Consider the following 56274-nt stretch of genomic DNA (forward strand, 5'->3'; position numbering starts at 1 on the left):
CTCGACCTCACCTACCTGGAGTTCGAGCTGCTGGCGCACCTGACCGAGCACCCGCAGCGGGTGCACACCCGTGACCACCTGGTCTCCGCCGTCTGGGGCTACGGCCACGTGGGCGACGGCCGCACGGTGGACGTGCACGTGGCGCGCCTGCGCCGCAAGCTCGGCGCGGCCTACCGCGACAGCATCGTCACGGTCCGCCGGGTCGGCTACAAGTACACCCCGGTGGCGTGACCCGCTGCTGAATCCCGTCGTCACGGGCCGGGCGTTCCTTCGAACGCCCGGCCCGTGACGCATGAATGACGGTCGGTCAGGCCCGTTGGTCGGGCGGCAGCAGCAGGACGGCCAGTGCGGCGGCGCAGGTCCGCGCGTGCCCCAGGAACCAGTCCAGCCGGTCGTCGGTCAGGTGCGCCGGAGTCGAGCGGACGGCCAGCGCGAACCGGGCCTGCCCGGCGCCGTCCAGTACCGGGACGGCCACGGTGCGGACCCCGGCCGCCGACTCGCCGTCGTTGAGCGCGTAGCCGGCGGCCCGCACCTTCGCCAACTCCTCGTCGAGCCGGGCGGGTTCGGTGATGGTCCGGTCGGTGAACGGCAGCAGCGGGCCGATCGTCGAAGGCTGCGGCTCGCCGGGGCGCGGCCAGCCCAGCAGGACCTTGCCCAGCGCCGTCGAGTGCAGCGGGCGCCGCAGTCCGAGCCCGGTGTCCGGGCGCACGGAGGCGCCGACCAGGATGACCGCGTGCGGGCCGCTGCGGATCGCGAGGTCCGCGGTGGCCCCGGTGCGCTTGGCGAGCAGGTCCAGTTCGGGTGCGGCCAGGTGCAGCCCCCGCTGGTGGAAGCTGAGTTGGCCGAGTTCGGCGACGGCCGGGCCGAGCCGGTACCGGGCGGTCTGCTCGTCCTGCTCCAGGAAGCCGGCGCTGACCAGGGTGCGGGCCAGTCGGTGCGCGGTGGAGACCGAGAGGTCCATCCGGCGGGCCAGGTCCGAGGCGCTCAGGTCGGGGCCGTTGTCGTGGAAGCAGTGCAGGAGCCCGAGGGCCCGCTGGACGGCCTGTGCACCGGTCGGCGGGCTCTGGACGGCGGTGGCGGCCTCGGCCATGGCACCTCGCGTTCGGTCCGGCGCCCCGGCGGGTCCACCGGGGTCGGTTCCAGACTATGGCAGCCGCTGCTGCGGAATTGTGTCGGTGGCATTGCAATGGGATGGCGTTGATGAACAACTGATCCCACGATGTGGCAAAAGCTTGCTTCGCGCTCCCTCGCCGTGGAACGCTCGGCACATCGCCCCGGACGGCCCCGTCCGGAGCCCGAGTTGTCGCCCGGACCACCCAACCGGCAGGAAGGAGCAGCGCCGTGACGACCCACCGGTGCTCCGCCCCCTGCACCTGTTGTCGCTGACCCGCCGTAGCCCCCGAGCCGGTCGAAACGCCGCACCGCGCCCCGGGCCCTCCCAGGTCGGTGCCCTCCCGCACCGCCATGGGCCCGTCGCCCGGCCGCGTCACGGCCGGACCGCCCGCCCGCTCCCCACTCGGTTCCCCGGTCGGCCCCCGTGCAGCCCGCTGCTCAGCCCTCCGCTCAACCCTCTCCCTCCGACCGACCACGCCCGGTGCCGCGCCCCGCCGCTGCCCGTATCCGCCCAGCCAGAGGACCCGCCACCGTGCCCAGCCACGCCCGCTCCACCGCCGATGCCGCCCCCTCCGACGCCGCACCCGCCGCGGCGGCCGGTGTCGCAGCCGACGCCCCGGACACGCTCTGGTTCACCCGCTGCCCCGTCCCCACCGCCACCGGCATCGCCGCCGACCAGGGCCGCTTGGCCCGGGAGTTCGCCGCCGACGGCATCACCGTCCGCTCGCTCCAGGACGCCCCGCCGGAGGTGGCCGCCGACCACCACTACACCCACGCCCTCACCGGCCTGTTCCGCGAAGGCGGCAACGTGCCCGCGCTCTGGGCCCGTTCGCGCGGCGAGCGGACCCGGCTGATCGGTCTCACCTGGATCGAGGAGCGTCAGGTCGTCCTGGTCCGGGCCGGCAGCGGGATCGGCTCGCCCGGGCAGCTGCGCGGGCTGCGACTGGCCGTCCCACGCCATGGGATCGGCATCGACTTCTGGCGGGCGATGGCCCTGGCCGGCCTGCACGGCGCCCTCGCCACGGCCGGACTCACCCTGGACGAAGCCGAGTTGGTCGACGTCCCGGCCGCCCCGGGCGGTGGGCAGTGGGCCGCCGAACTGGCCGCGCTGCGCGACGGCGTGGTGGACGCGGTGTACGTCAAGGGTGCGCTGGCCGTCGAGGCGGCCCGTCGGATCGGCGCCGAGGTCGCGATCGAGCTGGACGCCGTGCCGGACCGCCGCAGCCGGGTCAACAACGGCACACCGCGCCCGGTCACCGTCCACCAGCGGCTGCTGGACGAGCGTCCCGACCTGGTCGCCCGCTTCCTGGCCGTCCTCCTGGAGGCCGCCGACTGGGCCGCCGGGAACCCCGCCGAGGTGGCCCGGATCCTGCGGGCCGAGACCGGCGCCGGCGCCGAGGGCGTCGCCGGGGCCTACGCGGCGGGCGGTCACCGCACCCTGCACCTCGACCTCTCGCAGGAGCGCCTCGGCCTGTTGGAGCAGCAGGAGCGCTTCCTGCGCCGCCAGGGCTTCCTCGCCGCCCCCGTCGACGTCGCCGCCTGGGCGGACCCCGAGCCGCTGCGCGCCGCCCGCGCCCTGCTCGCCGCCCGCCGCGCCGCGGCCGGGCCGGCCTGAGGCCGCTCACCCCACGCCGCCGCCCCACCCGCCGCGCCGCCCTGTCCGCGTCGCTGTCCTGCCCCCGCCGCCCCCGCCGCTGTCCTGCCCTCTGCCGCGCCCGCCGGCCTGCCGATCCCCCTGGAGCTGACCGTGAAGACCCGCCGCCTCGCCCTCGCCGCCACCGCGTTGCTCACCACCACCGCCCTGGCCGCCTGCGGTTCGTCCGCCGGTGGCGCCAAGGCCTCCGCCGACGGGGGAGGCAGGGCCGAGGTGGTGCTGCGTCTGCCGGACCCGGGCAACAGCGGCTTCCTCGCCCTGGGCAAGAAGGACGGCTCGCTCGACCGGGCCCTCGCCGCCGTCCACGCCAAGGTCGCCTGGACGGGGAGCGCCGGCCCGTTCGCCCCCGCCGCCCAGGCGCTCTCCGCCGACCAGCTCGACGTCGCGCTGGGGTCGATCACCTCGGCCGTCGCCGCCCTGGCGCAGAAGCCAGGCTTCAAGCTGTTCGCCCAGACGGCGCCGGACGGCGTGGGCGAGGGCATCCTGGTGAAGAACGACTCGCCCATCAAGTCCGTCCAGGACCTGGCCGGCCGGAAGGTCGCGGTGAGCCAGGGCGGCACCAGCGAGTACCTGTTGCTCAAGGCCCTGGAGAAGAGCGGCGTGCCGGCCGATCGGGTCGAACGCGTCTACCTGCGCGCCGACCAGACCTCGGGCGTCTTCAACTCCGGCCAGGTGGACGCCTGGGCGACCTGGAACACCTTCTCCACCCCGTCGATCGCCAACTCCGGCGCGCACTTCCTGGTCAACGGCAAGGAGGTCGGCTCCGACAACTACGCGGTCTGGGCGGTGCGCAACGGCTTCGCCGACAAGCACCCGGAGGTGGTCAAGGCCTTCTACGCCTACCTGCACGACGGCGGCCTGAAGGAGAAGGCGGACCCGGCGGGCTACCTCAACGTGTTCACCGACTCCGGGCCGACCGCCGTCACCCCCGCCGAGAAGGAGATCGCGGTCGCCGTCACCCGGCAGAGCGCCACCGCCGACGTCATCACCGAGGCCGACACCGCCCGTTTCGCCACGGTGGCGGCGTTCTTCGCCGACCAGAAGGTCACCAAGCAGCTGGTCGACGTCAAGCCGTACCTGATCGACATCGCCACCCTCGCGGACGGTGCCAAGTGAGCACCGTGACCGATGCGCCCGCCGTCACCCGGGAGGCCACCGGGGACGCCACCGTAGGCGCCACCGGGGCCGCCGCCACCGACGACGGCACCGTCGCGGCCCTCGAAGCCGGTCTGGTCGCCCCGCGCACCCGGCTGCCCGCGCCCCGGCCCCGCGCCGTCGCGCTGATCCTGCGCACCATCGGCCCGCTCGCCCTGCTCGGCGGCTGGGCGCTGGCCTCCGCCACCGGGGCGCTCACCCAGGACGTGCTCGCCTCGCCCGCCCAGGTCGCCGACGCGGTCGGCGAGCTCTGGGGCAACGGCCAGCTCACCGACGCGCTCACCGTCTCGCTCACCCGGGCCGGCCTCGGCCTGGTCTTCGGGGCCGGCGCCGGGCTGGTGCTCGGCGTCGTCACCGGGTTCTTCCGGCTGGGCGAGGAGCTGCTGGACTCCGCGGTGCAGGTCCTGCGCACGGTGCCGTTCCTCGCCCTGGTCCCGCTCTTCATGGTCTGGTTCGGCATCACCGAGACGGCGAAGATCGCCCTGATCGGGGTCGCGACCAGCTTCCCGATGTACGTCTCCACCTCCGGGGGCGTGCGCAACACCGACCGCAAGCTGATCGAGGCGATGCGCAGCTTCGGTCTCGGACGCTGGGCGATCGTCCGCACCGTGGTGTTGCCCGGTGCGCTGCCCTCGCTGCTCTCCGGGTTGCGGCTCTCGATGACGCTCAGTGTGATCGCGCTGATCGCCGCCGAGGAGATCAACTCCACCGAGGGCATCGGCTATCTGATGGCCCAGGCGCAGAACTTCTCGCGCACGGACGTCCTCGCCGTCTGCATCCTGATCTACGGGCTGCTCGGCCTCACCGCGGATGGTGTGGTCCGCCTCCTGGAGCGCTTCCTGATGCCCTGGCGCAAGGCCACCCAAGGAGCGGGCCGATGAGCACCCCGACCACCACCGCCACCACCGCGACCCCGACCACCGGCGCCGTCGTGGCCGGGGACGGCGCCCCCGCCGTCCACCTGCGCGGCCTGCGCCGGGTCTTCGGCACCCGGGCCGTCCTCGACGGGGTGGACCTGTCCATCGCCCGGGGCGAGTTCGTCGCCCTGCTCGGCGCCAGCGGAACCGGCAAGACCACCCTGCTGCGGATCCTCGGCGCCCTGGACAGGGCCGACGCCGGTACGGTGCTCGTTCCGCCGGTCCGCACGGTGGTCTTCCAGGAGCCCCGCCTGGTGCCGTCCAAGCGGGTGCTCGCCAACGTCACCGTCGGGCTGCCGCGCGGCGCCGCGACCCGGGAGACCGCCCTGCGGGCACTCGCCGAGGTCGGGCTGGAGAAGCACGCCGACGCCTGGCCGGCCACCCTCTCCGGCGGTGAGGCGCAGCGGGCGGCGCTCGCCCGGGCACTCGTCCGGGAGCCGCAACTCCTCCTCCTGGACGAGCCGTTCGCCGCCCTGGACGCCCTCACCCGGCTACGGATGCAGGACCTGGTCGGTGACCTCGTCCGCCGCCACCGCCCGGCCGTCCTGCTGGTCACCCATGACGTGGAGGAGGCCGTCCGGCTCGCCGACCGGGTCGCCGTCCTGCGGGACGGCAGGCTGGTCCGCGACGAGCGGGTCGCCGTCGAGCGCCCCCGGGACCCGGCCGACCCGGCCTTCGCCGAGCTGCGCCGCCGCCTGCTCGCCGACCTCGGCGTCCACTGACCCCGCGCTCCGCATTCCCCACCCCCCAAGTCCCCGCCAGTACACCGGAGATCACCATGGCCATCACCCTCGGCGTCCACGCCAGCAACCCCTCGCTCTACTACCTCTCCCGGCTGGACCACCTGGCCGAGGAGCTGGCCCCGCTCGGTGAGACCGGCGTCTTCCACCACTACGCCGACGGCACCCGTACGGGCGCCCTGCTGGCCGACGGCACCATCGACTTCGGCGGCACCGGCTCCACCCCGCCGGTCACCGCCCAGGCCGCCGGCCACGACCTGGTGTACGCGGCGGTCTCCGCTCCCCGCCCCGACCACGGTGCGCTGCTGGTGCTCGCCGACGGCCCGGTGGCCTCCGTCGCCGACCTGAGGGGCGGCACCGTCGTGCTGGCCGTCGGCTCCTGGCAGACCCACCTGCTGGCCAAGGCGCTGCACGCCGAGGGCCTCTCCTACGCGACCGACATCACCCCGGTCCGCCCGGCCGCCGACGAGGACCAGGCGCAGCGGCTGCGCGACGGCGAGATCCTCGGCTGGATCGCCCAGGGCGCCGAACTAGCCGCCGCCCGCCGGAGCGGGCGGTTCCGCGAGCTGATCCGCACCGGTGACGTCATCACCGACCGCTCGGTGTTCTTCACCCGCCGGGACTTCGCCACCGAGCGCCCCGAGGTGGTGGCGGCGATCGCGGCCGCGCTGCGCCGGGCCGATGCCTGGGTGGCCGCCCACCCGGCCGAGGCGGCCGCGATCGCCGCCGCCGACCTGGGCGGGGCGGTGGAGGACTGGGAGCAGGCGCTGACCGCCCTGCCGTGGCGGCTGGAGCCCGCCACCGCTGAGTTCGTCGCCGAGCAGCAGGAGGCCGCGGACATCTTCCACGGCGTCGGCTTCATCGACCGCGCGCTGACCGTCGCCGACGCCCATCTGCCCGCGCTGGAGGCCCCGGTGGCCGCCGCACTCGCCAAGGCGGTCTGACCCGATGGCCTCCGAAGTCCTCTGGTACATCATCCCGCGCGAGGGCCACTACCCCTGGGAACCGGCCGGCCGACGCCCGGTCGACCTGCGCTACCTCCAGCAACTCGCGGGCAGCGTCGAGCGCCTGGGCTACACCGGTGCGCTGCTGGCGACCGACCTCTACGACGTCTGGGACCTCGGCAACGCGCTGGCCGCCGCCACCACCCCCGCGTTCAAGCCGCTGCTGGCCGTCCACCCCGGGCTCATCTCGCCCACCCTGCTGGCGAAGATGGCGCTCAGCTTCGACCACCTGCACGGCGGCCGGCTCCGGTTCAACGTCGTGAACGGCTCCACCGCGCAGCTGCGCGAGTACGGCCTGGACGTCGAGCACGACGACCGGTACCGGCTGAGTGCCGAATACTGGTCGATCGTCCGGCGCCTCACCTCCGGTGAGGTCTTCGACCACAAAGGCGAGTTCTACGACCTGAAGAACGCCGGCGCGAGCCTGCGCGAACTCGCTCCCGTCCAGCCGGGCGGCATCCCGCTCTGGTTCGGCGGCAGTTCGGCGGCCGGTATCGAGATGGCCGCCGAGCACGTGGACGTCTACCTGACCTGGGGCGAACCGCCCCAGCAGCTCCGGGAGAAGCTGGACCTGGTCCGCGAGCGCGCCGCCGCGTACGGGCGCACCCTGCGGATCGGCCTGCGGCTGCACCTGATCGTCCGCGACACCGAGGACGAGGCCTGGGCCGCCGCCGACCGGCTGCTCGACGTCACCAGCGAGGCCACCTACGCCCGGCAGCTCGGCGGGGCGACCGGTGAGGACGGTGTCGGCTGGCAGCGCCAGTTCCGCCAGCACGGGGGCCGAGTGCCCGCGCGGGCGAGGGAGTTGGAGAGCCACCCGAACCTGTGGCCCGGGATGAGCCTGTTCCGCCCCGGCCCCGGTACGGCGGTGGTCGGTTCGACCGCCCAGGTGGTCGAGCGTCTCCAGGAGTTCGAATCGCTCGGTGTGGACACCTTCATCCTCTCCGGCAACCCGCTGCTCGAAGAGGCGCACCGGGTCGCCGAGACGGTGCTACCCGCGCTCGGCGTGGGCCGCCGTTAGCGGAGGGGCGAAGGTGCCCGGCAGCACGGGGAACGGCACCGGCGAGGTCAGTGCCAGCTGTCGGGCGAAGCGCGCGAGAGTGCGCAGGAGGAGCGTCCGCACGGGGACTCCAGGGTCTCGAAGGACGTGTGCGGACGGTACAACGCCCGAAGTCCCGGCAGGTCACGCGGTGTCGCCCGAGGAAGCTCGGGGCGGCACTGTACGGACTGCCGGGACTTCGGACCGGCCGGATCAGGCGGCCAGGACGGCTCAGCGGCTGAGCGCGTCGATCTCCGCGAGGTCCTCGGCGGTCAGCGGGCCGCCGTTCAGCGCGTCGATGTTCTGGTCGAGCTGGGCGACGCTGCTCGCGCCGATGATCACCGATGCCACCCGGTCGTCGCGGAGCACCCAGGACAGCGCCAGCTGGGCGAGGGTCTGCCCGCGCCGCTCGGCGACCTTGTTCAGCGAGCGCAGCTGCTCCAGCTTCGGGCCGGTCAGCGCCTCCTTGTTCAGGAACCGCCCGACCGACATCCGCGACCCGGCGGGCACCTCACCAGAGAGGTAGCGGTCCGTCAGCAGCCCCTGGGCGAGCGGGGAGTAGGCGATCAGGCTGGTCCGGGTGTCGCCGACCGCGTCCAGCACCCCCTCCTCCACGGAGCGGTCGAGGATCGAGTAGGCGGACTGGTTCAGCAGGACCGGGGTGCCCAGCTCGCGCAGGATCGCGACGGCCTCCCGGTGCTGCTCGGCCGGGTAGTTGGAGATCCCCGCGTACAGGGCCTTCCCCGAGCGGACGGCCGAGTCCAGCGCGCCCATCGTCTCTTCGAGCGGGGTGTCCGGGTCGTGGCGGTGCGAGTAGAAGACGTCCACGTAGTCCAGGCCCATCCGGCCCAGCGACTGGTCCAGGCTGGCCAGCAGGTACTTGCGGCTGCCGCCGTCGCCGTACGGGCCGGGCCACATGTCCCAGCCCGCCTTGCTGGCGATGAACATCTCGTCCCGGTACGGGCGGAAGTCCTGCGCGAAGAGGTAGCCGAAGTTGCGCTCGGCGCTGCCGTACGGCGGGCCGTAGTTGTTCGCCAGGTCGAAGTGGGTGACGCCCCGGTCGAAGGCGCGGCGCAGCACCGCCCGCTGCACCTCCAGCGGCTGGGCGTCACCGAAGTTGTGCCACAGGCCGAGCGAGACGGCGGGCAGCTGGACGCCACTGCGGCCGGCCCGGCGGTAGGTCATCGAGGCATAGCGGTCATCCGCGGCGAGGTACGTCATGCCGGACATCCTGCCAGGACCGTCGCCCCGATCAAGCTCTTGCCCCGCCCCTGACCGGTGCATATGCTCGCGGTGGATCGTGTGTGTGCGAGGCGAAGGGGAGCCGGTATGACCATCTGCGCAGCTCTCCCGCGCTGTTGTCGCCCCGTCCGCGGCTCGCGCTGACGCCGCCGCCGCCCAAGCTCCTCTCCCGCCCCGCCGCCGCTCCCCTGTGAGCGCGATCGGCCCCTGGGCGCGGGGCCGCCGGGGCCCGGGTGCGCCGCGCCGCCGTTCCCCCCGGGATCCCCGTTCCCCCGGGATCCCCGTTCCCCCGGGATCCCCGTTCCTCCCGGATCCCCGTTTCCCTCCGGATCCCCGGACCTCCCCGGTGGATCCCCGTCGAGCGCCGGCGCACCCCGCCGAGCGACCATCGAACGCCCCACAAGGAGACCGCCATGCGGTTCACCGTCTCGTCCCTCGTCTCCAACGGACCCGACCCCGTCACCGGAGTGCGGCGCACGACCTACGAGAAGCTGCACAACGTCATCGACCAGGCCGTCACCGCCGAACGGCTCGGCTACGACGGCTACGGCGTGGGGGAGCGGCACGGCGAACCGTTCCTCTCCCCGGCGCCCCCCGTGCTGCTCAGCGCCATCGCCGCCCGCACCTCCACGATCCGGCTCTTCACCACCGTCACGGTGCTCAGCATCCTGGACCCGGTCAGGGTCGCGGAGGACTACGCGGTGCTCGACCAACTCTCCGGCGGCCGACTCGAACTGATCATCGGCAAGGGCAACGACCCGCGCCACTTCGACCTGTTCGGGCTGCCGGAGGACCGCCAGTGGGACGCACTGGCCGAGAACTACGGACTGCTGCACCGGCTCTGGCGGGAGGAGAAGGTCAGCTGGGAGGGGAGCACCCGCCCGCCGCTCAGGGAGGTCACCACCTCGCCGCGTCCGTACCAGGACCCGATCCCGGTCTGGCACGGCAGCGCGACCAGCGAACAGTCCACCGACCTCGCCGCCCGCTTCGGCGACCCGCTGTTCTCCGCCAACTCCTTCCATCCGCTGGCCAAGTACAAGGCGCTGGTCGACCACTACCGCGAGCGCTGGGAGCACTACGGCCGCGACCCCAAGGACGCCCGGGTCGGGACGAGCTTCGGCGGCCTGTTCGTCGCCAGGCGCTCGCAGGACGCGATCGAGGGCTTCCGCCCGTACTGGGACGCCCTGCTCGGCTCGGCGGCCGGCAGGCACAACAACTCGCCGTTCGAGTCGCTGGAGGACGCGCTGGAGCGCGGCTCGGCGCTGGTCGGCAGCCCGCAGCAGGTGATCGAGAAGATCCACCGCTATCACGAGGCGTTCGGCAACGAGGTGGTGGGCATCGGCGTGGACGCCCTCACCGAGGAGGTCCAGCACGAGCAGCTGGAGCTGTTCGCCGCCGAGGTCGCCCCGGTGATCCGCCGCGAGCTGCCCTGACCGGCGGCCCCGCGCTCACCGCCGTCACCCGGTGAGGCTCCCGCTTCCCGAGGCTCCGGCAGCCGCCATCGCGGCTCTGTACCTACTGGTATGTACATCAGACGTACCAGTAGGTACAGTCGCCGCATGGCAACGGCAACCCAGGACCGTCTCGTCCAGAGCGTCCAGGAAATCCTCTGGGAGAGCGGCTGCGTCGGCGCCGGCCCCGAGGCGATCCAGCGGCGCGTCGGCGTCGGCCAGGGCGGCTACCCGCTCGCCCGCGCCGCCGGTACGGCCGAGCCGTTCGACCGGGCCGTCCCGGGCGCCCGCGGGCTGCTCGCCGCGTACCGCACCGGCCGAGACCGCCTACCGGCCGAGGTGAGCCGCCCCGCCCTGTCCGAAGCCCCACCAGGAGCCCGACGTGCACGCCATGCAGTACGAGATCACCCTCCCCGCCGACTACGACATGGGGATCATCCACCGGCGGGTCGCCGAGAAGGGCCACCTGCTCGACGCCTACCCCGGCCTCGGCCTCAAGGCGTACCTGGTGCGCGAGCGCGGCCGCGACGACTCGCCCGTCAACCAGTACGCCCCGCTCTACCTCTGGCGGACCGCCGAGGGCATGAACAGCTTCCTCTGGGGCCCGGGCTTCCGGGGCCTGAGCGCCGACTTCGGCCGTCCGGCCGTCCGACACTGGCTCGGCGCCGGTCTGCGCCACGGAGGTCCGCGCCGGGACGGACCGCCGCGCGGCGGTCTGCTGCGCGGCGACGCGGACGGGTCCGCCGGCTTCGCCAGCCGCCACCTCGAACCCCTCCCGGACGGCGCCGACCCGGCCGAGGCCGTCGAGGCCGCCCTCGCGTCCCTGCCCGACCACCCGGCGCTGCACACGGCGGCCGTCGCCGTCGACCCCGACCGCTGGGAACTGCTGCGCATCGCGCTCTGGAGCGGCCCGGTCCCGGAGGACGCCCCGGGCACCCGCTACCGGGTGCTGCACCTGTCGACCCCCGAACTCGACCGGCTGCCCGCCGGCCGCCACTGGTGAAAGGACCACATCCCGTGAACACCGCCGACCTCGTCCCCGCCCCGCTCGACCGCGCCGCCGGCTACGCGCTCCTGGACGAACTCGCCGGGCCGCAGACCCAGGCCGCCACCCTGACCGGCCTGGACGCGCTGGCGCCCGGCTTCGCCGACTGGATCGTCACCAGCCTCTTCGGCGGCACCTACCAGCGGCCCGGGCTGGCGCTGCGCGACCGCCAGGTGGCCAACCTGGCCGCGCTCACCGCCCTCGGCGGGGTGGAGCCGCAGCTCGCCGACCACGTCCGCAACAGCCTGCGGGTCGGGCTGAGCAGAGAGGAGATCACCGAGGTGCTGGTCCACCTCGCGCCCTACGTCGGCGTGCCCAAGGCCCTGGCCGCCCTGCGGGTGGCGAAGACCGCCTTCGCCGAGGCGGAGACCGGGGGCCGGGCCGCGTGAGCGCTTCTGTCGACAGTGCCGCCGAGGTTGCCGCCGGCGCCGGGGGCGGTGCCGTCCGCACCGTTCTGGGTGACCTCGACCCGGCCGAGTTCGGCGTCTGTGACGCCCACGACCACCTGTTCCTGCGCAGCCCCCGGCTGCCCGGCGAGGAACTGGACGACCCGGCGGCCGCCGAGCGGGTGCTGCGCGACTTCGCGGCGGCCGGCGGCCGGGCGATGGTCCAGTGGACCCCGCACGGCATGGGCCGCGGCGCCTTCGCGCTCCCCGGTCTCGCCCGCGCGACCGGCGTCCACCTGGTCGCGGCCACCGGCCTGCACCAGGACGTCCACTACGACCCGCGGTGGCTGGCCGAGCGCTACGAAGGGCTCGCCGAGCTGTTCACCGCCGAGCTGACCACCGGTCTGCGCGCCGCGCCCGCGGGCGTCCGGGCCGGACTGATCAAGGTGGCGGGCGACTACCACGGCCTCGGCCCGCACACCCGCCGGGTGATGGCGGCGGCGGCCGAGGCGCACCACGCCACCGGCGCGCCGATCGCCGTCCACCACGAACTCGGGACCGCCGCCCCGGACGTCCTCGACCTGCTCTGCGGGCAGCACGGCGTGCCGGCCCACCGGGTGATCCTCGGCCACCTCAACCGGTTGCCCGACCTGCGGCTGCACCGGCACCTCGCCGGCTCCGGCGCCTACCTGGCCCTGGACGGTCCCTCCCGGGCCCATCACGCCACCGACCACCACCTGTTCGACACCGTCGCCGCGCTGGTCGAGGCCGGCCACGCCGACCGGCTGCTCCTCGGCGGTGACACCACCACCCGCACCGCCCGGCACAGCCCGGGGCCCACCCACCTGCTCACGGCCGTAGCTCCGCGCCTGGACCGCGAGTTCGGCCCGGACCTGGCCCGACGCCTCCTCGTCACCAACCCCGCCCAGGCTCTGGCCGTCCGCTGGGCGCTCCACTGAGCGCTCTGCGCCGCCGGGCCGCAGTGGCTGCCACCCACCGGGGTGGGGGCGGTCCGAGCCGATGACAGGTGCACCGGCTGTTCCGCGGGCTGCTCACCGACCCGCTGCGTCGCCTGCCCGGCGGGGCCGCTCGACCGGGCCTCGGGTGGGCTGCCCGGCGGGCCGGGCAAACCGATACCGGTCGCGGCGAGCGCGGCGGCCGGCTCGTGGGCGTTCGTCGAGGGCTCGTGCTGCCGGGCCGGTGGGGTCGGCGCGTTCGGCACAGCCGTCCGCAGCGTCGAGCCGTTCCCCGGGGTGGAGTGCGGTCCGAGTAGGCCGGTCAGGGCTGCGGAGAGTGCACTGGTCGTTCCGTCGGCCCTGTGCTGCGGGCCACGCGGCGCCGCGTTGGCGGGCGTCCGCCCGGCCGGGGCCGAGTGCTCGGAGGATCGGCCGGCCCGATGTGCCGAGCCGGTGGGCCGAGGAGGAGAAGGCAGAGAGCGGTTCGGCGGACCGGTACGGGCTGCGCCGTCCCCAGGCCGACCGCTGAGGACCGGGCGGTGCCGCGTTGGCGGGCGGCCGCCCGGCCGGGGCCCGGGTCAGCCGCCGAGTGCCCGGAGGATCGGCTGTCCCAGTGCGCCGAGCCAGCCCGCCAGGGCCGAGAGGGGCCCGAGCAGGCCGGTACCGGCGGCGACGAGTGCACCGGCCGAGCCGAGCAGGCGGGTGATCCTGGTGAGCCGGCCCGCGACCGCCTCGCGGTCCGGCTCCGGTCGCGCGACCTCCGTGTCCAGCGCGTCGAGCTCGGTCCGGACCTCGGGGGCGACCGCCGGTGGCAGCTGCGCCCGCTCGGCGGCGGAGCGGAGTTCGCCGACCAGCGCGCGGACGTCCTGCCCGGCCGCCGTGAAGTGGCCCGTCTGGCCGCCCCGGACCGTCTGGTCACCGGCGACGTTGTTGATCACGCCGCCCTGCTGGTTGCCGATGTTGAAGACCATGGCGTTCCTCCGGGGAGTCGGTCCTTGGACGCTGGGGAGTCTCAGCGGGGCGGTGGCGCCTGGAGCCGCTGCGCTTCCGCCGACTCGAAGCGCCGCCGACGGGAGGTGACCACGATGTGCAGGACGATTCCGACGAGGATCAGAACACTGCCGATCGCGGCCGCCCCGAAGCCGATGGCGCCCACCGGCATACCGCCGATCTCCGGGCCGAGGACATTGGGCACGGTCAGGTCGGGGCTGTCGGTGTTGGCCGCGTCGTTGGTCTCGGCGATGAAGCGGATGATCGCCCAGCCGTAGACCGCGCCGCCGACCACGAAGAGCAGTAAGCCCGCCACCACCAGGTGCCGAGCCCTGGTCCGGGTGGCCGCGATCTCGCGGAAGAAGCTCTCCCGCCGGGCCTGCGTGACGTAGTTGTACTGGTCGCCCGCGACGTTACTGAGGTTGCCCGCCTGCTGCTGCCCCACCTCGAACCGGCGCTCCGCCCCGTACGGCGGTGTCGCCGGGCGGTCGGGCGGCCCGGGCGGTGGCGGCCGTCGGCCCGGCGGGGGCGGCCGCGCCGACGGGTACTGCGGCGGCGGAGGGTACTGCTGTGGTGGGTACTGCTGCTGCGGCGCCGACGGCGGCACGAGCGGACCCCGCAGCCCGCGCGGCTGCTCCTGCGGTTGCCGGTACTCCTGACGTTCCTGGTACTCCTGGCGCTCCGACGGCTCCGGCTGGAGCGGCAGCGCGGCGGTCCGGGTGACATCGGCGGGCCGCTCCGCCGGGCTCTGCGCCGGGTCCCCCGTGCCGGGGCCGGGAAGGATGGCGGTGGCGGCCTCCCACGGGTCCTCGTAGTGCACCTCGAAGGGGCCGAAGTCCAGGACGTCCCCGGCGTGCAGCTCCTCCTGTCCGTGCACCGGGTGGCCGTTGAGCCGGGTGCCGTTGGTGGAGGCCAGGTCCTCGACGGTGGTGTGACCGGCCGACCGCTGCACCACGGCGTGGCGCCGGCTGACGCCGGGCTCGCCCACCCGGATCTGGCAGGTGGCGTCCCGGCCGACGAGCAGCGGCCGGTCGGTCAGTTCGAAGACCTCGCCCCGGAGCCGGCCGGGGGTGTCGACGACGAGACGGGGTAAGGCGTGTTCCCGCGACGGTGAACTCATGGCACGGCCTCCTGCCGGGCGGGCTGCTGAACCACCGGCGGCGGCGACACGGTGCGGCGTCCGTCCGCCGGCTCGGGTGCCCTCACCTCCAGTAAAGGCCACCTCGGCGCCCCGGGACAGCCCCCGGGGCCCACCGGGTCGGCCAGCCGCCCGGTCGGGGGTCACATGTGGGTGCCGCCGTCGATCCGGATCTCGGTGCCGGTGACGAAGGCGCCGTCGTCCGAGGCCAGCATGGCGATCACGCCGGCCACCGTCTCCGGCCCGGCGAAGCCCTGGCCGAGCGCGGGGGAGAGCTTGGCGAGCAGGCTGAAGTCGGCGTCGGCGGGCAGGCCCGGGTTGTTGGTCATGCCGCTGTCGATGCTGCCCGGGGCGACGCAGACCGCGCGCAGTCCCCGCTTGGCGTACTCCGAGGCGATCGCGTGGGTGAACGACTGGATGCCGCCCTTGGTCGCGGCGTAGGCGGCCATGTAGGGGTGCGCGAAGGTCGCGGAGGTGGAGCTGAAGTTCACCACCACGCCCCGCCCGTCGGCGAGCAGGGCCGGCAGCGCCTCGCGGGTCATCAGGAAGGTGCCGGTCAGGTTGACCGCGATCAGCGTGTTCCAGAACTCCAGGCTGGTCTCGTGGGTGTGCGAGGAGCGCAGGATCCCGGCCGCGTTGACCAGGACATCGAGCCCGCCGAGTCCGGCCACCGCCTCGGCCACGCCCGCGCGGACGGCGGCCTCGTCCGAGATGTCCACGACCGAGGTCGTCAGCCGGTCGGCGGTCCCGTCACCGGTCGCCCGGTCCAGGGTGGCCTTCAGGCCGTCCTCGTCGACGTCGACCGCCACGACCCGCCCGCCCTCGGCGAGGATCCGGTGCACGGTGGCCTGGCCGATGCCCGAGCCGCCGCCGGTGATCAGGACGTTCCGCCCGCTGAAGCGCTCCATGGTGGTTCTCCGTTCGTTCGTGGTCTCGCGACCTCGAACGACACGGTACGCCGAAGTGGCACATCGTGCCAATAAGTCGCGCCGGGCCAAAGTGGCATGATGTGCCACGCGGATTCGGTTGGACGGTCATACCGCTGACGACCGCCCGGCGCGGAACGCCGCCGAGGCACGCCGCGCCACCCGGGCGTGTCACGCCACTCCGGCACAACACGCCATCCCGGCACAACACGCCATCCCGGCACAACACGCCATCCCGGCACGTCGCGCCACCGCGTGCGTCGGTCCGCGTACGCTGAGTGCTGTGATCGGACGCCCCACCCTGAACCAGCGCCGCCGTGACACCACCCGGCTGGAGATCGCCCGTACCGCCGCCGCGCTCTTCGCCGAGCGCGGGGCCGAGGCGACCACCGCCGAGGAGATCGCGCTCGCCTCCGGCATCTCGGTGCGCACCTTCTACCGCTACTTCTCCGTGAAGGAGGACGCCGTCGCCCCGCTGCTGGCGGCCGGCGGCCGGCGGTGGGTGCTGCTCTTCGCGGAGAGCTCGGCGGATCTGCCGGTCCGCGAGGCGCTGGAGCGTTCGGCGGTCGAGTCGCTGACGCCCACCGACACCCCGGGCGTGGAGGCCATGCACTGGACCCGCGACCTGCTTCGCGACCCCCGTCTCGACTCGGTCTGGCAGCGCGTGCACGCCGATTCGGAGGAGCGGCTGCGCGCGGTGCTCACCGCCCGCTGCCCCCGGGGTACCGACGAGCTGGAGATCCGGCTCGCGGCCGCCGCCGCGACCACCGCCATCCGGGTGGCCCTGGAGGAGTGGGCCTTCTCCGACGCCCCCGCCGCCGGGCCCGGCTCGCCCCAGGAGCTGGGCGCCCGGTGCATGCGCGAACTGACCGCCGGTCTGCGCCTCTGGAGCAGCGTCAGCTGACGCGACCTCAGCCCGGCCCGCCCGTCACACTGCCCGTCACACTGCCCGTCACTCCGCTCGTGCCAGCCCGCTCTCCCGCGGTCCCGGCACCGCCCCGGCCCGCCGTACCCGCTGGTCGGCGGGTCCACGGGGGCCCGGCGGGCCGCTAGGGTTGTTGATCGCGCCTCGGTGGTGGCTTCCGTGGTGGACGGGGGAACCGGGGCGGCCGTTCCGGTTGTCCTGACAGTTGTCCTGACGACGGGGGCGGGGGAGTTCGAGGCGTGGGAGCAAGTAGGACATGGGTCTGACGAGCCACAAGGTGCTGGCGCTGACCGTATTGATCGCCGTCGTGATGATGGCCGGCACGGTCTGGCTGTGGCCGAGACTGTCGAAGACGACCTGGCAGGCGGTGCTCGGCCGGATCGGCGCACTGCTCGCCACCCAGCTCACCGTGCTCGCCGCACTGGGCCTGGTGGCCAACAACTACTTCGCCTTCTACAGCAGCTGGGACGACCTGCTCGGCACCGGCGGCAACGGCCCGGTCGTCATCCAGAACAAGGCGGACGCGTCCGGCCGCCTGCAGGTGGAGACCATCGGGCACGCGTCCGTCAAGGGCGGCGGGGCGCTGGGTCGCGACCCGAAGCAGTCCGGTGAGATCCGCGAGGTCCGGATCGACGGTGCCGCCACACGGCTCTCCACCGAGGGGTACGTCTACCTGCCGCCGCAGTACTTCCAGCCGGAGTACGCGCAGAAGCAGTTCCCGGCGGTGATCGTGAGCACCGGCTTCCCCGGCATCGCGAAGAACCTGGTGACCCGGCTGAACTACCCGGGCGCGGCGCTCAAGCTGCTCCAGGAGGGTCGGATGCAGCCGACCGTGATGGTGCTGATGCGCCCCTCGCCCGCACTCCCGCAGGACACCGAGTGCGAGGACATCCCGGGCGGCGCGCAGTCGGAGACGTACTTCACCAAGGACGTCCCGGCCGCGATCCAGGCGACCTACCGGGTCTCCTCGGACCCGCGGGCCTGGGGATTCATGGGCAACTCGACCGGCGGCTACTGCGCCCTCAAGCTCGCCATGCGGCACCCGGAGGTCTTCCCGACCGCCGTCTCGCTCTCCGGCTACTACCAGGCCGCCGACGACCCGACGACCGGGGACCTCTTCAAGGGCAGCCAGCAGCGTCGCAACGAGGCCGACCTGATGTGGCGGCTGAAGAACCTGCCGCAGCCCGAGGTGTCCGTCCTGCTGGCCGGGACCAGGGAGGGCGACGGCGACTACCGCCGGGACACCGAGGCCTTCGTGGCCGCCGCGCACGCGCCCATGAAGGTCTCCTACAGCATGATGAGGACCGGCGGCCACAACTTCGAGACCTGGAGCAGGTTGCTGCCGTCCTCGCTGGAGTGGCTCTCCCAGCGCCTCAGTGTGCCGGACCGCGCGGTCTGACCCCTGACCCGGACGGGCGCGGGGCGCCACGGCACGGCCGGTACAGCAGCGCTCAGGCCACGGCTCAGGCCACCGGCTCCAGCGTCCCGGTGTGCAGCTCGCCGACCCGGCCGCCCTCGCCCTCGTACGTCCAGAACGCGCGCACCGTCAGCCTGCCGAGGTCCATCACGTGGCTGACGGTGATGCCGCTCTGCTCGGTCCAGCTGACGAAGTACAGCTCCGGCCCGATCTCGGCGATGTGCAGCGCGACGTCCTCCCACTGGCCCGCCGACTCGCCGAGGCCCTCCCAGCGCAGCCGCTTGCCGTCGGGCGAGTAGGCGTTGCGGAAGGCCGCGCCGTTGTCGACCTGGAAGAGGTAGGTGCGGCCGGCGAAGGCGGGCAGGGGCGCGGTCATGGCGGAGCGGGTCCTCGTCTCTCGTCTGTGCGGTACGGCTGGACTCCCAACCTATCCGACCGGCCGACCTTCGCGGCGGACATGCGGGCACCAGGCCACGGAGCGGACACCGGGCCGGTACGCCGCACCCGCCCCGGTCCGCACCCGCCCCGGTCCGCACCCGCCCCGGTCCGCACCCGCCCCGGTCCGCGCCCACCCCGGCCGGACCTCCGCCACCCGCTCGCCGACCCGCCGCCGACCCCGTCGGCCGCCCCGCGCCCGCCCCACGCCCCGCCCCGTCTCCAACTGATCAACTTCCCCGGTGACTTGATCCACTCCGGACGGCTCGCACTGTGAGCTGCGCGACAACACCCCCTGTCGGCTTGTCGACATTCGAGCGGCCTGCCTAGCCTGCACGAGTCCGTCTTCGCGGACCCCGCCGTCGGGACGCCGAGTCCTGTCCACCCGCCGGTCGGCAGTCGAGCACCGCAGCGGACGGGAGCGGGGGACCCAGGTCAGTGCCCGGCGCACGCGCTCGCGCGTGCGGACCGAGGCTAGGGGTGAAGCCGCTCCCACAGGCGGCCGGGCAACCTCAGCCCGAACCCGACAGCTCACCTCGCAGGCGTCTACAGAGGACACCGCCATGCAGAAGCCTGCCCGGCGCGCGACCCCGCGCCACGCCCGCCCCTCCCACCGAGGCCGCAAGGCCGCCTTCGCCGCCACCGGAGCGCTCGCCATCAGCGGCGCCGGCCTGCTCGGCGTCCCGGCGCTCACCGGCGCCCAGGCGGCCACCGCGCCGACCGTCACCCAGGACAGGCTCGCCCCGGCCACCATGGTCGCGGGCAAGGCCACCACGGCCGCGCTGACCGTCCACTCCTCGTCCTGCTTCACGGCCAAGACCGTCGGCGTCGGCGTCCGCGACGCGGCCGGGCGCAACCTCGACTTCCCCGGCAACGTCTCCAACGCGCAGATCTGCCCCGGCGGCCTGTCGATCACCACCGGTGCCCGCACCCTGCCCGCCGGGACGTACACCCAGTTCGGCTTCTGGCAGGACCTCGGCGGTACCTGGCACAACCTGCCCTCGCGCCAGCTCGCGGTCTCCGACGCGACCGTCGCCCCCGCCCCGAGCCCGACCGCCACCCCCAAGCCCACCCCGACGCCGTCGCCCACCGCGACCGCCACGCCGTCGCCCACCGCCCCGGCCCCCACCGCGCCGGCGACCGGCGCCCCGGTCGCCGGGAAGTCGCTGACCTGGTCGGACGAGTTCAACGGCCCGATCGCCTACGGCTCGCGCTGGACGGGTGACAAGAGCAGCGCCTACCACTACGGCAACCACAACCCGGACGACAACAAGCTGGACTGGCTGAACAAGAACAACGTCTCGGTGGCCGGCGGCGTCGCCACGTTCACCGCCAAGCCGGGCGCCAACACGCTGGAGAACGGCAAGAAGTCCTGGGACACCGGGCTGCTCACCACCGAGTACTCCAGCGAGGGCTTCCAGGTGAAGACCGGCGACTACGCCGAGACCCGGGTCAAGCTCCCGGCCGGCACGGGGGCCTGGCCGGCCCTGTGGACCTGGAAGAACGGCAACGGGGAGATCGACTCCTTCGAGTACCACCCCGACAACCCGAACCTGCTGGAGCTGACCAACCACGTCAACCCGGGCCACCTGTACTACACCGACGCCAAGGCGATCGCGAAGGACGGCTGGGTCACCATCGGCACCCACTACGGCGCCACCTCGGTCGACTGGTACGTCAACGGTACGAAGGTGTTCTCGGACGGCAAGGGCGTCGGCGCCAACTGGTCCGCGTACCTGATCCTCAACCTGTCCCTGAGTGCAGGGCAGTACCACGCCGCGCCGCAGGGCACGGCCCCGATCACCTTCGCCGCGGACTACGTCCGGGTCTACCGCTAGGCCGATCGGCGCCCGGTCCGGACCGGAACGCACCCGGACCGGAACGCACCCGGACCGGAACGCACCCGGACCGGAACGCACCCGGCGCGGTACGGCTCAGGACAGCCGTACCGCGCTGAGTCGTCGGGGCCCGGCTCGGTACGGCCCTGGCCGGTCCGGTCAGAAGCTGTCGGGGGGCTCGACGATGTTCATCGTGAACGGCAGCTTGTTGTTCTCCGAGTTCGGGTCGTCCGCACTGCTGATGGCGACGTAGCCGCCGTGCAGCTCGCCGTAGGGGACGTCGGCGCCGACCTTCAGCGGGATCAGTGCCGTGGCGCTCTCGAGGCTCGGCAGGCCCGGGGGGAACTGGCAGCGCACCCGGTGGCCGTTCTGGAACGCGGTGCAGTTCTCCGGGTAGAACGGCTCCCTTGGCGTGACACCCTCCGGCAGGGTGACGACCACGGTGAACGGCGAGGCCGTCCTGTCCGGCCCGCGGTTGGCGATGAAGGCGTGCAACGTGACCATGCCCTCCGGCGCGACGGCGTCCGGGTCGAGCCGGATCACCTCCAGGTCGGAGTTCGACGGGGCCGGCACCGCGAGTGGCGCGACCTCCGCCGCCGGGGCATCCCCGACCGCGGGATCGGCGCCCGGGCAGGCGGCCCCCGCCGACCCGGCGGCCAGCGCGGTCACCGCGCACCCCACCGTCAGCGCCCTGCCGAGGAATCTCAGTGCGGACCTTCTGCGCGACATCGTCGCTCACCCTGCCCTCTGCGTTCCGGCGGTCCGCACCGTTGCGGGCCGCGTCGGCACCAGCGTGACCGACCGGCTCGCCGTCCTCGTCGCACCCCGCCCTCGGGCCGCCCGAACGGAGGAACGGCACGCCGGAGGCCACCCGGCCTTCCCTGCGCGGCAGGAGCGGTGATCGTCCGTCAGGGGGCGAGGACCTGCCCCAGCCGGGCCGCGATCTGGTGCATCACGGGGACGAGCGAGGCCGCGCCGGCCTGCTCCTCCAGCGCCCGGATCCGGGCCTCCGGGCCGGAGACGGAGAGCGCCGTCGGCGTCGGCGCGCCGGGTACCGCGAGCGCGATGCAGCGGACCCCGATCTCCTGCTCCTGGTCGTCCACCACGTAGCCGCGCTCACGCGCCTGCGCCAACTGGACCAGCAGCTCCTGCGGGTCGGTCACGGTGTAGGAGGTGTGCGCCGGCAGCGGGTTCGGGCCGAGCACGGCCCGCGCCTCCTCCTCGGGCAGCTGGGCCAGCAGCGCCTTGCCGACGCCCGTGCAGTGCGGCTGCACCCGGCGGCCGACCTCGGTGAACATCCGCATCGAGCGCCGCGACTGCACCTGGCCGACGTACACCACCTCGCCGCCCTCCAGCACGGCCAGGTTCGCCGTCTCGCCGGTGGCCTCCATCAGTTCGGCCAGGTAGGGGCGGGCCCAGCTGCCGAGCAGTCGCCCGGCCGTCTCGCCGAGCCGGATCAGCCGGGGGCCCAGGGTGTAGCGGCGCGCGGTGTCCTGGCGGACATAGCCCTGCTGCACGAGGGTACGAACCAGGCGGTGGATGGTGGGCATCGGCAGCCCGGAGGAGGTGGAGAGCTCACTGAGCGTCGCCACGCCCCCGGAGTCGGCCAGCGCCTCCAGGAGCAGGAAGGCGCGCTCGACGGACTGCACGCCGCCGCTCGCGCGGTCCGGACCCGTCGTCGATGCTGTGTCGGGGGTCGCAACCACCGGCGTTCCCTTCGCTGTCGGGGGAGGAGTAGAGTCCCAGCGATCACCTCAACAAACCGTTGAAATTCTGTATCGCGGAAACTAGTCTCCACCTTACAGAATCGAACCCTCCGACAGGTGGGGTTTCCCCTCGGTTCAGATCAAGGACGTTCCCACCGGAACTGCCTTCGCCATGCTCAACCGTCTTAGGAGTGTCCTGCTCATGGCTACAGATCAGGGACCCGCCGGCGCCTCCCCCGCCGCTCCGGTCGTCACTGTCGCCGGTCCGCGAGTCCACCGGGCCGAGGAGGTGCTCACTCCGGAGGCGGTCGCCTTCGTCGTCGGCCTCCACCGCGCGTTCGAGGACCGCCGGCAGGAGCTCCTGGTGCGCCGCAGGACCCGCCGTGCCGAGATCGCCGAAACCGGCACCCTGGACTTCCTCCCCGAGACGGCCGCCGTGCGGGCGGGCGACTGGACGGTGGCCGAGGCCCCCCGCGCCCTCCAGGACCGCCGGGTCGAGATCACCGGCCCCACCGACCGCAAGATGGTCATCAACGCCCTCAACTCCGGCGCCCGGGTCTGGCTGGCGGACTTCGAGGACGCCACCTCGCCGACCTGGGAGAACGTGGTCGGTGGCCAGATCAACCTGATCGACGCCTTCGAGGGCCGGATCGACTTCACCTCCTCGGCCGGCAAGGCCTACACCCTCAGGCCGGCCGCCGAGCTGGCCACCGTCGTGGTCCGCCCGCGCGGCTGGCACCTGGACGAGAACCACCTGCTGGTCGACGGCCGGCCGGTCGCCGGGGCCTTCCTCGACTTCGGCCTCTACTTCTTCCACAACGCGGCGCGGCTGCTCGCGCGCGGCGCGGAGGACCCGAACTCCGGCCCCTACTTCTACCTCCCGAAGACGGAGAGCCACCTGGAGGCCCGGCTCTGGAACGACGTCTTCACCCACGCCCAGGCGGCGCTCGGCATCCCGCACGGCACCGTCCGGGCCACCGTGCTGATCGAGACCATCACCGCGGCGTTCGAGATGGAGGAGATCCTCTACGAGCTGCGGGACCACGCCGCCGGGCTCAACGCCGGCCGCTGGGACTACCTGTTCTCGATCGTCAAGAACTTCCGCGACGCCGGCGAGCACTACATCCTGCCGGACCGCAACTCCGTCACCATGGCCTCCCCGTTCATGGCCGCCTACACCCGGCTGCTGGTGCAGACCTGCCACCGGCGCGGCGCGCACGCGATCGGCGGGATGGCCGCCTTCATCCCCAGCCGCCGCGACCCCGAGGTCAACGCGGCCGCCCTGGAGAAGGTCAGGGCCGACAAGGACCGCGAGGCCGGCAACGGCTTCGACGGCTCCTGGGTCGCCCACCCGGACCTCGTCCCGGTCGCCCGTGCCTGCTTCGACGCCGTCCTCGGCGAGCGCCCGAACCAGAAGGACGACCCGGGGCCGGCCGAGCCCGTCACGGCCGCCCAGCTGCTCGACATCGCCGGCGCCGGCGGCCACTGCACCCACGCCGGCCTGCACAACGCCGTCCAGGTCGGGGTCCGCTACATCGAGGCGTGGCTGCGCGGCCTCGGTGCCGTCGCCATCTTCAACATGATGGAGGACGCCGCCACCGCCGAGATCTCCCGCTCGCAGATCTGGCAGTGGATCCACAACGGCGTGGTGCTCTCCGACACGGGCGAGAAGGCCACCGCCGACCTGGTGCGCCGTCTGGTGGCCGAGGAGCTCGCCGCGCTCCGGGCCGAGCTGGGCGACGAGGCCTACGCCGGTGGGCGCTGGCGCGAGGCCGCCAAGCTCTTCGAACAGGTCGCCCTGGCCGAGGAGTTCGCGGACTTCCTGACCCTGCCCGCGCTGCCCCTGCTGGGCTGAGTCCAATCTATCCGCGCGTGCGCCCGCTGCCGCCTGCCGGCTTGTAGCAGTCGCCGCGCCCCATTGCTCCGTTCCGTACGGCGACGAATCCAGCTGTCCTCATCGTCGCCGTGCGGAACGGCCGTTTCCGGAGGCATCGATCCCCGTGGCACGCATCTTCTTCAACGGCCAGGCCATGGTCGGCGGCCCCTTCCACCCCTCGGTGGCCGACGCGCTGGTCGGCCCGGTCCGCACCGCGCCGGGCTACCGCTTCTTCTCCATCGGGGACGTCTGCCCCGGACTGCTCGCCGACCCGTCCGTCGACACCGCCATCGAGGGCGAGCTGTACGACATCACCCTCGAACACCTGCGTGACGTGATCCTCCCCGGCGAGCCCCGTGAGCTCGAACTCGGCGTCATCACGCTGGCCGACGGCTCGCCCTGCCTCTCCATGCTGCTCGCCCGCGGCGAGGCCGACCGCGGCGTCCACCGCGAGATCACCCGCTACGGCGGATGGCGCCGCTACCTCGCCACCCTGGGCCGCACGGCCTGACACCCCACCACGCTCGGAGGGCCTGCGCCGACCGGCGCAGGCCCTCCGTCGTGTCCGGATCCCGATCGGGCCGGCCCGCTGCCGCGGAGGGGCCGCCTCCGCCCGGGCACGCCACAGCCCCGGACCCTCGCCGTGGGCCCGGGGCTGGGGTCCGTGCGCCGTCCTGAGCGGTGGCGCACGGAGTCCGGGTGACGCACCGTCCCTGGGCGGCCCGGAGTTCAGGGGGTTACACGGGGCGGGCGGCGAGCTCCTTGGCGGCGCGGGCGCAGGCCTGCGCGATCCGGTCCTCGTTCACCGTGGTCAGCTGCCCCTTCTCCACGACGGCGTTGCCGTTGACGAAGAGGGCGGCCAGCGGCGGCAGGGCGCCGAGGGTGAGCGCGGCGACCGGGTCGGCGATCGAGGAGTGCATGATGCCGTCGATCTTCCACAGCGCGAGGTCGGCCAGCTTGCCGGCCTCGATCGAGCCGATCTCGTTCTGCCGGCCGAGCACCCGGGCGCCGCCCATGGTGCCGAGGCGCAGCGCCTGGCGGCCGGTGAGCGCGGTCGGGTAGCCGTGCAGGCGGTTGATCAGCAGGGCGTTGCGCAGCTCGGTGCCCAGCTCGCCGGACTCGTTGGAGGCGGTGCCGTCCACCCCGAGGCCGACCGGGACGCCGGCCTTCAGCATGTCGGGGACGCGGGCGATGCCGGCGGCGAGGCGGGCGTTGGAGGACGGGCAGTGCGCGACACCGGTGCCGGTCTCGGCGAACTTGGCGATGTCCGAGTCGTTCATGTGGACGCAGTGCGCCATCCAGACGTCCTCGCCGAGCCAGCCCACCGACTCGAAGTAGTCGGTCGGGCCCATCCCGAACAGCTCCTTGCAGAACGCCTCCTCCTCGGCGGTCTCGGAGCCGTGGGTGTGCAGCCGGACGCCCTTGCGGCGGGCCAGCAGGGCGGCCTCGCGCATCAGCTCGGTGGAGACCGAGAAGGGCGAGCAGGGCGCGATGGCGATCTGGAGCATCGCGTCGGAGGAGGCGTCGTGGTACTTGTCCACGGCCGCCTCGGAGGCGATCAGGATCTCCTCGGTGTTCTCGACCGCGTGGTCCGGCGGCAGGCCGCCGTCCTTCTTGCTGCGGTCCATGGAGCCGCGCAGCGCGGTGAAGCGCATGCCGAGCTCCTGGACGGCCTCGATCTCGGCGCCGAGGATGTCGCCGCCGTCCTTCGGGAAGACGTAGTGGTGGTCGGCGGCGGTGGTGCAGCCGGACTTGAGCAGTGCGGCGGCCGAGCCCTGGGCGGCGGCGTGCACGAGCTTGTCGTCGATCCGGGCCCAGGTCGGGTAGAGGGCGACCAGCCAGTCGAAGAGGATGTTGTCCTGGGCGAGCCCGCGGGTGATCCACTGGTAGAAGTGGTGGTGGGTGTTGACCAGGCCGGGGGTGACGAGGTGGCCCTCGCCGTTGATCCGGCGTACCACGTTGTCCAGCCACTGCGGGGCGGGGCCGTCGCCGACCGACTCGATCCTGTTGCCGAGGACGACCACGTGGCCGCGGGCGTACTCGGTGTCGTTGGCGTCGACCGTCGCGATCGCGACGTTCTCGATCACGATCCGCTGGTCGGCGGGTGGGGGCTGGACTGCCATGGTGTTACTCCTATGGGGGGAGGGTTGACGAGGAGCGCGCGATGAGCGGCACGCGCCCCCCGTCAACCGGTCAGGACGGTGTCGCCGTCGGCACCGTCGTGGCGGGGTTCCCGTCGGCCGGCGACCGGCGGGCGACCCCGACGTGGTGGAAGAGCAGGTTGAGCAGGACGGCCATCACGCTGCCGGCCGATATCCCGGAGTGCAGCAGGGTGCGGACGGCCTCCGGGAAGGCGTCGTAGAAGGTCGGTACCGCGATCGGTATGATCCCGACCCCGAGCGCGACCGACACCAGGATGGTGTTCGAGCTGGACTCCATGCCGGCCTCCGCGAGGGTGCGGATGCCGCTCGCCGCGACCGTGCCGAAGAGCACGATCCCGGCGCCGCCCAGGACGGGCTGCGGCACCAGCGAGACGACCGACCCGAGCACCGGGAAGAGCCCGAGCAGGATCAGGATCCCGCCGCCGGCCGCGACCACGAAGCGGCTGCGGATCTTCGTCAGCGCCACCAGCCCGATGTTCTGGGCGAAGGCACTGGCGGCGAAGCCGTTGAAGACCGGGCTCAGCGCGGTGGCCAGGCCGTCCGCCCGCAGGCCGGCGGCGAGGGTGGCCTCGTCGGCCTGACGGTCGACGATCTTGCCGAGCGCCAGCATGTCGGCGGTGGACTCGGTCATCGAGACCACCATGACGATGCAGAGCGAGACGATCGCGGCCGCGTCGAACACGGGGGCGCCGAAGTGGAACGGGGAGGGGAGCGCGAAGACCTTCGCGTCCTGTACCGCGCCGAAGTCGGCCAGGCCCAGCGGGAAGGCGAGCAGGGTGCCGAACGCCAGCCCGACGAGCAGCGAGAGCTGCTGCCAGAAGCCGCGCAGCAGCCGGTTGCAGAGCACCACCGCGAGGAGGGTGATCGCGGCGAGGCCGATGGCCCGCATGGACCCGAATCCCGGGGCGCCCGGCGATCCGCCGCGCGCCCAGTTCACCGCCACCGGCAGGAGGGACACCCCGATGAGGGTGATCACGGTGCCCTGGACGACCGGTGGGAAGAACCTGATCAGCTTGCAGAAGTACGGCGCCGCGAGGAAGCACAGGAGCCCCGCGACGATCACCGCTCCGAAGATCACCGGGAGGGCGTCCTTCGGTCCGTGCTCCTTGGCTATGGCGATCATGGGCGCGACGCCCGCGAACGAGACGCCGTTCACGAACGGGAGCCGCGCGCCGATCTTCCAGATGCCGAGGGTCTGCAGGAGGGTGGCCAGTCCGGCGGTGAACAGGCTGGCCGAGATGAGCAGGGCGAGTTCGGTGGGGGAGAGCCCCACGCCGGCGCCGACGATGAGTGGAGGAGCTACGACTCCCGCGTACATCGCGGCGACGTGCTGCAGACCGGTGGAGACCAGCTTCACCGTCGGCAGCATCTCGTCCACGGGGTGGACTCCCGGCCCGGAAGGGGTGTCGGGGAGGTGGGTTGACACACCGTCCGGACCGGGTGGTCTTTCTGGGGTGGAACCGCCGTCTGTGGTGCGGGTGGAACGGAGTGCCATGTCGAGCCCCTCTTGTGCCCTGGCTCTCGGCGCGCCCGCGGCGCTGGAGATCCCCCGAGGGCGGGACGGCGGAGCAAGGATCCCTCGGGACGCTTCTCCAGCACCCCGGGCCGGCCGCCGTGAGGCGGGCACGATCTCCGGTGGGTGGGGGGTGGAGAAACTGCTGGTGCAGGAGTTGCGGGTACTGCGAACCGTCCGGTGCCGGCCGGCCGTGGGAGGCCGGGGGGTGCGGTGGTGCCGGACGGGGTCCATGGGTGGGGAACGGTCAGGCGACCGGGATCACCGGGACGACGCCCTCGCGGTGCACGGTGCCCTCGATCAGGCCGTACATCCGGTCGGCGGCGTAGTAGACCTCGTTGTCGTTCTTGAGGCCGAACGGCTCCAGGTCGACCAGGAAGTGGTGCTTGTTGGGCAGCTCCAGGCGGACCTCGTCCACCTCGGCGCGGTTGTTCAGGACCCGGGTGCCCATCGAGTGCAGGGTCTGCTGCAGCGAGTAGGAGTAGGTCTCGGCGAAGGCCTCCAGGAGGTGGCGCCGCACATGGGTGTAGGAGCGGTTCCAGTTGGGCTGGGGCTCCTCGTCCCGGCCGTCGAAGCCGTACTTCCAGCGGGCCGTCACCTGGGTGGCGAGGATCCGGTCGTACGCCTCCTGGAGGGTGGTGTACTTGTCCTTGATGTAGCCCCAGAACTCCGAGTTGGTGGAGTTCATCACCACGAGGTCCTTGAGGCCCGAGATCACCTGGACGGTCTCACCGTCGTAGACGACCTCGCAGGTGCGGGTCTCGCCGCCGTTGCGGACGAACGAGTGGCCGACCTCCTCCGAGCCGATGAAGCGCGCGGAGTTGTCCGGGGTCTTGATCCGGTCCCAGGTGTACTCCTCGATCCGGATCCGGGCCCGGTGGATCGGCTCGTTGTTGTCCACGAAGTGCTTCGCCAGCGTGATGCCGAACTGCTCCGCGGACTCGATCCCGTACTCCTTCGCGAAGGCGAAGACGGTGTTCTTGGTGGTGTCGGTGGGCAGGCAGTTGGCGTTGGAGCCGGTGAGGTGGACGTCGTCGAGGTCACCGGAGAGGGCGACCGAGACGTTCAGGTCCTTGATCTCGTGACGGGTGCTGTCACGGTAGACGCGGACGATGCGGTTCTCCGCCTTGCCGTACTGGTTCTGACCGAGCACGTGGGCCATGACAGGCTCCCAATCAATCAAGCGGTCTAGCTTCCGCGGTAGACCGAGTATCCGAACGGGTTCAGCAGCAGCGGCACGTGGTAGTGGTGCTGCGCGGGTGCGACCGTGAAGACGATCGCGACCTCGGGGAAGAACGGCGGCTCCGCGGAGGTGCGCGCGTAGTACGCGGCGGTGTCGAAGAGCAGCCGGACGACCGAGCCCGCCTCCGCGGCCGGCAGGTCCTTGGCCCGGCCGTCGGAGTCCGTGGCGGAGGTGCCGAGCACCTTCCAGCCACCCTCGGTGTGCAGTGCGAGCTCGACCGGGACACCCTCGGCCGGGCGGCCGAGGCTGGTGTCGAGCACGTGGGTGGAGATGCCAGTCATGGGTGAAGTGACCTTACTGATGGCAGATGTGACGGTACGTCGATACGTCGGTACGTCGAAAGTAGCCGACGACGGGTCAGTTCTCGTCGAGCAGTCGGTTGATCCGAATGTCGTTGATCTTGCGCAGCTCGCCCCGGACGAGCTCCGCCTCGGTGGCGGCGTCGTTCGGGAAGCGCTCCCGCAGGGCGGCGAGCATGGTGTCCGCGGTGCGGCCGGTCGCGCAGATCAGGAACACATGGCCGAACTTGGCCTCGTAGGCGGTGTTGGCCCGGTGCAGTTCGTCGAGGAGTGCGGTGTCCACTCCCCGGATGCCGGCCTGTTCGCGCTCGGAGGTGGCGTCACCCGCCTTGGGCGTGCCGATCCGGGCGTGGCCGGCCATCGCGTCGCGCAGGTCGGCGGCCGTCAGTGCGGCCATGGCCGTCGCGTTGGCGTCGAGCAGGGCGGCGCGGTCCGGCCAGGGCCGGGCCGATGCCACGGCGTCGGCCCAGGTGGGGCTGGAGCAGACCTCCAGCAGGAGCTCTCTCAGCTCGGCGGCGTCGGCCGCCGCCAGGGCGTCAAGGGCGTGAGGGTGGTTGGTCACGGGTGGACCTCCTGAAGAGTGGTGCCACCCGCACAAGCTAGATCCACCCAACCGGGCCGTCAACACTTTGTTGAACGGTTGGTGGTTACGTTTTGAACCGGCCCCGGTTGCCGGGCCGTTTCGTGTGCGATGAGACAAGTGTGCCCCGCCGGGGGCTGATGAAGACTGGCCGGGCCGGCGGGGCACACCCGGTCGGCCGACGCGGCCGACCGGGGCGTCGCACGCTCAGCCGGACTTCGTGCCGTCCTGGCGGTTGAGGTAGTTGTACACGGTGAAGCGGCTCACGCCGAGCGCCGAGGCGACCGTCTCCACCCCGTGGCGGACGGTGAAGGCGCCCCGCTCCTCCAGCAGGGCGACCACGCGCTGCTTCTCCCAGCGGTCCAGCTCGGCCAGCGGCCGGCCGTCGAACTGGCGGGCCATCTCGGTCAGTAGCCGGTCCAGCGCACTGCTCAGGTGGGGCAGCCGGACGGCCAGGGCCGGGGTGCCCTCCCACTCCAGCAGGACGTCCTCGGCCTTCGCCTCCGCCAGCGGCACGGGCGTCGCGCCGACGGCCTCCAGCAGCGGCTTTATCGCGGCGGCGAGGGGGTGGTCCACGTGCTCGGTCACGGCGTACCGCCCTCCTCGCCCAGCACGCTGACCTGGACCGAGATCCGGGTCGCGCCGGCGTCCAGGGTCTCCCGGAGCAGCTTGGTCACGGCGGCCAGGACCTGGTCGGCCTCGCCCTCCGCGCCGGTTCCGAAGGGGCCGACCGCGACGGCCAGGCCGGCTTCGTCGACCACCTTCCGGGCCGCCACGGCGTGCTCCGGGAACGTGTCCAGTTCGAACGGTTCTGTCGTGAACTCCACCATCAATCGCACCCGCTCACTGTAGCGAGCGGGAGCGCGGCCGGTCATCGGGCGGTCGGCCGCCGGGGGGCGGCTGGTCGATCGAACAGCGCGGGCCCGGTGCGGGGGATCGGCTTCGGCCTCTTCAACAAATTGTTGCGACGGTCTTGACACTCGCTCGACGGGCCGGACATGCTTCCACCAAGCAGAATCCCTCTTCCGGATCGTGGAAGTTGCGGATAGACGGAAGAGAGATGAGAGGTGATTGACGTGACTGCCGCCTCCGCGCACAGCTTCACCGTCAACCTGTCGATCCTGTTCGGCGAGCTCCCGCTCCTGGAGCGCCCGGCCGCTGCCGCGGCCGCCGGCTTCACCGCCGCCGAGCTGTGGTGGCCGTTCGGCGAGGAGCACGCCCCGTCCGAGGCCGAGCTGGACGCGCTCCGCAAGGCCTTCGGCGACGCCGGCGTGCGGCTGACCGGTCTCAACTTCCTGGACGACCTCAGCAAGGGCGCCCGCGGCACCGTCTCGGTCCCGGCCGAGAAGGAGCGCTTCCGGGCCAACGTGCCGGTCGCCGCCGGGCTGGCCGCCTCGCTCGGCACCACGGCGCTCAACGCGCTCTACGGCAACCGGATCGAGGGCGTGGACCCGGCCGAGCAGGACGCGCTCGCGCTGGAGAACCTCGTCGTCGCCGCGCGGGCCGCCCACGAGATCGGCGCCGTCCTGCTGATCGAGGCGCTGAACAAGCCCGAGTCCCCGGACTACCCGCTGGTCTCCGCGGCCGCCGCGGTCGAGGTGGTCGACAAGGTCAACGCCGCGACCGGCCTGGGCAACGCCAAGTTCCTCTGCGACCTCTACCACCTGGCCATGAACGGCGAGGACCTGGCGGCCGTGATCGACACCTACGCCGACCGCTTCGGCCACGTGCAGATCGCCGACAACCCCGGCCGCAACGAGCCGGGCACCGGCGGGCTGGACTTCGAGGACCTCTTCGCCCGGCTGACCGCCGCCGGCTACACCGGCCGGATCGGCCTGGAGTACCGCCCGGCGGGCGGCGTCAGCGCCGACAGCTTCGAGTGGCTCCCGCGCGAGCACCGCGCCGGCTAGCGCACCGCGCTCCGGCAGCCACCGCACCCCACCCCACCACGGACAAAGGAACGACGCGATGAGCCGCAAGATCGCCTTCATCGGCCTCGGCATCATGGGCAGCCCGATGGCCGCCAACCTCGTCAAGGCCGGCCACCACGTCACCGGCTACAACCTCACCCAGCCGCAGATCGACGCGCTGGTCGCGGTCGGCGGCCACGGTGCGAGCAGCATCGCGGACGCGGTGAAGGACGCCGAGGTCGTCATCACCATGGTCCCGGCTGACCCGCACGTCGAGCAGGCCGTCCTGGGCGAGGGCGGGGTGCTGGAGAACGTGCGGCCCGGCACGCTCGTCATCGACATGTCGAGCATCACCCCGCAGACCTCGATCAAGGTCGAGGCCGCCGCCAAGGAGAAGGGCGTCCGCACCCTGGACGCGCCGGTCTCCGGCGGCGAGGCCGGCGCCGTCGAGGCGGTGCTGTCGATCATGGTCGGCGGCGCGGCCGAGGACTTCGCCGAGGCGAAGCCGCTGTTCGACGTGCTGGGCACCACGGTCGTCCACGTCGGCCCGGCCGGCGCCGGCCAGACCGTCAAGGCCGCCAACCAGCTGATCGTCGCCGTCAACATCCAGGTGCTGGCCGAGGCCGTGGTGTTCCTGGAGAACGCCGGCGTCGACCTCGCGGCCGCGCTGGACGTGCTCGGCGGCGGCCTGGCCGGCTCCACGGTGCTGAACCGCAAGAAGGCGAACATGCTGAACCGCGAGTTCGCGCCGGGCTTCCGGATCGACCTGCACCACAAGGACATGGGCATCGTCACCGACGCCGCCCGTGCCGTCGGTGCCGCGCTGCCGGTCGGTGCGGTGGTGGCCCAGCTGGTCGCCTCCGCCCGCGCCAACGGCGACGGTTCGCTGGACCACTCGGCGCTGCTGCGCGGCGTCGAGCGGCTCTCCGGCCGCGAGCTCGCGTGACGCTCGCGGGACCGGCGGTACCCCCGCGGTACCTCTGAGACTCCTCCTGGTGGCGTGTACCTCACCGGTCGTGCCCGCGCCACCAGGAGGCCAGACCCGATCGGCAGGCGGGCCGGGGCTCATCCGCCTCCTGCCGATCGACCAAACCGGCGGCGCGCACTCCCTGTCGGGGGCACTTCGGTCGTGCCCGCGCGCCGCCCGGCCCCCTCCCTCGCCGAGGGGAGCCCCTCGTACGTCGGAAGCGGGACGAGGGGAACGGCGGGGAGGGGGCCGCACCCCGCGTCCCGGCCTCCCGGGGCACATGCTTGACGAACCAGCGCCAGAACCGTCCGGAAGTGAGGCCCGCACCATGCCCGCCACCCCCACCCAGGGCCACGTGGTCGTAGCTCCCGACAAGTTCAAGGGCACCCTGGAGGGCGCCGAGGTCGCCGCCCGGATCGCCGCCGGCATCCGCCGTGCCGCGCCCGGTGTCGAGGTCCGCGAACTGCCCGTCGCCGACGGCGGCGAGGGCACCCTGGCCGCCGCGCTGGCCGCCGGGTTCAGCAGGATCCCGGCCAAGGTGGCCGGCCCCACCGGCCTGCCGGTGGACGCCGCGCTCGCCGTCCGGGGCGACACCGCCGTGGTCGAGCTGGCGCAGTCCTCCGGGCTCGCCAGGCTCCCCGGCGGCCGGACCGCCCCGCTCGCGGCCGGCTCCTACGGGGTCGGCCAGCTGATCGGCCGGGCGGTGGGCCTGGGGGCCAAGCGGATCGTGCTCGGCCTGGGCGGCAGCGCCTGCACCGACGGCGGCGCGGGCATGGTCCAGGCGCTCGGCGCCGTGCTGCGGGACGCCGACGGCGCCGAACTGCCGCCGGGCGGCGCCGCACTGCGCAAGCTGGCCCGGCTCGACCTCGGACCGCTGGCCGACGTGCTCACCGGCGTCGAGGTCGTGGTGGCCTGCGACGTGGACAACCCGCTGCTCGGCCCGCGCGGCGCGACCGCCGTCTACGGGCCGCAGAAGGGCGCCGACGGTGACGACCTGGTCGTACTGGAGGAGGGGCTGACCCGCTTCGCCGACGTGGTCGGCGAAGCGGTCGGCCGCGACGTCCGGGAGGCCCCCGGCGCCGGGGCCGCGGGCGGGGCGGGCTTCGCCGCCCTCGCCCTGCTCGGCGCCACCATGCGACCCGGCATCGAGTTGATGCTCGAACTGCTGGGTTTCGACGAGGCCGTGCGTGGGGCACGCCTCGTCGTGACCGGCGAGGGCTGCCTGGACGCTCAGACGCTCCACGGCAAGGCGCCCGCCGGAGTTGCCGCGGCGGCCGCCCGGGCGGGGGTTCGGGTGGCCGCTGTGGCCGGACGGCTGGAGCTGTCGGAGCGCGAGTGGCGGGCGGCCGGCTTCACCGCGGCCTATGCGCTCACGGACCTGGCGGAACAGCCGGGGGACAGCATGACCCGGGCCGGGGAGCTGGCCGAGGTCGCGGGGGAGCGCCTCGCGAGGGCGCTGCTGCGCGGCTGAGCGGGCCGTCCGGCTCTCGTACCTTCCTACATTGACGTTTTGTTGAAGGCGGCCCTAGGCTCCGGGCATTCCTTCGGCACACCCCACTCGTACCCAGGTTTTCGGAGGTCCCCCATGCCCCCCAGCGAGGCGTCCTTCAGCGAGACGGCGGTGATCCGCTCCCGCCGGGTCGTGCTGCCGGACGGCGAACGTCCCGCTGACGTGCTGATCCGCAACGGCACGATCGAGCGGATCGCCGGGCACGGCGCGCTCACGGCCGGCGGCGGCGGACTCACCGACCTCGGCGACACCGCCCTGCTCCCCGGTCTGGTCGACACCCACGTGCACGTCAACGAGCCCGGCCGGACCGAGTGGGAGGGGTTCGCCACCGCCACCCGGGCCGCCGCCGCAGGCGGGGTCACCACGATCATCGACATGCCGCTCAACTCCATCCCGCCCACCACCACGGTGGACGGCCTGGAGGCCAAGCGGAAGACCGCCGAGGGCCAGGCCTGGGTCGACCTCGGGTTCTGGGGCGGGGCCGTCCCCGGCAACGTGCCGGACCTCGAACCGCTGCACCGCGCGGGCGTGTTCGGCTTCAAGAGCTTCCTGGCGCCGTCCGGCGTGGACGAGTTCCCGCACGTCGAGCAGGCCGACCTGGAGGCCGCGCTGGCCGAGCAGGCCCGGATCGGCGCGCTGGCCATCATCCACGCCGAGGACCCCGCCGTGCTCGCCGCCGCCCCGCAGCAACCCGGCGTCCACTACCGCGACTTCCTCGCCTCCCGGCCCGCCGCCGCGGAGACCGCGGCCGTCGCCCGGCTGCTCGACACCGCCCGCCGGACCGGCGCCCGGGTGCACATCCTGCACGTCTCCTCCGCCGCGGTGCTGCCGCTGCTGCGGCAGGCCCGCGCGGACGGCGTCCGGGTGACCGCCGAGACCTGCCCGCACTACCTCACGCTGGCCGCCGAGGAGGTGCCGGACGGCGACACCGCGTTCAAGTGCTGTCCGCCGATCCGCGACGAGGCCAACCGCGACGCGCTCTGGGCCGCGCTGGCCGCCGGCGAGTTCATCGCGATCGTCTCCGACCACTCGCCGTCCACCCCGGACCTCAAGCTGCTGCCCGAGTTCGGCGGCAGCGGCGACTTCGCGGCGGCCTGGGGCGGCATCGCCTCCCTCCAGCTCGGCCTGCCGGCGATCTGGACCGAGGCCCGCCGCCGCGGCCACACGCTGTCCGACGTGGTCCGCTGGATGGCGAGCGGGCCGGCCGCCCTGGTCGGCCTCACCGGCACCAAGGGCGCCATCGCCGTCGGCCACGACGCCGACCTGGTGGCCTTCGACCCGGACGGCGCGTTCGCGGTGCACGCCGCCGAGCTGCACCACCGCAATCCCGTCACCCCCTACGCGGGCCGCACGCTGACCGGCGCCGTCCGCACCACCTGGCTGCGCGGCCGGGTGGTCGACACCGCCGCCGAGCCCTTCGGCCGCCGGATCACCCGTCACCAGGAGACCCAGTGAGCACCGTCAACACCCCGAGCGCCCCGTTCACCGAGCTGGTCGACCTGGCCTCCCGGCGGCTCGGCGCGGGCGTCGTCGCCACCAACGAGGACACCTTCGCGGACGCGGAGAACCTGCTGGTCGCCAAGCCCGCGGAGTTCCGGGCGCACACCTTCGGCCACAAGGGCCAGATCATGGACGGCTGGGAGTCCAGGCGCCGCCGCGGCGCCGGCCCCGAGCAGCCGCACCCCACCGACGAGGACCACGACTGGGCGGTCGTCCGGCTCGGCGTCGGCGGAGTGATCCGCGGCCTCGTCGTGGACACCGCCCACTTCACCGGCAACTACCCGGAGAGCGCCTCGGTCGAGGCCGCCGCCGTTCCCGGGCACCCGTCGCCGGCGGAGCTCGCGGCCGCCGAGTGGGTCGAACTGCTGCCGCGCACCCCGCTCCGGGGCGACACCGCCCACGAGTTCGCGATAGCCGACGGCACCCGCTACACCCACGTACGCCTCAACATCTTCCCGGACGGCGGGGTCGCCCGGCTGCGGGTGCACGGCGAGGTGCTGCCCGACCCGCGCGAGCTGGACGGCCTCACCTTCGACCTGGCCGCCCAGGAGTTCGGCGGCGTGGCCGAGGCGGCGTCCGACCGCTACTTCTCCTCCCCGCACAACCTGAACGCTCCCGGCCGCGCCACCGTCATGGGCGAGGGCTGGGAGACCCGGCGTCGGCGCGACAAGGCCAACGACTGGGTGCAGATCGCCCTGGCCGGGGGCGGCGAGGTCCTTGCCGCCGAGGTGGATACCACCCACTTCGTCGCCAACGCCCCCGGCTGGGCCGACCTGACCGGCTACGACGCCACCGACGGCGGGGACCCGGCCACCGACCCCGACGGCTGGTTCGAGATCCTGCCCCGCACCCGACTCCAGCCCGACACCCGGCACCGCCTGCGGCTCGACGTCGGCCGCCCGGCGACCCACGTCCGGATCAACGTGTACCCGGACGGCGGCCTCGCCCGGCTGCGCCTCACCGGCCGGCTGACCGAGTCCGGCCGCGCGGCCCTCGCCCTGCGCTGGTTCAACGCCGTTCCCGCCGCCGAGGCCGCCGCCGCGCTCACCGAGACCGGTCTCACCGGCGCGGAGGCCGCCGACCTGGCCGCCGCCCGCCCGCTGGCGGACCGGGCCGCGGCCACCGCCGCCGTCGCCGCGCTGCGGCCGGGTGACGGCCCGGACGGCGAGCACTCCTCCCGCCGCCGCTCGGCCGTCTGGCGCCTGCTCGGTGTCTGAGGCGCCGTCAACCTCCTCTCCACGCACGTCTTTGTCGACCCTGAAGGACCCTCCATGTCCAAGATCCTGACCACGGAGTCGGGCGCGCCCGTCGCCGACAACCAGAACTCGGCCTCGGCCGGCGAGTACGGCCCGCTGCTCATCCAGGACCAGCAGCTCCTGGAGAAGCTGGCCCGGTTCAACCGCGAGCGCATCCCGGAGCGCGTCGTGCACGCCCGGGGCTCCGGCGCCTACGGGTACTTCGAGGTCACCGACGAGGTGTCGCAGTACACCCGGGCGGCCTTCCTCTCCGAGGTCGGCAAGCGCACCGAACTGTTCCTGCGCTTCTCCACCGTGGCGGGCAACCTGGGTGCCAGCGACGCGGTGCGCGACCCGCGCGGCTTCGCGCTGAAGTTCTACACCGAGGAGGGCAACTACGACCTCGTCGGCAACAACACCCCGGTGTTCTTCATCAAGGACCCGATCAAGTTCCCGGACTTCATCCACTCGCAGAAGCGCGACCCGTACACGGGCGTCCAGGAGGCCGACAACGTCTGGGACTTCTGGGCCCACTCGCCGGCCTCCACCCACCAGATCACCTGGCTCTTCGGCGACCGCGGCATCCCGGCCTCGTACCGCCACATGAACGGCTACGGCTCGCACACCTACCAGTGGGTCAACGAGCAGGGCGACGCCTTCTGGGTGAAGTACCACTTCAAGACCAACCAGGGCATCCGCTCGCTGGACGGCGGCCAGTCCGCCGAGGTGCTCGGCGCCGACGCCGACAGCCACCAGCGCGACCTGCACCAGGCCATCGAGCGCGGCGTGTTCCCGAGCTGGACGCTGTACGTCCAGCTGATGCCGGTCGCCGAGGCCGCGGACTACCGCTTCAACCCCTTCGACCTGACCAAGGTGTGGCCGCACGCCGACTACCCGCTGGTCAAGGTCGGCCGCCTGGTGCTGAACAAGAACCCGGAGAACGTCTTCGCCGAGGTCGAGCAGTCGGCGTTCTCGCCGAACAACTTCGTGCCCGGCATCGGCCCGTCCCCGGACAAGATGCTCCAGGGCCGGCTGTTCGCCTACGCGGACGCCCAGCGCTACCGCCTCGGCGTCAACCACACGCTGCTCGCCGTCAACGCCCCCCGGGCGACCGAGGCGAACAACTACGGCCGCGACGGCTTCGCCGCCGTCAACAAGTCCGGCCGCGGCAAGAACTACGAGCCCAACTCGTACGACGGCCCGGCCCAGACCGACAACGCGCTCGCCGCGCCGGTCGCGCTGAACGGCCACACCGGCACCTACACCACGCCGGCGCACACCAAGGACGACGACTTCTTCCAGGCCGGTGAGCTGTACCGGCTGATGTCGGCCGGCGAGAAGACCCGCCTGATCGACAACATCGCGGGCTTCCTGGCGCAGGTGACGCGCGACGACATCGTCGAGAAGAACCTCGCCCACTTCCACGCGGCCGACGAGGAGTACGGCAGCCGGCTGGAGGCCGCCGTGGCCAAGCTCCGCGCCGGCGACGAGGGCTGACCCGGCGTCCCTCCGATCCGCTGTGAACCACCCTCACCGGCCGCCGGGGCCCGCACCCCGGCGGCCGCACACCGAGCCTCTCCCCCCAGGGCAGTGGGGGAGGGGCCGTTGTGCTGTCCGCACAGAGCACCCGACACCGGCGCCGGTCAAGTTCTTTACCGTACCTGCACGAATATCCGCGGAGCGGCACCGGCCGACGTCCCCGGGTGGTTAGGCTGGAGAACACCCGCGGGTAACTCCCTGGGGGACATCGGAAGGGGACGACATGTCGACACCAGCCCCGGGTCGCCACGCCATGCTGGACGAGGGCGTGCCCGGTCCGTTCACCTCCCTGCAGCACGCCCTCAGACTGCTGGAGGCCGTCGACCGGCACCCCGGCGGTGCCACCCTGGTCTCCCTCGCCCGGGAGACGTCCCTGGCCCTGCCGACCGTTCGCCGGCTGGCCGAGATCCTGGAGATCGAGGGCTACCTCCAGTGCCAGGACGGCGGTTGGGTGCTCGGCGGCACCTTCGCGCTGCTCGGGCAGTACAACCGGGAGCAGCTGGTCCGGGCCCGGCTGGACCGCAAACTCGCGGAGCTGCGGGACGAGTTGGGCGCGGCGGTGTACTTCACCCGGTACCACGACGGCGAGCTGTCGGTCGAGGCGGTGGCGGCCGCCGAGCACGCCCCGGCGGTGCAGGAGTGGGTGGACTTCCGGGCCACCGCGCACGCCAGCGCGATCGGCAAGTGCCTGCTCAGCCAGCTCGACCACGACGCCCGCCGGGACCACCTGTCCCGCCACCCGGTGGCCCGGCTCACCTCGCGGACGGTCGTCGACGCCGACCAGTTGATGCACCGGCTGGAGCGCCAGCCGGCCACCGTGCCGGTGCTGGACATCCAGGAGTACGCGCTCGGCACCGTCTGCGCCGCCGTGCCGGTGACGGCGGGGAGCACGGTCGGCTGCCTGGCCACCTCGATGCCGCTCGACAACGTGCACCGGCTCAAGGCGGCCGCCGAGCTGCTGGCCGCCCGGGCCGCGCCGCTGATGCTCGCGATGGCGGTCTGACCCTTCGGGGCCGCCCCCCGTCCACGAGCCCCGCCGGATCCCGGCGGGGCTCGCATGTTTCCCGGGCCGCCGTCCGGTGCACATCACCTATTAGACTCGATGTCGATAAGGGCTGCCGAAACCCTTGTAGCAGGCGCTACCCGCGAGTAAGTTGCCTGGTGCCGCGCGAGCCGAGCCGCCCCGCCCCCAGGTCAGGAGGGCCTCCATGCCCCGCACCACCACACCCGTTCCCGCCGTCGCCGCCCCGGCCGCCCGGGTCCACGACAGCCTCGTCCTGGAGCCCCGGGACGTCCGCTTCGACTGGTCCGGGCTTCCGCTGCACTGGATCCCCGACGAGCCGATGGCCACCCACGTCATCAACGTCCTGCACCTGCTGCTCCCGGAGGGCGAGCGCTGGTTCGTCAAGGTGTTCAAGGAGGCGCTGCCGCTGATCCGGGACGACCGGCTGCGTGAGGAGGTGCTGGGCTTCATCGGCCAGGAGGCCATCCACGCCGAGGCCCACCAGGAGGTGCTGGACCACCTGCTCGGCCAGGGCCTCGACCCGCGTCCCTACGTCCGCCAGGTCACCTGGCTGTTCCAGCGCGTCCTCGGGGACAAGCCCGGCCTCCCGCCCGTCCGGCGGCGCGAGAACATCGTCGAGCGGGTCGCCTTCGTCGCCGCGATCGAGCACTTCACCGCCTTCCTCGGCGACTGGGCGCTCAACTCCCCCGGCCTGGACCGGGCGAAGGCCGATCCGACGATGCTGGACCTGCTGCGCTGGCACGGCGCCGAGGAGGTCGAGCACCGCAGCGTCGCCTACGACCTGATGGTCCACCTCGACCCCGGCTACGCCCGCCGGATCCGCGGCATGGCCGTCTCCGGGCCGCTGCTGGTCCACCTCTGGGTGCGCGGCGCCCGCTTCCTGCTGGCCGCCGACCCCACCCTGGACGGCCGGATCCGGCCCAGCTGGCGGGAGGCCCGGCGGCTCGCCCGGCGCGGCCTGCTGCCCGACCCGGTCCGCTCGCTCCGCTCCGGCCTGCGCTACCTGCGGCCCGGCTACCACCCCACCCAGGAGGGCTCCTCAAGCCAGGCCCTCGGCTACCTCGCCACCTCCCCGGCCGCCCGCGCCGCCGCCCACTGACGCCAGGAGAGTCGCCCGGATGGACCTGCACAACCCGCCCCCGGACCTCTACGGCCGCCCCCGCGCGGACCGGTTCATGCGAGGCCTGACCGCCTTCGGCGACCGCTACACCCCCGCGCTGGGCGGCCCGCTGCTGCGCCGCAGCCCCCGGCGCCCGTTCGGCCGCCCCACCCCGGCGCTGCAGCTGGTGGTGACCGCCCGTCGGACGATCGCCACCGACGTCGTCGAGCTGCTGCTCGGCGACCCCTCCGGCGGGGCGCTCCCGCCCTGGCAGCCCGGCGCGCACCTGCGCCTCGCGCTGCCCTCGGGCCGCGAGCGGCACTACTCGCTCTGCGGCGACCCGGGCGACCGGCGGGCCTACCGGGTCGCGGTCCGCCGGCTGCCCGGGGGAGGCGGCGGGTCGGAGGAGATCCACCGCGAGCTGCACCCCGGCACCCGGCTGACCGCCCGCCGCCCGCGCAACGGCTTCGCCTTCTGCGCCGAGCCGGCCGTCCTGCTGCTGGCCGGCGGCATCGGGATCACCCCGCTGCTGCCGATGGTCCACGAGGCCCGGCGGCACGGCCTGGACTGGCACCTCGTCCACGTCGGCCGCAGCGCCGACACCCTCCCCTACGCGGAGCTGCTGCGCGGCCTCGACCCGGGCCGGGTCCACCTGCGCACCGACGACGAGCACGGCGGGGTGCCCACCGGCGCCGAGCTGCTGGCCCACGCCCCGCGCGGCGCCGCCGTCTACTGCTGCGGCCCGGCCCCCATGCTGACCGCCGTCCAGCGCGCGCTGGACGGATCGCCGGCCCGGGCCCTGCACTTCGAGCGGTTCGGCGCCGCCCCGGTCACCGGCGGCGAGCCGTTCGCCGTCCAGCTCGGCACGGACGGCCCGGTGCTGGACGTCCCCGCCGACCGGTCCGCCCTGGACGTGCTCCGCGAGGCCCGTCCGGACCTGCCGTACTCCTGCCACCAGGGCTTCTGTGGCACCTGCGAGGTCCGGCTGGTGGCCGGCGCCGCGGACCACCGCGACCGCCGCCTCACCCCCGAGCAGCGCGCCGCCGGCGCCCTGCTGCCCTGCGTCTCCCGGGCCGCCGGGGGCGAGACCCTCGTCCTGGACCTCTAGCACTGGAGCCCGCCGTGCTGCTTCGCCCCCCGGCCGTCCCCCGCACCCCGGCCTTCCCGTTCACCGACCACGACCTGGACCGCTTCCGCGAGGTCCAGCAACTCGCCTACCACTGCGCCGAACAGGTCGCCGCCTGGATCGAACCGGGGGTGACCGAGCGGCAGGCCACCGCCGAGCTGCGCCGGTGCCTGGTCGCCGCCGGCGTGCAGGACTTCTTCCACGTCCCCTTCGCCTGGTTCGGCGACCGCACCGCCTTCCGGCACTTCCGCACCCCGCTGCAGTTCTTCGCCGGCGACCGCCGGCTGGAGGACGGCATGCCGTACGTCCTGGACTGCGCGCCGATCGTGGACGGCTACACCGCCGACATCGGCTACGGCGGCAAGGTCGGCGAGAACCCGGTCTGGGACCGGCTGGCCGCCGACCTCCGGGTCTACCGCGAGCTGATCCTCACCGAGGTCCGCGCCCGCCGCCCGCTCGACGAGGTGTACGCGGCGGTGGACGCGCAGATCGCCGCGCACGGCTACGACAACCGCCACCGGGTCTACCCGGGCCGGGTGATCGGCCACCAGGTCACCCGGACCACCAGCCGCGGCCCGGCCGGGGTGAACGTCCTCGGCTTCGGGGTGCGTACACTCCAGACGCTCGGCCGCGAGCTGATCGGCGAGCGCCTCCAGGGCCGCTCCCCGCTCTGGGCGGACGGCCGGTCCTCCCGGCACGCGCCGACCCCGGGCCTGTGGGCGGTGGAGCCGCACATCGGGTTCCGCGCGGTGGGCATCAAGTTCGAGGAGCTGCTGGTGGTCACCGAGGACGACGCGTACTGGCTCGACGACGACCTGCCGCACGTGCGGCGCTGGACCGCTGCCCACGCCGAGGCGACCGCCCAGGAGGCGACCCGATGACCACCACCCGCCGCCGCACCGTCCACTCCGGCGGGCTGCCGCTCGCCGTCTTCGAGGACGGCGACCCCGACGCGCCCACCGTCCTGCTGGTGCACGGCTACCCGGACACCCACGTGGTCTGGGACGACATCGCCGCCGACCTCGCCCGCGACCACCACGTGGTCCGCTACGACGTGCGCGGCGCCGGCGAGTCCGGAGCGCCCGACTCGCGCGAGGGCTACCGGCTGGAGCACCTGGCCGCCGACCTCTTCGCGGTCGCCGACGCGGTCAGCCCGGACCGCCCGGTGCACGTGGTCGCCCACGACTGGGGCTCGCTGCAGTCCTGGGAGGCCGTCACCTCGCCCGGCGCCGAGCGGCGGCTCGCCTCCTACACCACGATGTCCGGCCCCTGCCTGGACCACATCGGCCACTGGATGCGCGAGCGCTACCGCCGCCCCACCCCGCGCCACCTGCGGCAACTGCTCGCGCAGGGCGTGCACTCCTGGTACATCACGGCCTTCCACCTGCCCTACCTCGCCCCCGGCATCTGGCGGCTCGGCCTGGCCCGCGCCTGGCCCCGGGTGCTGCGCGACCTGGAGGCCGTCACCCCGCGGCCCGGCCACCCGCAGCCCACCCTGCGGCGGGACGCGGTGCGCGGCATCGAGCTCTACCGGGCCAACATGCGCCCCACCCTGCGCAATCCGCGCGAGCGGCCCACCGAGGTGCCGGTCCAGCTGATCACCCTCACCCGGGACCACTACGTCGGCGAGTACCTCTCCGAGGGGCTGGAGCGCTGGGTGCCCAGGCTGACCCGCCGCTCCCTGCACGCCACCCACTGGTCCGCCCTCCTGGAGAAGGGAACCGCCGTGGCCGGGATGGTCCGCGAGTTCACCGCCGGTGTCGACGCCGGACAGGCCCCCGACCCGGCCGGCGACGGCCCGCTGGTCGTCATCACCGGCGGCGGCAGCGGCATCGGCCGGGCCACCGCGCTCGCCTTCGCCGAGGAGGGCGCCCGGGTGGTGATCTGCGACCTCGACCACGATGCCGCCCGGCGCACCGCCGAACTCGCCTCCCTGCTCGGCCCCCAGGCGCACGCCTACCGGGTCGACGTCAGCGACGGCGCCGCCGTCGACGCCTTCGCCGAGGCGGTCGCCGCCGCGCACGGCGTCCCCGACGTGGTGGTCAACAACGCGGGCATCGGCCACTCCGGGACGTTTCTGGAGACCACCGAGAAGGAGTGGCAGCGCGTCCTGGACGTCAACCTCTGGGGCGTGATCCACGGCTGCCGCGCCTTCGGCTCGCTGATGGCCGACCGCGGCCTGGGCGGGCACATCGTCAACCTCGCCTCGGCCGCCGCCTACCTGCCGTCCAAGGCGCTCACCGCCTACGCCACCAGCAAGGCGGCCGTGTTCATGCTCTCCGACTGCCTGCGCGCCGAACTGGCCGGGCACGGCATCGGCGTCTCGACCATCTGCCCCGGCATCGTCAACACCAACATCACCCGCACCTCCACCTTCTCCGCCACCAGCGCCGACCAGCAGGCGGCCAAGCAGGCCCGCGCCGCGAAGCTCTACGCCCGCCGGGGCTTCCCGCCGGAGAAGGTCGCCACCGCGATCCTGCACGCCGTCCGCACCGGCAAGCCGGTCGTCCCCGTCACCCCCGAGGCCAAGGCCGCCCGCTTCCTCAGCCGCCTCTCCCCGGGCCTGTTGCGCCTGGCGGCCCGCCTCAACGTGACCTGAGGGACCGGCCGGTGGGCCTGTGATATCGGGTAGGCTGGAAATCGATATCACAGGCCCAGCTCGCTCGGGAAGCCCGCCATGGCTCGCACCGTGATAGACGTCGACGACACGCTCCTCGCCGAGGCCGCGGAGATCTTCGGGACGACCACCAAGGTCGCCACGGTCAACGCGGCCCTGGAGGACGGGATCAAGCGCCGCAAGCGCGAGTCCTTCTTCACCTGGCTCTCCGAGGGCGGACTGCCCTACCTCACCGGCCAGGCGCACCCGGGTGAGTGAGCGCTTCCTGATCGACAAGTCGGCCTTCGCCCGGTACCCGAAACCTGCCGCACGCGCCGCGATCGAGCCGCTGCACAACGCCGGACTCCTCGCCGTCTGCGGGGCCGTCGAGCTGGAGGTCATGCACAGCGCCCGCTCGAAGGCCGATGCCGAGCGCATTCGCGAAGGAATGCGCGGCTTCGACTGGCTTCCGACGCCGGACGAGGTCTGGGACCGGGCGATCGAGGTGCGGGCACGACCGACGGCCGCCGGCAACTGGCGGGCCCTGTCGGTCGCGGACCTCGTCATCGCCGCCACGGCCGAGCGTCACGGCGCGACCGTCCTGCACTACGACGGTGACTACGACATGATCGCCGCCGTGACCGGTCAGTCCACCCGCTGGGTCGTTCCGCCGGGTACGGCCGACTGACCCGCCCCCCGCGGCGCCGGGAGCCTGCCGCGTGCGCTCGTACGTCGTCGCGGGTGGCCGCATCGACGGGCCGGCGGCGAAGACATGATGCCGCCGCCCGACGGCACGGCGCGGTAAGTCCCGGATTCCCGGGGCAGCATCCATGGTGTCGGAGGAAGCACGAGCGAAGGACGGGACATGGCGCAGCCGCTCACGGGCAAGGTCGCCCTGGTCGCCGGGGCGACCCGGGGGGCCGGGCGGGGGATCGCGGTGCAGCTGGGGGCCGCCGGGGCGACGGTCTACGCGACCGGGCGCAGTGCCGGCGGGCACCGCTCGGAGTACGGGCGGGCGGAGACCCTGGAGGAGACGGCGGCACTGGTCACCGCGGCCGGCGGCCGGGGGATCGCGGTCCGCGCGGACCACCTCGTCCCCGCCGAGGTCGAGGCCGTGGCGCGGCGGATCGAGGCCGAGCAGGGCGGGCTCGACGTCCTGGTCAACGACATCTGGGGCGGCGAGAACCTCTTCGAGTGGGAGAGCCCGGTCTGGGAGCACGACCTGGACAACGGGCTGCGCCTGCTGCGCCTGGCCGTCGAGACGCACGTGATCACCAATCACCACCTGCTGCCGCTGCTGCTGAGCCGCCCGGGCGGTCTGGTGGTGGAGATGACCGACGGCACCGCCGACTACAACGCCACCCGTTACCGGAACTCGCTCTGCTACGACCTCGCCAAGTCCTCGGTGCTGCGGATGGCCTTCGCGCTGGGCCACGAGCTGGCCCCGCGCGGGGCGACGGCGGTCGCGCTGACCCCCGGCTGGCTGCGCTCCGAGATGATGCTGGAGCACTTCGGCGTCACCGAGGAGAACTGGCGCGACGCGACCGCGAAGCAGCCCGGCTTCGGCGTCTCGGAGTCGCCCGGCTACGTCGGCCGCGCCGTGGTGGCGCTGGCCTGCGACCCCGGGGTGGCGCGCTTCAACGGCAGCTCGCTCTCCAGCGGCGCCCTGGCGAAGGAGTACGGCTTCACCGACCTGGACGGCAGCCGCCCGGACGCCTGGCGCTACCTGGTCGACCAGGAGACGGCGGACGGCCCGCTGGACCCGGCCGGCTACCGCTGAGCGAGGCCGCGGGGCGCGGCCGGGCGCGCCGTGGCCGCTCCGGGCCGGGCATTTGGTACCCAGGAGTTCCATCACCCAGCGGAAGCGAGGGAACCCCCATGGCCACCGGCACCGTGCAGTCCTACCACGCCGACCACGGCTACGGCCTGATCACCCCCGACGAGGACGGCCCCGCCCTCTACGTCTACTTCGACTCGATCCTGGCCGAGGGCGACCGCGTCCTCACCGAGGGGCGGCGGGTGGAGTACCAGCCGATGGAGCAGGAGGGGCGCTGGGTGGCCGAGCGGGTGCGCCCGCTCTGACCCGCGGTCGGCCCGCCCCGGCCGGCCGAGGCCCTACGATCAAGGCCCATGGAGATGACGACCGCCCTGTGGTCCTTCGCCCTCGTGGTGGGACTGCTCACGCTCACGCCCGGGATCGACACCGCGCTGGTGCTGCGCACCTCCGCCCTGGGGGAGCGCCGGCAGGCCTGGGGCGTGGTGCTCGGCATCCAGACCGGGACCCTGATCTGGGGCACCCTCACCTCGGCCGGGGTGACCGCCCTGCTGACCGCCTCCCACCTGGCGTACGAGGTCCTGCGCTGGACCGGCGCCGCGTACCTGGTCTGGATGGGGATCGGCCTGCTGCGCAACCGGGGTGGCGGGGCCGAACCGGAGCGGCTGCCGACCGGCGGCGGGGTCCGGTCCGGGTGGCGGCGCGGCACGCTCACCAATCTGCTCAATCCCAAGGTCGGCGTCTTCTACGTCGCCGTGCTGCCGCAGTTCATCCCCGCGGGGGCCCCGCACTTCGCCGCCGGGGTGGCCCTGACCTGCGTCCACGTCGTGGAGGGCCTGCTCTGGTCGGCCGTGCTGGTGGGCTTCGCCAGGGCGGTGCGCGGCTGGCTGAGCCGGCCCGCCGCGCGCCGGCTGCTGGACCGGGTGACGGGTGCGGTGGTGGTGGGCTTCGGGGTGCGGCTGGCGCTCTCGGAGTAGCCCGCCCGGCGCGCTGCCCGACGTCACCCGGGTGGTGGCGCCGGATGGCCGGGCGGGCGGGGGCGGGGCTGCATGGGAGGCGACGGAGCCCATCCGACGGGAGCAGCGCATGGCCATCATCGTGATGTTCGAATTCCCCGGTACCACCCGGGACCAGTACGAGGAGGCGGTGGACCGGCTGACCGGCGGCACCGGGCTGAACGCGCCCTCGGACTGGCCGGTGCGCGGGCTGGTCCTGCACGTGTCCGGTCCGACGCCGGGCGGCGGCTGGCACGTCACCGAAGTGTGGGAGTCCCGGGAGGCCTTCGAGCACTTCTCGGCGGTGCTGCTGCCGATCCTCCAGGAGGTCGGCATCCCGGCCGCACCGCCGCTGATCCGCGAGGTCCACGACGTCGTGCGGTGACGGCGGGGCCGGGCCGCGCCGCGGTCAGGCCGCGTGGGACCGCGCGTCCCCGGTGGCCGGACCGGCCGCCCGCGCCAGGTCGTGGTGGATCGGCCCCTCGCCGCGGCTCAACGGCAGGCAGCTGCCGCCGCGCCGGTGGGCGACGATCTCGGCGGCGACCGAGACGGCGGTCTCCTCGGGGGTCCGGGCACCGAGGTCCAGGCCGATCGGCGAGCGCAGCCGGCCGATCTCGGCGTCGGTCAGGCCGACCTCGCGCAGCCGGGTGTCGCGGTCCCGGTGGGTGCGGCGCGAGCCCATCGCGCCGATGTAGCCGACCGGCAGCCGCAGCGCGCGCTCCAGCAGCGGGATGTCGAACTTGGCGTCGTGGGTGAGGACGCAGAGCACCGTCCGCCCGTCGATCCGGTCCAGCTGGGAGTCCAGGTAGCGGTGCGGCCAGTCGACCACCACCTGGTCGGCGTCGGGGAAGCGCCGCTCGGTGGCGAAGACCGGCCGGGCGTCGCAGACGGTGACGTGGTAGCCGAGGAACTTGCCGATCCGCACCACGGCGGCGGCGAAGTCGATCGCCCCGAAGACGATCATCCGCGGCGCGGGGACGTAGGACTCGACGAAGAAGGTGACGGTCCCCTGCTCCCGGTCGTCGCAGGGGCGTCCGTCGAGGCCGAGGACCAGTCGGCCGGTGCGCCCGGCGTCCAGCATGGCGCGGGCCTCGGCGACCACGGCGCGCTCCAGCGGGGCCACGGTGGTGGGCGCGGGGGAGAGGGCCCCGTGGTGGGTGTCGGCGGTGACGGCGACGGTGGCGCCGACCAGCGCGCCGGGGCCGTCGATCACCCGGGCCAGGGCGACCGGGGTGCCGGAGGCGAGGTAGGTGATGCCGGCGTCGAGTGCGGGGTCGGTGCCGGGGACGACCGGCTGGACGAAGACGTCCAGCACGCCACCGCAGGTCAGGCCGACCGCGAAGGCGTCCTCGTCGCTGTAGCCGAAGCGTTCCAGCACCGGCCGGCCGGACTCGATGGCGGCCTGGCAGAGCTCGTAGACGGCTCCCTCGACGCAGCCGCCGGAGACGCTGCCGATCGCCTCGCCGGCCGCGTCGACGGCGAGCGCGGCACCCGGGTCGCGCGGCGCGCTGCCGGAGACCCCGACCACCGTGGCCACGGCGAAGGAACGCCCGGACGCGTGCCAGGCCTGCAGCTGCTCGGCGATGTCGTGCATGTCGGGGAGCTCCTTAACATCTCGGAAGACGGAACGGGAGGTGCCGCCGTACGGGAAACGATTCCCGTACGGCGGCGGTGCTGCTAGTGGACGCCCAGCCAGGACTTGATCGGAGTGAGCGCGAAGTAGACCACGAACACGCCGGTGAGGATCCACATCAGCGGGCCGGGCTCGCGCCACTTGCCGGTGCCGGCCTTGATGACGGTGTACGAGATGACGCCCGCGGCGACACCGGCGGTGATGCTGTAGGTGAACGGCATCAGGGTGCAGGTGAGGAAGGCCGGGATGGCGACCTCGCGGTCCGACCAGTCGATGTGCCGGGCCTGGCTCATCATCATCGAGCCGATGACGACCAGGGCCGCGGAGGCGACCTCGGTGGGGACGATCGCGGCGAGCGGCGAGAAGAACAGCATGAGGGCGAACACGCCGCCGGTGACGGTCGAGGCGAGGCCGGTCCGGGCGCCGTCGCCGACGCCGGTGGCCGACTCGACGAACACGGTCTGGCCGGAGGAGCCCGCGACACCGCCGATGGCACCGCCGGCGCCGTCGATGAACAGCGCCTTGGACAGGCCGGGCATCCGGCCCTGCTTGTCGGCAAGGCCCGCCTCGGTGCCGACGCCGATGATGGTGGCCATCGCGTCGAAGAAGCCGGCCAGGACCAGGGTGAAGACGGCGACCGAGGCGCTGATCGCGCCGAGGCCGTGGCTGCCGAAGGCCCCGAAGACGTCGATGTGACCGAAGAGGCCGAAGTCGGGTGCGGAGACCGGGCCGCCGCTCGGCCACACCGGGGCGGAGCTGACCCAGGTCTTCGCCGGGAGGTCGGCGACCGCGTTGATGACGAAGGCCACCACGGTGCCGCCGGCGATGCCGATCAGGATCGCGCCGCGGACGTTGCGGGCCAGCAGGACGAAGATCGTCAGCACCGTGAGGCAGAAGACCAGCACGGGCCAGCCGGCGAGTTCGCCGAAGGGGCCGAGCGCGAGCGGGGTGGGACCGCCGGTGTGCACGAAGCCGGCCTTGACCAGGCCGATCAGCGAGACGAAGAGGCCGATGCCGATGGTGATGGCGTGCTTGAGCGGCAGGGGGATGCCGTTCATGATCTTCTCGCGCAGTCCGGAGACCACCAGCAGGACGATCAGCAGGCCGTAGACGACGCAGAGGCCCATCGCCTGGGGCCAGGTGGTGTGCGGTACCACCAGGGCGGATATCACGCCGGAGACGGAGAGGCCGGCGGCGACCGCGAGGGGGACGTTGCCGACCACGCCCATCAGGATCGTGGTGACGGCGGCGGCGAGCGCGGTGGCGGTCGTGAGCTGGGCGTGGTCCAGCTTGAGGCCGTTGACGTCGGCGCCGCTCAGGATGATCGGGTTGAGCAGGACGATGTAGGCCATCGCCATGAAGGTGGTGAGGCCACCGCGGATCTCGTTGCCGAAGGTCGATCCCCGGGCCGTGATCTTGAAGTACGCGTCCATGGCGTTCTTCGGCGGTGCGACCGGGGCCGACGTGGGGGTGTCGTCCTCGGTGGGTCTGTCTTCAGTGGTGCCGGGCTCCGTGGGGATCCTGGTCATGTCCACTCCCAAGTGTCAAAGGGGGTTGGGGTGGGCGAGCCGACCTGACAGCCAGTCAACGAAGTTGGCACAGGGGGACGATTCGACTCACTGGGCGCACTCTGTGGCAGTGCTGCGGTGCAGTGCGTTCCACCGGCCGTCGGCCGGGGGTGGGTGGTGCGCACCGCTGCAGAACCCCGGCGTGGGAGAGGCAGCGGGAGGATGCGTTCGCTTTGCTTCGGCTGGTGCATGTGTGGTGCCCGTACTTCGGGGTGGAACTGCCCCGGGGCGGCGGGGAAGACGGTCGCCGCCCCGGGGAGGTGTGGGGGAGACCCGGTGGCTACTTCGGTCCGGGGGCCTCGGTGGTCAGGTGCTCGGGCCGGACGGGGATCCGGTTGAGCGCCAGACCGGTGGCGTTGCGGATGGCGGCCACGATCGACGGCGTCGCGGAGACGGTCGGGGCCTCGCCCACCCCGCGCAGCCCGTACGGGGCGTGCGGGTCGGGGAGTTCGAGGATCTCCACCGGGATCGGCGGGGTGTCCAGGATGGTGGGGATCAGGTAGTCGGTGAAGGACGCGTTGCGGACCTTCCCGTCCTTGACGATGATCTCCTCCATCACGGCCAGGCCGAGCGCCTGGGTGCAGCCGCCCTGGATCTGGCCCACCACCGAGAGCGGGTTGAGCGCCTTGCCGACGTCCTGGACGGCGGTCAGCTCGACCACCTTGACCAGGCCCAGCTCGATGTCCACGTCGACCACCGCGCGGTTGGCGCAGAAGGTGTACTGGACGTGGCCGAAGCCCTGCCCGGTCTCCTTGTCGAACGGGACGGTCGGGCGGTGGTGGTGCTCGCGGGTGAGGTCGATCGCCTCGTCGCCGAGCAGGTCGACCATGGAGACCAGGGCGCCCGTCGACGGCGAGACCACCTTGCCGCCGGTCAGCGTCAGGTCGTGCTGGGTCCAGCCGTAGCGCCGGCGGCCCTTCTCGATCAGCGCCTGCTTGACGGCCTCGGCGGCGAGCTTCACCGCACCGCCCGTCATGTAGGTCTGCCGGGAGGCCGAGGTCGAACCGGCCGAGCCGACCTCGGTGTTGGCCGGGTGGATGGTGACCTGCTCGACGCCCAGCTCGGTGCGCGCGATCTGGGCGTGCACGGTGACGCCGCCCTGGCCGACCTCGGCCATCGCGGTGTGCACCATGGCGACCGGCTCGCCGCCGATCACCTCCAGGCGCACCCGGGCGGTGGAGTAGTCGTCGAAGCCCTCGGAGAAGCCGACGTTCTTGATGCCGACCGAGTAGCCGACGCCGCGCACGATGCCCTCGCCGTGCGAGGTGTTGGAGAGCGCGCCGGGCAGCTGGCGGACGTCCAGGTGCTCGGTGTCCAGCGGCGGCGGGAGCGGCATGTCCTTGACCCGGCGCAGGAGTTCGGCCACCGGGGCGGGCGAGTCGATCTGCTGGCCGGTGGGCATGAAGTCGCCCTCCGACATCGCGTTCAGCTGGCGCAGCTCGACCGGGTCCATGCCCAGCTCGGCGGCGAGCCGGTCCATCTGGGTCTCGTAGCCGAACGCGGCCTGGACCGCGCCGAAGCCGCGCATCGCCCCGCAGGACGGGTTGTTGCTGTACAGCGCGATGGCGTGCATCTTGACGTTCGGGATCACGTACGGCCCGTGGCCGAGCGAGGCCGCGTTGCCGACCACGGCCGGCGAGGCGGAGGCGTACGCGCCGCCGTCCAGCACGATCCGGCAGTCGGCGAAGACCAGCTTGCCGTCCCGGGTGGCGCCGTGCTCGTAGGTCATCCTCGCCGGGTGGCGGTGCACGTGGCCGTAGAAGGACTCGTCACGGGCGTAGACGATCTTGACCGGCTTGCCGGTGTGCTGGGCGAGCAGGCAGGCGTGGATCTGCATCGAGATGTCCTCGCGGCCGCCGAAGGCGCCGCCGACACCGGCCAGCGTGAGGCGGACCTTCTCCTCCGGCAGGGCCAGCACGGGGGCCATCTGCTGGCGGTCCACGTGCAGCCACTGGGTGGCGATGTAGAGGTCGATGCCGCCGTCCTCGGCCGGGACGGCCAGGCCGGACTCCGGGCCGAGGAAGGCCTGGTCCTGCATGCCGACCTCGTAGCTGCCCTTGACGATGACGTCCGCCAGGGCCCGCACCTCGTCGGTCACGCCGAGGCCGGAGACCAGCTTCTGCTCGTGGCAGATGTTGCCGTAGCCGTGCGACTTGAACTCGTGCGGCTCGTGCACGTAGCCGTGGGTCTCCGGGTCGAGGCACTGCTCCTCGGTGGTGATCGGGGTGAGCACCTCGTACTCGACCTTGATCTTCTTCACCGCGCGGCGGGCCGTCTCCGGGTGGTCGGCCGCGACCAGCGCGATGGCCTCACCGTGGTAGCGGACCTTGTCGATCGCCAGGGCCGGCTGGTCCTGGATCTCCAGGCCGTAGTACTTGGTGCCGGGGATGTCCTCGTGGGTGAGGACGGCGTACACGCCGGGGACCTTCAGCGCGTCGGCGATGTCCACCGAGAGGATGTTCGCCCGGGGGTGCGGCGAGCGCAGCGCCATACCCCAGAGCATGTCCTCGTGCCACAGGTCGGACGAGTAGGCGAACTCGCCCTTGACCTTCAGGTTGCCGTCCGGGCGCAGCGGCGAGCCGCCGATGCCGTCCTTGCTGGCCTGGTTGATGTTCTGCAGGTTCTTCTGACCCTGGATGGTGCGGGTACTCATTCCGACGTCGCCCTCTCGCACGTGCGGGCGGAAGCCAGCCGCACCGCGTCCATGATCTTCTCGTAGCCGGTGCAGCGGCAGAGGTTGCCCGACAGCGCCTCACGGATGTCGTTGTCACTCGGCTGGGCGTCCTTCGCCAGCAGCGCGTCGGTCTGCACCAGCAGGCCGGGCGTGCAGAAGCCGCACTGGACGGCGCCGGCGTCGACGAAGGCCTGCTGGACCAGGCCCAGCTCGCCCTGCTCGTCGCTCAGGCCCTCGACGGTGCGGACCTCGCGGTCCTGCACCTGGCCGGCCGCGACCAGACACGAACAGACCGGGACGCCGTCCAGGTAGACCGTGCAGGAGCCGCACTCGCCCTGCTCGCAGGCGTTCTTCGAGCCCGGGAGGCCGACCCGCTCGCGCAGCACGTAGAGCAGGCTCTCGCCCTCCCAGACGTCGTCGGCCTCGACCGGCTTGCCGTTGGCGGTGAAAGTGACCCTCATGCCGCGCTCCTGATCTGCTTGCTGTAGTCGTTCCACGTCCAGGTGAGCGTGCGGCGCGCCATCACGGCCAGCGAGTGCCGCCGGTAGTCGGCGGTGCCGCGGACGTCGTCGATGGGCGAGGCGGCGGCCTTCACCAGCTCGCCGAACCGCTGGATCACCTCGGCGCCCAGCAGCTCGCCGGACTCCCACAGCCCGCGCTCGGCGAGCACGCCCCGCAGGTACTCCTCGGCCTCGACGGCGCGGCGCGGCGTGGGGGCGGCCGAGCCGATCCCGGTGCCGACGGTGCCGTTCTTCGGGTGCAGCGCGAAGCCGAAGGCGCAGACCGCGATCACCATGGCGTTGCGGGTGCCGATCTTGGAGAACTGCTGCGGGCCGTCCGCGACGGGGATGTGCACGGCCCTGATCAGCTCGTCGGCCGCCAGGCTGTTGCGCTTGACGCCGACGTAGAACTCGTCGATCGGGATCATCCGGGTGCCGCGCACGGAGTCCGCCTCGACGAACACGTCGCGGCCGGCGGCCAGCAGCGCGGGGTGCGCGTCGCCGGCCGGGGAGGCACCGCCGAGGTTGCCGCCGACGCCGCCGCGGTTGCGGATCTGCGGCGAGCCGACGGTGTGGGCCGCCAGCGCGAGGCCGGGCAGCGGACCGGACAGCTCGTCGATGATCCGGGAGTAGGGGACGGAGGCGCCGAGCCGGACGACGTCGCCGTCGTTCGACCATTCGGTGAGCTCGGTGATGCGGTTCAGGTCGAGAATCGCGGATGGCCGGTGCACGTCGAAGTTCATCTCGACCATGACGTCCGTACCGCCCGAGATGGGCAGCGCGGTCGGGTACTCAGCCTTCGCCGCGAGTGCCTCGTCCCAGGTAGCGGGCCGAAGGAACTCCATGCGGGTGTCTCCTCAAGTCGTTGCCGGCCGGACGGGTGGGCACAGTGCCCGGAACTCGGTGTTCGGACCGCGCTGTCCGCTTCGTCGCCTCCGCGTCGGGTCCTGGTCACCGGGGTGTGTCCGGCGGCGTGTGGCCAGTGAACCTCTGTGACGGGGCCCACTGGCAGTCACCGATGGCATGAAGCCCCGGCTGTGGTCCCGCCCGGCATCCTGTACGTTCCTCTAAGGACGAGAATCTCGCAGCCCAGCTGATTTCCGGGTGCTGCCTACGACCGTAATCCGGCCGTGATTCCCAAGCTATGACCCCGTGATCCGGGCGTCCGTTGGGACGTAACACCGAGCACGGATGTTCGGGCACACTGTGACCCCCGGACCGCGCGCTCGGGCCCCCTCACCCCCACCCCAAGCCCGTAAGGAGTCCCGGATGCGTGTCCGCGACCTGCTCGCCCCCGGAGCCCCGAGACTGCGCCTGCTCGCGGCCGAGGAAGAGCTCGACCGGCAGGTCAGCGGCGTGATGACCACGGACCTGCACGACCCGGGCCGCTACCTGCACGGCGGCGAGCTGGTGCTCACCGGCATGCTCTGGCGCACCGGGCCGGCCGACTCCGAACGCTTCGTGCGGACCATCGTGGCCGGTGGCGCGGTCGCCCTCGCGGCCGGCGAGGCCGAGGTCGGCCCCGTCCCCGAGGACCTCGTCGACGCGTGTCGCCGGCACCGGATGCCCCTGTTGGCGGTACCCGACGACATCGCTTTCGGCACCGTCACCGAGTTCATCGGCCGACAGGTCTCCGCCGACCGCGCCGCCGACCTGGCCGCCCTGGTCGACCGCCACCGGCTGCTGGTCTCCGCGGCCGGCGGCGGCGGACTGGACGCCGTCCTCGACCTCCTCGGCGGCGACCTCGACCTCGACTGCTGGGTGCTCACGCCCACCGGCGCGGTGATCGCCGGCCCGGCCGACCGGCTCTCCGCCGAGGACCGCGACCAGCTGGTCCGCGCCCACCTCGGCGCCCAGCGCCAGCGCCGCCGCCCCCCGCACCGGGCCCGGCTGGCCAACGGCTCCTACTCGCTGCTGCCCGCCCCGGCCCTCGACGACGTCCAGGCGCCGCTCGCCGACTGGGTGCTCGCGGTGGCCGGCGACGTCACCGAATGGACCACCAAGCGCCAGCAGCTCGCCGAGAACCTGGCCCGGCTGGTCGCCGCCGAGCGGCACCGCCGCGACGAGGGCCGCCGGCTGCGCCGCCGCCTCGCCGACGAGGTGCTGACGCTGCTCCAGCGCGACGCCGACCCGGGCGAGATCAGCCGCACCCTGTACGCCTCCTCGGCGATGGCCGCCCGGTACGAGAACCCCGAGCCCAAGCCGCAGTCGCCGGACGGCTCCTGGCTGGTGCTCAGCGCCGAGGGCACCGGCCTGCCCGAGGGCGCGGTGCGGCTGATCCTGGAGGAAGCTCTCAACGGCACCACCGACCGCGCCCTGGTCGCCGGGGCGGGCACCGGCGCGGTGGTGGTGCTGCCCGCGCTGGACAGCGCGGTGCCCGCCGACACCCTGCGGGAGCTGCTCGCCCCGCTGGAGGCGGGCCTCGGCTCGGAGGGCCGGATCACTCTCGGCGTGTCGGCCCCCGCCTCCGAGGCGGGCGGCCTGCGCGGCGCCCTGGAGGAGGCCCGGCACGCCCGCCGGATCGCCGCCGCCCGGGTCGGCCGGGTCTGCGTGGCCGGCCCCGAGGAGCTGGCCTCGCACGTGCTGCTGCTGGCCGCGGTGCCCGACGAGGTCCGCCGGGCGTTCCGCGGCCGGCTGCTGGACAAGGTGATCGCCTACGACATCGAGCACCAGGCGGACCTGGTCCGCACCCTGGAGGCGTTCCTGCGCTCGGACGGCTCGTGGACCCGCTGCGCCGCCCAGTTGCACGTGCACGTCAACACGCTGCGCTACCGGATCGGCCGGATCGAGGAGCTGACCGGCCGTGACCTCTCCCGGCTGGAGGACCGGGTGGACTTCTACCTGGCCCTCGAACTGGCCTGAGCCCGCACCGGA

53 protein-coding genes, 1 pseudogene and 1 riboswitch (1 of these 55 running past the window's edge) are annotated in these 56274 nt (G+C 73.2%); of the genes and pseudogenes, 34 read left to right on the forward strand and 20 right to left on the reverse strand.

Going from position 1 to position 56274, the window contains the following annotated elements; genetic code table 11:
• Positions 1-231 carry the final stretch of a winged helix-turn-helix domain-containing protein gene (locus OG618_RS29310; protein ID WP_329490567.1) on the forward strand. 588 nt of this gene lie to the left of the window's left edge, so the window shows 231 of its 819 coding nt (coding positions 589-819); its start codon lies beyond the left edge, outside the window; it ends in the stop codon at positions 229-231.
• 76 nt (positions 232-307) lie between these two features.
• On the opposite strand, the gene OG618_RS29315 is transcribed toward OG618_RS29310, so the two are convergent.
• On the reverse strand, positions 308-1090 hold the full coding sequence (locus tag OG618_RS29315) for an IclR family transcriptional regulator (protein ID WP_329490568.1): 783 nt from the start codon (positions 1088-1090) through the stop codon (positions 308-310).
• A 555-nt stretch (positions 1091-1645) separates the two neighbouring features.
• Here OG618_RS29315 and OG618_RS29320 point away from each other — a divergent pair.
• The 6 genes from OG618_RS29320 (at position 1646) to OG618_RS29345 (ending at position 7604) form a co-directional block, all read left to right on the forward strand.
• Positions 1646-2728, forward strand: coding sequence for an ABC transporter substrate-binding protein (locus OG618_RS29320; protein WP_329490569.1), 1083 nt, complete (start codon positions 1646-1648; stop codon positions 2726-2728).
• Positions 2729-2854: 126 nt separating this feature from the next.
• Positions 2855-3883 (forward strand): NrtA/SsuA/CpmA family ABC transporter substrate-binding protein, encoded by a 1029-nt coding sequence (locus tag OG618_RS29325; RefSeq protein ID WP_442906963.1) that lies wholly within the window; start codon positions 2855-2857, stop codon positions 3881-3883.
• 113 nt (positions 3884-3996) lie between these two features.
• A complete protein-coding gene (locus OG618_RS29330; RefSeq protein WP_329492337.1) occupies positions 3997-4803 on the forward strand; it encodes an ABC transporter permease in 807 nt (268 codons plus the stop codon).
• The gene (locus OG618_RS29335) at positions 4800-5561 is read left to right on the forward strand and encodes an ABC transporter ATP-binding protein (protein ID WP_329490571.1); all 762 of its coding nucleotides are present in this window, start codon (positions 4800-4802) and stop codon (positions 5559-5561) included. Before OG618_RS29330 ends, OG618_RS29335 begins: the two co-directional genes overlap by 4 nt.
• A 56-nt stretch (positions 5562-5617) precedes the next feature.
• Positions 5618-6523 carry an ABC transporter substrate-binding protein gene (locus OG618_RS29340; RefSeq protein WP_329490572.1) on the forward strand — a complete coding sequence of 302 codons (906 nt, stop codon included), beginning with the start codon at positions 5618-5620 and terminating at the stop codon, positions 6521-6523.
• Positions 6524-6527: 4 nt separating this feature from the next.
• Positions 6528-7604 carry an LLM class flavin-dependent oxidoreductase gene (locus OG618_RS29345; RefSeq protein ID WP_329490573.1) on the forward strand — a complete coding sequence of 359 codons (1077 nt, stop codon included), beginning with the start codon at positions 6528-6530 and terminating at the stop codon, positions 7602-7604.
• A 249-nt stretch (positions 7605-7853) separates the two neighbouring features.
• Here the strand turns inward: OG618_RS29345 and OG618_RS29350 are convergent, their stop codons facing one another.
• Positions 7854-8843 (reverse strand): aldo/keto reductase, encoded by a 990-nt coding sequence (locus tag OG618_RS29350; RefSeq protein ID WP_329490574.1) that lies wholly within the window; start codon positions 8841-8843, stop codon positions 7854-7856.
• A gap of 434 nt (positions 8844-9277) precedes the next feature.
• Here OG618_RS29350 and OG618_RS29355 point away from each other — a divergent pair, with 434 nt between their 5' ends.
• From OG618_RS29355 to OG618_RS29370, 4 genes are all read left to right on the forward strand, one after another.
• Entirely contained in the window at positions 9278-10297 is a 1020-nt protein-coding gene (locus OG618_RS29355) for an LLM class flavin-dependent oxidoreductase (protein WP_329490575.1), read from the forward strand.
• A 400-nt stretch (positions 10298-10697) separates the two neighbouring features.
• Positions 10698-11318, forward strand: coding sequence for a DUF4865 family protein (locus OG618_RS29360; RefSeq protein ID WP_329490576.1), 621 nt, complete (start codon positions 10698-10700; stop codon positions 11316-11318).
• A 14-nt stretch (positions 11319-11332) separates the two neighbouring features.
• Entirely contained in the window at positions 11333-11749 is a 417-nt protein-coding gene (locus tag OG618_RS29365; protein ID WP_329490577.1) for a carboxymuconolactone decarboxylase family protein, read from the forward strand.
• On the forward strand, positions 11746-12705 hold the full coding sequence (locus tag OG618_RS29370) for a phosphotriesterase family protein (RefSeq protein ID WP_329490578.1): 960 nt from the start codon (positions 11746-11748) through the stop codon (positions 12703-12705). Before OG618_RS29365 ends, OG618_RS29370 begins: the two co-directional genes overlap by 4 nt.
• Positions 12706-13280: 575 nt before the next feature.
• Here OG618_RS29370 and OG618_RS29375 read toward each other — a convergent pair.
• The 3 genes from OG618_RS29375 to OG618_RS29385 all read right to left on the reverse strand — a co-directional run bounded on the left by OG618_RS29375 (position 13281) and on the right by OG618_RS29385 (position 15738).
• On the reverse strand, positions 13281-13673 hold the full coding sequence (locus OG618_RS29375; protein WP_329490579.1) for a hypothetical protein: 393 nt from the start codon (positions 13671-13673) through the stop codon (positions 13281-13283).
• 41 nt (positions 13674-13714) lie between these two features.
• Complete coding sequence (locus tag OG618_RS29380; protein ID WP_329490580.1) at positions 13715-14812, reverse strand: FHA domain-containing protein; 1098 nt, start codon at positions 14810-14812, stop codon at positions 13715-13717.
• Positions 14813-14973: 161 nt separating this feature from the next.
• On the reverse strand, positions 14974-15738 hold the full coding sequence (locus OG618_RS29385; RefSeq protein ID WP_329490581.1) for an SDR family NAD(P)-dependent oxidoreductase: 765 nt from the start codon (positions 15736-15738) through the stop codon (positions 14974-14976).
• A 301-nt stretch (positions 15739-16039) separates the two neighbouring features.
• Here OG618_RS29385 and OG618_RS29390 point away from each other — a divergent pair, with 301 nt between their 5' ends.
• The gene (locus tag OG618_RS29390) at positions 16040-16660 is read left to right on the forward strand and encodes a TetR family transcriptional regulator (RefSeq protein ID WP_329490582.1); all 621 of its coding nucleotides are present in this window, start codon (positions 16040-16042) and stop codon (positions 16658-16660) included.
• Positions 16661-16937: 277 nt separating this feature from the next.
• The gene (locus tag OG618_RS29395) at positions 16938-18080 is read left to right on the forward strand and encodes an alpha/beta hydrolase (RefSeq protein WP_329490583.1); all 1143 of its coding nucleotides are present in this window, start codon (positions 16938-16940) and stop codon (positions 18078-18080) included.
• A gap of 64 nt (positions 18081-18144) precedes the next feature.
• Here the strand turns inward: OG618_RS29395 and OG618_RS29400 are convergent, their stop codons facing one another.
• Positions 18145-18474 carry a MoaF-related domain-containing protein gene (locus OG618_RS29400; RefSeq protein ID WP_329490584.1) on the reverse strand — a complete coding sequence of 110 codons (330 nt, stop codon included), beginning with the start codon at positions 18472-18474 and terminating at the stop codon, positions 18145-18147.
• A gap of 453 nt (positions 18475-18927) precedes the next feature.
• Positions 18928-19092: riboswitch (cyclic di-AMP (ydaO/yuaA leader) on the forward strand.
• Positions 19093-19096: 4 nt separating this feature from the next.
• On the opposite strand from OG618_RS29400, the gene OG618_RS29405 reads away from it, so the two are divergent.
• Entirely contained in the window at positions 19097-20371 is a 1275-nt protein-coding gene (locus OG618_RS29405; protein ID WP_329490585.1) for a glycoside hydrolase family 16 protein, read from the forward strand.
• A gap of 159 nt (positions 20372-20530) precedes the next feature.
• On the opposite strand, the gene OG618_RS29410 is transcribed toward OG618_RS29405, so the two are convergent.
• Together OG618_RS29410 and OG618_RS29415 are read right to left on the reverse strand one after the other, a co-directional pair.
• On the reverse strand, positions 20531-21100 hold the full coding sequence (locus OG618_RS29410) for a hypothetical protein (protein ID WP_329490586.1): 570 nt from the start codon (positions 21098-21100) through the stop codon (positions 20531-20533).
• A 179-nt stretch (positions 21101-21279) separates the two neighbouring features.
• Positions 21280-22077, reverse strand: a complete 798-nt coding sequence (locus tag OG618_RS29415; protein WP_329490588.1) for an IclR family transcriptional regulator — start codon at positions 22075-22077, stop codon at positions 21280-21282.
• A gap of 202 nt (positions 22078-22279) precedes the next feature.
• Here OG618_RS29415 and aceB point away from each other — a divergent pair, with 202 nt between their 5' ends.
• On the forward strand, positions 22280-23932 hold the full coding sequence (aceB, locus tag OG618_RS29420; RefSeq protein ID WP_329490589.1) for a malate synthase A: 1653 nt from the start codon (positions 22280-22282) through the stop codon (positions 23930-23932).
• Between the two features lie 145 nt (positions 23933-24077).
• Positions 24078-24464 (forward strand): allophanate hydrolase-related protein, encoded by a 387-nt coding sequence (locus OG618_RS29425; RefSeq protein WP_329490590.1) that lies wholly within the window; start codon positions 24078-24080, stop codon positions 24462-24464.
• 226 nt (positions 24465-24690) lie between these two features.
• On the opposite strand, the gene OG618_RS29430 is transcribed toward OG618_RS29425, so the two are convergent.
• The 7 genes from OG618_RS29430 to OG618_RS29460 all read right to left on the reverse strand — a co-directional run bounded on the left by OG618_RS29430 (position 24691) and on the right by OG618_RS29460 (position 30580).
• Entirely contained in the window at positions 24691-26076 is a 1386-nt protein-coding gene (locus OG618_RS29430; RefSeq protein WP_329490591.1) for an 8-oxoguanine deaminase, read from the reverse strand.
• A 70-nt stretch (positions 26077-26146) separates the two neighbouring features.
• Positions 26147-27610, reverse strand: a complete 1464-nt coding sequence (locus OG618_RS29435) for a nucleobase:cation symporter-2 family protein (RefSeq protein WP_380384500.1) — start codon at positions 27608-27610, stop codon at positions 26147-26149.
• Between the two features lie 265 nt (positions 27611-27875).
• Positions 27876-28790: a factor-independent urate hydroxylase gene (gene pucL / locus OG618_RS29440; protein WP_329490592.1), complete on the reverse strand. Its 915-nt coding sequence runs from the start codon at positions 28788-28790 to the stop codon at positions 27876-27878.
• A gap of 26 nt (positions 28791-28816) precedes the next feature.
• The gene (gene uraH, locus OG618_RS29445) at positions 28817-29152 is read right to left on the reverse strand and encodes a hydroxyisourate hydrolase (protein ID WP_329490593.1); all 336 of its coding nucleotides are present in this window, start codon (positions 29150-29152) and stop codon (positions 28817-28819) included.
• A gap of 76 nt (positions 29153-29228) precedes the next feature.
• Positions 29229-29732, reverse strand: a complete 504-nt coding sequence (gene uraD, locus OG618_RS29450) for a 2-oxo-4-hydroxy-4-carboxy-5-ureidoimidazoline decarboxylase (protein WP_329490594.1) — start codon at positions 29730-29732, stop codon at positions 29229-29231.
• A 225-nt stretch (positions 29733-29957) separates the two neighbouring features.
• Positions 29958-30338, reverse strand: coding sequence for a helix-turn-helix domain-containing protein (locus OG618_RS29455; RefSeq protein ID WP_329490595.1), 381 nt, complete (start codon positions 30336-30338; stop codon positions 29958-29960).
• Positions 30335-30580 (reverse strand): thiamine-binding protein, encoded by a 246-nt coding sequence (locus OG618_RS29460; protein WP_387887521.1) that lies wholly within the window; start codon positions 30578-30580, stop codon positions 30335-30337. The genes OG618_RS29455 and OG618_RS29460 overlap by 4 nt, the downstream gene beginning before the upstream one ends.
• A gap of 237 nt (positions 30581-30817) precedes the next feature.
• Here OG618_RS29460 and OG618_RS29465 point away from each other — a divergent pair, with 237 nt between their 5' ends.
• From OG618_RS29465 to OG618_RS29545, 17 genes and pseudogenes are all read left to right on the forward strand, one after another.
• On the forward strand, positions 30818-31660 hold the full coding sequence (locus tag OG618_RS29465; RefSeq protein WP_329490597.1) for a TIM barrel protein: 843 nt from the start codon (positions 30818-30820) through the stop codon (positions 31658-31660).
• A gap of 58 nt (positions 31661-31718) precedes the next feature.
• Positions 31719-32606, forward strand: a complete 888-nt coding sequence (locus tag OG618_RS29470; protein ID WP_329490598.1) for a 2-hydroxy-3-oxopropionate reductase — start codon at positions 31719-31721, stop codon at positions 32604-32606.
• Between the two features lie 349 nt (positions 32607-32955).
• Positions 32956-34098 carry a glycerate kinase gene (locus OG618_RS29475; RefSeq protein WP_329490599.1) on the forward strand — a complete coding sequence of 381 codons (1143 nt, stop codon included), beginning with the start codon at positions 32956-32958 and terminating at the stop codon, positions 34096-34098.
• Between the two features lie 114 nt (positions 34099-34212).
• Positions 34213-35592: an allantoinase AllB gene (gene allB, locus OG618_RS29480; protein ID WP_329490600.1), complete on the forward strand. Its 1380-nt coding sequence runs from the start codon at positions 34213-34215 to the stop codon at positions 35590-35592.
• A pseudogene (gene alc, locus OG618_RS29485) lies at positions 35589-36641 on the forward strand (allantoicase); the annotation flags it as partial. The gene allB and the pseudogene alc, both read left to right, overlap by 4 nt.
• A 267-nt stretch (positions 36642-36908) precedes the next feature.
• Positions 36909-38369 (forward strand): catalase, encoded by a 1461-nt coding sequence (locus OG618_RS29490; protein WP_329490602.1) that lies wholly within the window; start codon positions 36909-36911, stop codon positions 38367-38369.
• A gap of 265 nt (positions 38370-38634) precedes the next feature.
• A complete protein-coding gene (locus OG618_RS29495; RefSeq protein ID WP_329490603.1) occupies positions 38635-39414 on the forward strand; it encodes an IclR family transcriptional regulator in 780 nt (259 codons plus the stop codon).
• A gap of 205 nt (positions 39415-39619) precedes the next feature.
• The gene (locus OG618_RS29500) at positions 39620-40534 is read left to right on the forward strand and encodes a metal-dependent hydrolase (protein WP_329490604.1); all 915 of its coding nucleotides are present in this window, start codon (positions 39620-39622) and stop codon (positions 40532-40534) included.
• A 19-nt stretch (positions 40535-40553) separates the two neighbouring features.
• Positions 40554-41642 carry a PDR/VanB family oxidoreductase gene (locus OG618_RS29505; RefSeq protein WP_329490605.1) on the forward strand — a complete coding sequence of 363 codons (1089 nt, stop codon included), beginning with the start codon at positions 40554-40556 and terminating at the stop codon, positions 41640-41642.
• A gap of 14 nt (positions 41643-41656) precedes the next feature.
• Complete coding sequence (locus OG618_RS29510; RefSeq protein WP_329490606.1) at positions 41657-42541, forward strand: M24 family metallopeptidase; 885 nt, start codon at positions 41657-41659, stop codon at positions 42539-42541.
• Positions 42538-44259, forward strand: a complete 1722-nt coding sequence (locus OG618_RS29515) for an SDR family oxidoreductase (RefSeq protein WP_329490607.1) — start codon at positions 42538-42540, stop codon at positions 44257-44259. The genes OG618_RS29510 and OG618_RS29515 overlap by 4 nt, the downstream gene beginning before the upstream one ends.
• 78 nt (positions 44260-44337) lie before the next feature.
• Positions 44338-44535 carry a type II toxin-antitoxin system VapB family antitoxin gene (locus OG618_RS29520; RefSeq protein WP_329490608.1) on the forward strand — a complete coding sequence of 66 codons (198 nt, stop codon included), beginning with the start codon at positions 44338-44340 and terminating at the stop codon, positions 44533-44535.
• Positions 44528-44944: a PIN domain nuclease gene (locus OG618_RS29525; RefSeq protein WP_329490609.1), complete on the forward strand. Its 417-nt coding sequence runs from the start codon at positions 44528-44530 to the stop codon at positions 44942-44944. The genes OG618_RS29520 and OG618_RS29525 overlap by 8 nt, the downstream gene beginning before the upstream one ends.
• A 177-nt stretch (positions 44945-45121) precedes the next feature.
• A complete protein-coding gene (locus tag OG618_RS29530; RefSeq protein WP_329490610.1) occupies positions 45122-46036 on the forward strand; it encodes an SDR family oxidoreductase in 915 nt (304 codons plus the stop codon).
• Between the two features lie 98 nt (positions 46037-46134).
• The gene (locus OG618_RS29535) at positions 46135-46338 is read left to right on the forward strand and encodes a cold-shock protein (RefSeq protein WP_329490611.1); all 204 of its coding nucleotides are present in this window, start codon (positions 46135-46137) and stop codon (positions 46336-46338) included.
• Positions 46339-46386: 48 nt separating this feature from the next.
• On the forward strand, positions 46387-47007 hold the full coding sequence (locus OG618_RS29540; RefSeq protein ID WP_329490612.1) for a LysE family translocator: 621 nt from the start codon (positions 46387-46389) through the stop codon (positions 47005-47007).
• Between the two features lie 109 nt (positions 47008-47116).
• Positions 47117-47410 carry a hypothetical protein gene (locus tag OG618_RS29545; protein ID WP_329490613.1) on the forward strand — a complete coding sequence of 98 codons (294 nt, stop codon included), beginning with the start codon at positions 47117-47119 and terminating at the stop codon, positions 47408-47410.
• A 24-nt stretch (positions 47411-47434) separates the two neighbouring features.
• Here the strand turns inward: OG618_RS29545 and OG618_RS29550 are convergent, their stop codons facing one another.
• The 5 genes from OG618_RS29550 to OG618_RS29570 all read right to left on the reverse strand — a co-directional run bounded on the left by OG618_RS29550 (position 47435) and on the right by OG618_RS29570 (position 54245).
• Entirely contained in the window at positions 47435-48619 is a 1185-nt protein-coding gene (locus OG618_RS29550; RefSeq protein ID WP_329490614.1) for an XdhC family protein, read from the reverse strand.
• Positions 48620-48702: 83 nt separating this feature from the next.
• On the reverse strand, positions 48703-50187 hold the full coding sequence (locus tag OG618_RS29555) for an NCS2 family permease (protein WP_329490615.1): 1485 nt from the start codon (positions 50185-50187) through the stop codon (positions 48703-48705).
• A gap of 319 nt (positions 50188-50506) precedes the next feature.
• Positions 50507-52879 carry a xanthine dehydrogenase subunit D gene (pucD, locus tag OG618_RS29560; protein WP_329490616.1) on the reverse strand — a complete coding sequence of 791 codons (2373 nt, stop codon included), beginning with the start codon at positions 52877-52879 and terminating at the stop codon, positions 50507-50509.
• Positions 52876-53361, reverse strand: coding sequence for a (2Fe-2S)-binding protein (locus OG618_RS29565; RefSeq protein WP_329490617.1), 486 nt, complete (start codon positions 53359-53361; stop codon positions 52876-52878). The genes pucD and OG618_RS29565 overlap by 4 nt, the downstream gene beginning before the upstream one ends.
• Positions 53358-54245 carry an FAD binding domain-containing protein gene (locus OG618_RS29570; protein ID WP_329490618.1) on the reverse strand — a complete coding sequence of 296 codons (888 nt, stop codon included), beginning with the start codon at positions 54243-54245 and terminating at the stop codon, positions 53358-53360. The genes OG618_RS29565 and OG618_RS29570 overlap by 4 nt, the downstream gene beginning before the upstream one ends.
• 424 nt (positions 54246-54669) lie before the next feature.
• Here OG618_RS29570 and OG618_RS29575 point away from each other — a divergent pair, with 424 nt between their 5' ends.
• The gene (locus tag OG618_RS29575) at positions 54670-56262 is read left to right on the forward strand and encodes a PucR family transcriptional regulator (protein ID WP_329490619.1); all 1593 of its coding nucleotides are present in this window, start codon (positions 54670-54672) and stop codon (positions 56260-56262) included.
• Positions 56263-56274 lie beyond the last annotated feature (12 nt).

This window comes from Kitasatospora sp. NBC_01246 (assembly GCF_036226505.1).
Classification (GTDB): domain Bacteria; phylum Actinomycetota; class Actinomycetes; order Streptomycetales; family Streptomycetaceae; genus Kitasatospora.

Excerpts from the sequence above, each read along its gene's own strand:
- OG618_RS29315 (WP_329490568.1), bottom strand. The coding sequence starts at position 1,090 with ATGGCCGAGGCCGCCACCGCCGTCCAGAGCCCGCCGACCGGTGCACAG.
- OG618_RS29335 (WP_329490571.1), top strand. The coding sequence starts at position 4,800 with ATGAGCACCCCGACCACCACCGCCACCACCGCGACCCCGACCACCGGC.
- OG618_RS29340 (WP_329490572.1), top strand. The coding sequence starts at position 5,618 with ATGGCCATCACCCTCGGCGTCCACGCCAGCAACCCCTCGCTCTACTAC.
- OG618_RS29345 (WP_329490573.1), top strand. The coding sequence starts at position 6,528 with ATGGCCTCCGAAGTCCTCTGGTACATCATCCCGCGCGAGGGCCACTAC.
- OG618_RS29350 (WP_329490574.1), bottom strand. The coding sequence starts at position 8,843 with ATGACGTACCTCGCCGCGGATGACCGCTATGCCTCGATGACCTACCGC.
- OG618_RS29355 (WP_329490575.1), top strand. The coding sequence starts at position 9,278 with ATGCGGTTCACCGTCTCGTCCCTCGTCTCCAACGGACCCGACCCCGTC.
- OG618_RS29375 (WP_329490579.1), bottom strand. The coding sequence starts at position 13,673 with ATGGTCTTCAACATCGGCAACCAGCAGGGCGGCGTGATCAACAACGTC.
- OG618_RS29380 (WP_329490580.1), bottom strand. The coding sequence starts at position 14,812 with ATGAGTTCACCGTCGCGGGAACACGCCTTACCCCGTCTCGTCGTCGAC.
- OG618_RS29385 (WP_329490581.1), bottom strand. The coding sequence starts at position 15,738 with ATGGAGCGCTTCAGCGGGCGGAACGTCCTGATCACCGGCGGCGGCTCG.
- OG618_RS29395 (WP_329490583.1), top strand. The coding sequence starts at position 16,938 with ATGGGTCTGACGAGCCACAAGGTGCTGGCGCTGACCGTATTGATCGCC.
- OG618_RS29400 (WP_329490584.1), bottom strand. The coding sequence starts at position 18,474 with ATGACCGCGCCCCTGCCCGCCTTCGCCGGCCGCACCTACCTCTTCCAG.
- OG618_RS29405 (WP_329490585.1), top strand. The coding sequence starts at position 19,097 with ATGCAGAAGCCTGCCCGGCGCGCGACCCCGCGCCACGCCCGCCCCTCC.
- OG618_RS29410 (WP_329490586.1), bottom strand. The coding sequence starts at position 21,100 with ATGTCGCGCAGAAGGTCCGCACTGAGATTCCTCGGCAGGGCGCTGACG.
- aceB (WP_329490589.1), top strand. The coding sequence starts at position 22,280 with ATGGCTACAGATCAGGGACCCGCCGGCGCCTCCCCCGCCGCTCCGGTC.
- OG618_RS29430 (WP_329490591.1), bottom strand. The coding sequence starts at position 26,076 with ATGGCAGTCCAGCCCCCACCCGCCGACCAGCGGATCGTGATCGAGAAC.
- OG618_RS29435 (WP_380384500.1), bottom strand. The coding sequence starts at position 27,610 with ATGGCACTCCGTTCCACCCGCACCACAGACGGCGGTTCCACCCCAGAA.
- pucL (WP_329490592.1), bottom strand. The coding sequence starts at position 28,790 with ATGGCCCACGTGCTCGGTCAGAACCAGTACGGCAAGGCGGAGAACCGC.
- uraH (WP_329490593.1), bottom strand. The coding sequence starts at position 29,152 with ATGACTGGCATCTCCACCCACGTGCTCGACACCAGCCTCGGCCGCCCG.
- OG618_RS29460 (WP_387887521.1), bottom strand. The coding sequence starts at position 30,580 with ATGGTGGAGTTCACGACAGAACCGTTCGAACTGGACACGTTCCCGGAG.
- OG618_RS29470 (WP_329490598.1), top strand. The coding sequence starts at position 31,719 with ATGAGCCGCAAGATCGCCTTCATCGGCCTCGGCATCATGGGCAGCCCG.
- OG618_RS29475 (WP_329490599.1), top strand. The coding sequence starts at position 32,956 with ATGCCCGCCACCCCCACCCAGGGCCACGTGGTCGTAGCTCCCGACAAG.
- allB (WP_329490600.1), top strand. The coding sequence starts at position 34,213 with ATGCCCCCCAGCGAGGCGTCCTTCAGCGAGACGGCGGTGATCCGCTCC.
- OG618_RS29490 (WP_329490602.1), top strand. The coding sequence starts at position 36,909 with ATGTCCAAGATCCTGACCACGGAGTCGGGCGCGCCCGTCGCCGACAAC.
- OG618_RS29495 (WP_329490603.1), top strand. The coding sequence starts at position 38,635 with ATGTCGACACCAGCCCCGGGTCGCCACGCCATGCTGGACGAGGGCGTG.
- OG618_RS29500 (WP_329490604.1), top strand. The coding sequence starts at position 39,620 with ATGCCCCGCACCACCACACCCGTTCCCGCCGTCGCCGCCCCGGCCGCC.
- OG618_RS29505 (WP_329490605.1), top strand. The coding sequence starts at position 40,554 with ATGGACCTGCACAACCCGCCCCCGGACCTCTACGGCCGCCCCCGCGCG.
- OG618_RS29515 (WP_329490607.1), top strand. The coding sequence starts at position 42,538 with ATGACCACCACCCGCCGCCGCACCGTCCACTCCGGCGGGCTGCCGCTC.
- OG618_RS29520 (WP_329490608.1), top strand. The coding sequence starts at position 44,338 with ATGGCTCGCACCGTGATAGACGTCGACGACACGCTCCTCGCCGAGGCC.
- OG618_RS29530 (WP_329490610.1), top strand. The coding sequence starts at position 45,122 with ATGGCGCAGCCGCTCACGGGCAAGGTCGCCCTGGTCGCCGGGGCGACC.
- OG618_RS29535 (WP_329490611.1), top strand. The coding sequence starts at position 46,135 with ATGGCCACCGGCACCGTGCAGTCCTACCACGCCGACCACGGCTACGGC.
- OG618_RS29540 (WP_329490612.1), top strand. The coding sequence starts at position 46,387 with ATGGAGATGACGACCGCCCTGTGGTCCTTCGCCCTCGTGGTGGGACTG.
- OG618_RS29545 (WP_329490613.1), top strand. The coding sequence starts at position 47,117 with ATGGCCATCATCGTGATGTTCGAATTCCCCGGTACCACCCGGGACCAG.
- OG618_RS29550 (WP_329490614.1), bottom strand. The coding sequence starts at position 48,619 with ATGCACGACATCGCCGAGCAGCTGCAGGCCTGGCACGCGTCCGGGCGT.
- OG618_RS29555 (WP_329490615.1), bottom strand. The coding sequence starts at position 50,187 with ATGACCAGGATCCCCACGGAGCCCGGCACCACTGAAGACAGACCCACC.
- pucD (WP_329490616.1), bottom strand. The coding sequence starts at position 52,879 with ATGAGTACCCGCACCATCCAGGGTCAGAAGAACCTGCAGAACATCAAC.
- OG618_RS29565 (WP_329490617.1), bottom strand. The coding sequence starts at position 53,361 with ATGAGGGTCACTTTCACCGCCAACGGCAAGCCGGTCGAGGCCGACGAC.
- OG618_RS29570 (WP_329490618.1), bottom strand. The coding sequence starts at position 54,245 with ATGGAGTTCCTTCGGCCCGCTACCTGGGACGAGGCACTCGCGGCGAAG.
- OG618_RS29575 (WP_329490619.1), top strand. The coding sequence starts at position 54,670 with ATGCGTGTCCGCGACCTGCTCGCCCCCGGAGCCCCGAGACTGCGCCTG.